Source organism: Acinetobacter sp. WCHA39 (genome assembly GCF_002165385.1).
Classification (GTDB): domain Bacteria; phylum Pseudomonadota; class Gammaproteobacteria; order Pseudomonadales; family Moraxellaceae; genus Acinetobacter.
Window position 1 is genome coordinate 113,823 of the sequence record NZ_NHRP01000002.1, and the last position, 57,671, is coordinate 171,493.

General features: G+C 38.8%; 51 protein-coding genes, 3 tRNA genes and 5 pseudogenes (2 of these 59 cut by a window edge). 38 read left to right on the forward strand and 21 right to left on the reverse strand.

The genetic code is table 11. The features are described from left to right. The 13 genes and pseudogenes from CDG56_RS01525 to CDG56_RS01585 all read left to right on the forward strand — a co-directional run. Positions 1–1,955, forward strand: the 3' portion of a protein-coding gene (locus tag CDG56_RS01525; protein WP_087546724.1) for a tape measure protein. 1,042 nt of this gene lie to the left of the window's left edge; the window shows 1,955 of its 2,997 coding nt (coding positions 1,043–2,997); its start codon lies off the left edge, out of view; the stop codon is at positions 1,953–1,955. Then, entirely contained in the window at positions 1,955–2,359 is a 405-nt protein-coding gene (locus CDG56_RS01530) for a hypothetical protein (RefSeq protein WP_087546725.1), read from the forward strand. The genes CDG56_RS01525 and CDG56_RS01530 overlap by 1 nt, the downstream gene beginning before the upstream one ends. Position 2,360: 1 nt before the next feature. Beyond that, positions 2,361–4,331, forward strand: a complete 1,971-nt coding sequence (locus CDG56_RS01535) for a hypothetical protein (protein WP_087546726.1) — start codon at positions 2,361–2,363, stop codon at positions 4,329–4,331. A gap of 1 nt (position 4,332) precedes the next feature. After that, complete coding sequence (locus CDG56_RS01540; protein WP_087546727.1) at positions 4,333–5,955, forward strand: hypothetical protein; 1,623 nt, start codon at positions 4,333–4,335, stop codon at positions 5,953–5,955. Between the two features lie 52 nt (positions 5,956–6,007). Then, entirely contained in the window at positions 6,008–7,264 is a 1,257-nt protein-coding gene (locus tag CDG56_RS01545) for a hypothetical protein (protein WP_087546728.1), read from the forward strand. Continuing rightward, entirely contained in the window at positions 7,261–7,551 is a 291-nt protein-coding gene (locus CDG56_RS01550; RefSeq protein ID WP_227519036.1) for a carboxypeptidase regulatory-like domain-containing protein, read from the forward strand. The genes CDG56_RS01545 and CDG56_RS01550 overlap by 4 nt, the downstream gene beginning before the upstream one ends. Further along, positions 7,548–7,943 (forward strand): hypothetical protein, encoded by a 396-nt coding sequence (locus CDG56_RS01555; RefSeq protein WP_087546730.1) that lies wholly within the window; start codon positions 7,548–7,550, stop codon positions 7,941–7,943. Before CDG56_RS01550 ends, CDG56_RS01555 begins: the two co-directional genes overlap by 4 nt. A gap of 12 nt (positions 7,944–7,955) precedes the next feature. Continuing rightward, positions 7,956–9,851 (forward strand): hypothetical protein, encoded by a 1,896-nt coding sequence (locus CDG56_RS01560; RefSeq protein WP_087546731.1) that lies wholly within the window; start codon positions 7,956–7,958, stop codon positions 9,849–9,851. Next, the gene (locus tag CDG56_RS01565; protein WP_087546732.1) at positions 9,844–10,074 is read left to right on the forward strand and encodes a hypothetical protein; all 231 of its coding nucleotides are present in this window, start codon (positions 9,844–9,846) and stop codon (positions 10,072–10,074) included. Before CDG56_RS01560 ends, CDG56_RS01565 begins: the two co-directional genes overlap by 8 nt. A 78-nt stretch (positions 10,075–10,152) precedes the next feature. Next, positions 10,153–10,536: a hypothetical protein gene (locus CDG56_RS01570; RefSeq protein ID WP_087546733.1), complete on the forward strand. Its 384-nt coding sequence runs from the start codon at positions 10,153–10,155 to the stop codon at positions 10,534–10,536. Positions 10,537–10,645: 109 nt separating this feature from the next. Continuing rightward, the gene (locus tag CDG56_RS01575) at positions 10,646–10,969 is read left to right on the forward strand and encodes a hypothetical protein (RefSeq protein ID WP_087546734.1); all 324 of its coding nucleotides are present in this window, start codon (positions 10,646–10,648) and stop codon (positions 10,967–10,969) included. Between the two features lie 111 nt (positions 10,970–11,080). Then, positions 11,081–11,575, forward strand: a pseudogene (locus CDG56_RS01580) (TIGR02594 family protein); the annotation flags it as partial. A gap of 27 nt (positions 11,576–11,602) precedes the next feature. Next, complete coding sequence (locus tag CDG56_RS01585) at positions 11,603–11,872, forward strand: hypothetical protein (RefSeq protein ID WP_087546736.1); 270 nt, start codon at positions 11,603–11,605, stop codon at positions 11,870–11,872. Positions 11,873–11,996: 124 nt separating this feature from the next. On the opposite strand, the gene CDG56_RS01590 is transcribed toward CDG56_RS01585, so the two are convergent. The 3 genes from CDG56_RS01590 to CDG56_RS01600 form a co-directional block, all read right to left on the reverse strand. Next, complete coding sequence (locus tag CDG56_RS01590) at positions 11,997–12,185, reverse strand: hypothetical protein (RefSeq protein WP_087546737.1); 189 nt, start codon at positions 12,183–12,185, stop codon at positions 11,997–11,999. Between the two features lie 160 nt (positions 12,186–12,345). Then, positions 12,346–12,630 (reverse strand): hypothetical protein, encoded by a 285-nt coding sequence (locus CDG56_RS01595; protein WP_087546738.1) that lies wholly within the window; start codon positions 12,628–12,630, stop codon positions 12,346–12,348. Between the two features lie 168 nt (positions 12,631–12,798). Beyond that, on the reverse strand, positions 12,799–14,028 hold the full coding sequence (locus CDG56_RS01600) for a tyrosine-type recombinase/integrase (protein ID WP_087546739.1): 1,230 nt from the start codon (positions 14,026–14,028) through the stop codon (positions 12,799–12,801). An 808-nt stretch (positions 14,029–14,836) separates the two neighbouring features. On the opposite strand from CDG56_RS01600, the gene glnA reads away from it, so the two are divergent. The 5 genes and pseudogenes from glnA to CDG56_RS01625 all read left to right on the forward strand — a co-directional run bounded on the left by glnA (position 14,837) and on the right by CDG56_RS01625 (position 19,200). Continuing rightward, positions 14,837–16,252 carry a type I glutamate--ammonia ligase gene (gene glnA / locus CDG56_RS01605; protein WP_171062418.1) on the forward strand — a complete coding sequence of 472 codons (1,416 nt, stop codon included), beginning with the start codon at positions 14,837–14,839 and terminating at the stop codon, positions 16,250–16,252. A gap of 126 nt (positions 16,253–16,378) precedes the next feature. Next, the gene (locus tag CDG56_RS01610) at positions 16,379–16,870 is read left to right on the forward strand and encodes a chorismate--pyruvate lyase family protein (protein WP_004663105.1); all 492 of its coding nucleotides are present in this window, start codon (positions 16,379–16,381) and stop codon (positions 16,868–16,870) included. A gap of 15 nt (positions 16,871–16,885) precedes the next feature. Next, positions 16,886–17,767: a 4-hydroxybenzoate octaprenyltransferase gene (gene ubiA / locus CDG56_RS01615; RefSeq protein WP_087546740.1), complete on the forward strand. Its 882-nt coding sequence runs from the start codon at positions 16,886–16,888 to the stop codon at positions 17,765–17,767. 103 nt (positions 17,768–17,870) lie between these two features. Beyond that, positions 17,871–18,887: pseudogene (locus CDG56_RS01620) on the forward strand (hypothetical protein). A 106-nt stretch (positions 18,888–18,993) separates the two neighbouring features. Then, positions 18,994–19,200, forward strand: a complete 207-nt coding sequence (locus CDG56_RS01625) for a hypothetical protein (RefSeq protein ID WP_005157673.1) — start codon at positions 18,994–18,996, stop codon at positions 19,198–19,200. A 21-nt stretch (positions 19,201–19,221) separates the two neighbouring features. Here CDG56_RS01625 and CDG56_RS01630 read toward each other — a convergent pair whose 3' ends face one another. The 3 genes from CDG56_RS01630 to CDG56_RS01640 form a co-directional block, all read right to left on the reverse strand. After that, positions 19,222–19,662: a DUF2726 domain-containing protein gene (locus tag CDG56_RS01630; protein ID WP_087546741.1), complete on the reverse strand. Its 441-nt coding sequence runs from the start codon at positions 19,660–19,662 to the stop codon at positions 19,222–19,224. A 58-nt stretch (positions 19,663–19,720) separates the two neighbouring features. After that, a tRNA-Asn gene (locus CDG56_RS01635) sits at positions 19,721–19,796 on the reverse strand. Between the two features lie 200 nt (positions 19,797–19,996). After that, positions 19,997–20,072, reverse strand: a tRNA-Asn gene (locus CDG56_RS01640). Between the two features lie 235 nt (positions 20,073–20,307). Between CDG56_RS01640 and CDG56_RS01645 the strand changes: the two genes are divergently transcribed. Continuing rightward, a complete protein-coding gene (locus CDG56_RS01645) occupies positions 20,308–20,739 on the forward strand; it encodes a hypothetical protein (RefSeq protein WP_087536283.1) in 432 nt (143 codons plus the stop codon). Positions 20,740–20,993: 254 nt separating this feature from the next. Next, the gene (locus CDG56_RS01650) at positions 20,994–21,413 is read left to right on the forward strand and encodes a GFA family protein (protein ID WP_087546742.1); all 420 of its coding nucleotides are present in this window, start codon (positions 20,994–20,996) and stop codon (positions 21,411–21,413) included. Between the two features lie 71 nt (positions 21,414–21,484). On the opposite strand, the gene CDG56_RS01655 is transcribed toward CDG56_RS01650, so the two are convergent. Beyond that, the gene (locus tag CDG56_RS01655; RefSeq protein WP_005157664.1) at positions 21,485–22,720 is read right to left on the reverse strand and encodes a pyridoxal phosphate-dependent aminotransferase; all 1,236 of its coding nucleotides are present in this window, start codon (positions 22,718–22,720) and stop codon (positions 21,485–21,487) included. Between the two features lie 213 nt (positions 22,721–22,933). Here CDG56_RS01655 and CDG56_RS01660 point away from each other — a divergent pair, with 213 nt between their 5' ends. Beyond that, complete coding sequence (locus CDG56_RS01660) at positions 22,934–23,113, forward strand: hypothetical protein (protein WP_005157661.1); 180 nt, start codon at positions 22,934–22,936, stop codon at positions 23,111–23,113. Positions 23,114–23,222: 109 nt separating this feature from the next. Here CDG56_RS01660 and CDG56_RS01665 read toward each other — a convergent pair whose 3' ends face one another. The 3 genes from CDG56_RS01665 to CDG56_RS01675 all read right to left on the reverse strand — a co-directional run bounded on the left by CDG56_RS01665 (position 23,223) and on the right by CDG56_RS01675 (position 27,028). Then, positions 23,223–24,596 carry a CmpA/NrtA family ABC transporter substrate-binding protein gene (locus CDG56_RS01665; protein WP_227519037.1) on the reverse strand — a complete coding sequence of 458 codons (1,374 nt, stop codon included), beginning with the start codon at positions 24,594–24,596 and terminating at the stop codon, positions 23,223–23,225. Between the two features lie 277 nt (positions 24,597–24,873). After that, positions 24,874–25,680: a hypothetical protein gene (locus CDG56_RS01670; protein ID WP_087546744.1), complete on the reverse strand. Its 807-nt coding sequence runs from the start codon at positions 25,678–25,680 to the stop codon at positions 24,874–24,876. Between the two features lie 196 nt (positions 25,681–25,876). Beyond that, complete coding sequence (locus tag CDG56_RS01675; protein WP_087546775.1) at positions 25,877–27,028, reverse strand: sensor domain-containing diguanylate cyclase; 1,152 nt, start codon at positions 27,026–27,028, stop codon at positions 25,877–25,879. Positions 27,029–27,284: 256 nt separating this feature from the next. Here CDG56_RS01675 and uvrB point away from each other — a divergent pair, with 256 nt between their 5' ends. The 7 genes and pseudogenes from uvrB (at position 27,285) to proB (ending at position 35,952) form a co-directional block, all read left to right on the forward strand. Beyond that, positions 27,285–29,309 (forward strand): excinuclease ABC subunit UvrB, encoded by a 2,025-nt coding sequence (gene uvrB, locus CDG56_RS01680; protein ID WP_087543874.1) that lies wholly within the window; start codon positions 27,285–27,287, stop codon positions 29,307–29,309. A gap of 120 nt (positions 29,310–29,429) precedes the next feature. Then, entirely contained in the window at positions 29,430–30,014 is a 585-nt protein-coding gene (locus tag CDG56_RS01685; protein ID WP_087543876.1) for a lipocalin family protein, read from the forward strand. 103 nt (positions 30,015–30,117) lie between these two features. Then, on the forward strand, positions 30,118–31,068 hold the full coding sequence (gene rarD, locus CDG56_RS01690) for an EamA family transporter RarD (RefSeq protein ID WP_087546745.1): 951 nt from the start codon (positions 30,118–30,120) through the stop codon (positions 31,066–31,068). Positions 31,069–31,735: 667 nt separating this feature from the next. Then, positions 31,736–33,193: a glyceraldehyde-3-phosphate dehydrogenase gene (locus tag CDG56_RS01700; protein WP_087546746.1), complete on the forward strand. Its 1,458-nt coding sequence runs from the start codon at positions 31,736–31,738 to the stop codon at positions 33,191–33,193. Positions 33,194–33,374: 181 nt separating this feature from the next. Beyond that, positions 33,375–33,458: pseudogene (locus tag CDG56_RS16835) on the forward strand (MFS transporter); the annotation flags it as partial. A 124-nt stretch (positions 33,459–33,582) separates the two neighbouring features. Beyond that, positions 33,583–34,803, forward strand: a complete 1,221-nt coding sequence (cgtA, locus tag CDG56_RS01705) for an Obg family GTPase CgtA (protein ID WP_087546747.1) — start codon at positions 33,583–33,585, stop codon at positions 34,801–34,803. Positions 34,804–34,818: 15 nt separating this feature from the next. Further along, complete coding sequence (gene proB / locus CDG56_RS01710) at positions 34,819–35,952, forward strand: glutamate 5-kinase (RefSeq protein ID WP_087546748.1); 1,134 nt, start codon at positions 34,819–34,821, stop codon at positions 35,950–35,952. 36 nt (positions 35,953–35,988) lie between these two features. On the opposite strand, the gene CDG56_RS01715 is transcribed toward proB, so the two are convergent. Both CDG56_RS01715 and CDG56_RS01720 read right to left on the reverse strand, forming a co-directional pair. Then, a complete protein-coding gene (locus CDG56_RS01715; RefSeq protein ID WP_087546749.1) occupies positions 35,989–36,663 on the reverse strand; it encodes an HAD-IB family hydrolase in 675 nt (224 codons plus the stop codon). Next, positions 36,630–37,838, reverse strand: a complete 1,209-nt coding sequence (locus CDG56_RS01720; RefSeq protein ID WP_087546750.1) for a DUF1615 domain-containing protein — start codon at positions 37,836–37,838, stop codon at positions 36,630–36,632. The genes CDG56_RS01715 and CDG56_RS01720 overlap by 34 nt, the downstream gene beginning before the upstream one ends. Before the next feature lie 82 nt (positions 37,839–37,920). On the opposite strand from CDG56_RS01720, the gene dusB reads away from it, so the two are divergent. Next, positions 37,921–38,946: a tRNA dihydrouridine synthase DusB gene (gene dusB / locus CDG56_RS01725; protein WP_087546751.1), complete on the forward strand. Its 1,026-nt coding sequence runs from the start codon at positions 37,921–37,923 to the stop codon at positions 38,944–38,946. Between the two features lie 59 nt (positions 38,947–39,005). Here the strand turns inward: dusB and oxyR are convergent, their stop codons facing one another. The 4 genes from oxyR to rubA form a co-directional block, all read right to left on the reverse strand. Then, a complete protein-coding gene (gene oxyR / locus CDG56_RS01730; protein WP_087546752.1) occupies positions 39,006–39,911 on the reverse strand; it encodes a LysR family transcriptional regulator OxyR in 906 nt (301 codons plus the stop codon). Between the two features lie 6 nt (positions 39,912–39,917). Next, on the reverse strand, positions 39,918–40,862 hold the full coding sequence (gene estB / locus CDG56_RS01735; protein ID WP_087546776.1) for an esterase EstB: 945 nt from the start codon (positions 40,860–40,862) through the stop codon (positions 39,918–39,920). Between the two features lie 81 nt (positions 40,863–40,943). Next, the gene (gene rubB / locus CDG56_RS01740) at positions 40,944–42,125 is read right to left on the reverse strand and encodes a rubredoxin reductase RubB (protein ID WP_087546753.1); all 1,182 of its coding nucleotides are present in this window, start codon (positions 42,123–42,125) and stop codon (positions 40,944–40,946) included. Positions 42,126–42,208: 83 nt separating this feature from the next. Then, positions 42,209–42,373 (reverse strand): rubredoxin RubA, encoded by a 165-nt coding sequence (gene rubA / locus CDG56_RS01745; RefSeq protein ID WP_004663059.1) that lies wholly within the window; start codon positions 42,371–42,373, stop codon positions 42,209–42,211. A gap of 345 nt (positions 42,374–42,718) precedes the next feature. Between rubA and CDG56_RS01750 the strand changes: the two are divergent. The 7 genes and pseudogenes from CDG56_RS01750 to CDG56_RS01780 all read left to right on the forward strand — a co-directional run. Next, a pseudogene (locus CDG56_RS01750) lies at positions 42,719–43,083 on the forward strand (SRPBCC domain-containing protein); the annotation flags it as partial. Positions 43,084–43,245: 162 nt separating this feature from the next. Then, positions 43,246–44,772 carry a lysine--tRNA ligase gene (gene lysS / locus CDG56_RS01755; protein WP_087546754.1) on the forward strand — a complete coding sequence of 509 codons (1,527 nt, stop codon included), beginning with the start codon at positions 43,246–43,248 and terminating at the stop codon, positions 44,770–44,772. A gap of 146 nt (positions 44,773–44,918) precedes the next feature. Beyond that, positions 44,919–46,360: pseudogene (locus CDG56_RS01760) on the forward strand (capsule assembly Wzi family protein). 320 nt (positions 46,361–46,680) lie between these two features. Further along, positions 46,681–47,589 carry a sulfate adenylyltransferase subunit CysD gene (gene cysD / locus CDG56_RS01765; protein WP_004663051.1) on the forward strand — a complete coding sequence of 303 codons (909 nt, stop codon included), beginning with the start codon at positions 46,681–46,683 and terminating at the stop codon, positions 47,587–47,589. 83 nt (positions 47,590–47,672) lie between these two features. After that, positions 47,673–49,286, forward strand: coding sequence for a sulfate adenylyltransferase subunit CysN (gene cysN / locus CDG56_RS01770; RefSeq protein ID WP_087546755.1), 1,614 nt, complete (start codon positions 47,673–47,675; stop codon positions 49,284–49,286). Between the two features lie 198 nt (positions 49,287–49,484). Further along, the gene (locus CDG56_RS01775; protein ID WP_005157583.1) at positions 49,485–50,000 is read left to right on the forward strand and encodes a hypothetical protein; all 516 of its coding nucleotides are present in this window, start codon (positions 49,485–49,487) and stop codon (positions 49,998–50,000) included. A gap of 51 nt (positions 50,001–50,051) precedes the next feature. Further along, positions 50,052–50,315: a ribosomal protein L7/L12 gene (locus tag CDG56_RS01780; RefSeq protein WP_087546756.1), complete on the forward strand. Its 264-nt coding sequence runs from the start codon at positions 50,052–50,054 to the stop codon at positions 50,313–50,315. A gap of 33 nt (positions 50,316–50,348) precedes the next feature. Here CDG56_RS01780 and CDG56_RS01785 read toward each other — a convergent pair whose 3' ends face one another. Beyond that, a complete protein-coding gene (locus CDG56_RS01785) occupies positions 50,349–51,677 on the reverse strand; it encodes a hemolysin family protein (RefSeq protein ID WP_087546757.1) in 1,329 nt (442 codons plus the stop codon). Between the two features lie 145 nt (positions 51,678–51,822). Beyond that, positions 51,823–52,812 carry a LysR family transcriptional regulator gene (locus CDG56_RS01790; RefSeq protein WP_004663040.1) on the reverse strand — a complete coding sequence of 330 codons (990 nt, stop codon included), beginning with the start codon at positions 52,810–52,812 and terminating at the stop codon, positions 51,823–51,825. 534 nt (positions 52,813–53,346) lie between these two features. Here CDG56_RS01790 and CDG56_RS01795 point away from each other — a divergent pair. Next, entirely contained in the window at positions 53,347–54,951 is a 1,605-nt protein-coding gene (locus CDG56_RS01795) for an isocitrate lyase (RefSeq protein WP_087546758.1), read from the forward strand. A 95-nt stretch (positions 54,952–55,046) separates the two neighbouring features. Here CDG56_RS01795 and CDG56_RS01800 read toward each other — a convergent pair whose 3' ends face one another. From CDG56_RS01800 to cysS, 3 genes are all read right to left on the reverse strand, one after another. After that, positions 55,047–55,520 (reverse strand): copper resistance protein NlpE, encoded by a 474-nt coding sequence (locus tag CDG56_RS01800; RefSeq protein ID WP_087546759.1) that lies wholly within the window; start codon positions 55,518–55,520, stop codon positions 55,047–55,049. A 225-nt stretch (positions 55,521–55,745) separates the two neighbouring features. Further along, positions 55,746–55,821, reverse strand: a tRNA-Gly gene (locus CDG56_RS01805). A 62-nt stretch (positions 55,822–55,883) separates the two neighbouring features. Beyond that, positions 55,884–57,305 carry a cysteine--tRNA ligase gene (cysS, locus tag CDG56_RS01810; protein ID WP_087543906.1) on the reverse strand — a complete coding sequence of 474 codons (1,422 nt, stop codon included), beginning with the start codon at positions 57,303–57,305 and terminating at the stop codon, positions 55,884–55,886. Between the two features lie 240 nt (positions 57,306–57,545). Between cysS and CDG56_RS01815 the strand changes: the two genes are divergently transcribed. Beyond that, positions 57,546–57,671, forward strand: partial view of a DUF6896 domain-containing protein gene (locus tag CDG56_RS01815; protein WP_413772778.1) — the beginning only. Its footprint extends 159 nt past the window's final position; only the first 126 of its 285 coding nucleotides appear in the window; the start codon lies at positions 57,546–57,548; its stop codon lies beyond the right edge, outside the window.

Below are 57,671 nucleotides of genomic sequence, written 5' to 3' on the forward strand. Positions count from 1 at the left end.
CTGTAAATGTAGTATTTGGATTTATTAGTGATGGATTCAAAGCTTTAAACATCGGTATCAATTTAATCATTGGTGCTGCTTATGATGCGGCGGGTGCATTTAGCTATTGGAAATCAAAAATAACGTTTGGTGATACGTCAGCTCAAGCTGTAAAAGATTTTGAAGTAATGAGTGCGAAAGCACAGGAATATTACAAAAAATCATCCGATGCGGCGATGGAGTTTAAGTCTGCTGGTGTTGAAGCAATTCGTCAGATTGGTTTAACTCAAGATGAGAAAAATGCCGAACGTATTGCCAACAACCAAAAAACACTTACAGATTTAAAAGCGCAAGAAGCTCAGCATGTTTCTGATTACAAAGCCATTAGTGATGAGCGTATCAAGCTGCAACAGCAATTGGTTGATGCTCGAAAATCAGGTGATCAATCAGCGATTGATGCAGCAGTTACAGGGCTTGCTGAACTTGATAAGAAAGAGAAAGCTTATCAGGCTGAAAGTAAAAAAATCACTGATGAAAAAATAAAGGCTGCACAGGATTGGGCTTCGGCACAAATCGAAGCAGCAACCAAAGGTGGCGTGGCATTAAGTGATAATGCTAAAAAAACTATCGAAGCAGGTGTAGCAGCTCAAGGTTTAGCAGTTGAGTTTGATAAAACTGGCAAGGCGATTGTCAAAGCGATTGAGCAAGATGCAGGCGGTGCGGTTGTTAGTTTAGAGACACGACTGGGACAGGGGCGTAAAGCTGCTGAGGCTTTAGGTCTTGATCTTGATGTGGCGTTAAACCGAGTGTCCGAGGGTTTTACCAAAAAAGCCACAGCCTTAGATACGTTCACCCAAAATTTAGAGTTGATGGGGGTCAAAGGTTCACAGGCTGCAAATGTCACTTATGAAGCATGGGTTAAGTGGTTAGAAACGGCAAAATCGCAAGCTGAAATTGATGCTGCTAAAGCCAAGTTAATTGAGTTTGAAAAGCAAGGTGTGTTTTCAACGAGACAAGTTGAAAATGGCATGTTGGCTTTGGATATTCAAACTGGAAAAGTCAAAGAGACAACAGACGAAGTAACAGAAGCGTTTAAGCGTCTCGGTATTCAGACAAAAGATCAACTTGCTTTACAAGCTAAGCAAGCATTAATGGATTTTGATACTGTTAGAAATAGCGGTCAAGCAACACAAGCTGACCTCCAGAAAGCATATCAAAAAACAATTGATCTTGCGTATGCGAGTGGTGATGCTTCTGTGATTGCAGCGGCAAATTCAAAAGCGGCATCACTAGGGCTACAAGTTCAAATTGACGCTACTGGCAAAGCGTCTGTGAAGTCGATGAATGAGTTATCTGACTCTGTTGAAAATGTCGGTCGTACTGCTCGTGGCTCTGCTGCTGATGGTTTCAGGGAGCTTGGTCGAGTTGCGAGAGAAGAAGCAAAAACCAGTCTGCAAGAGTGGGAAGATGCTATGGCTAAGATTAGTGCAGAGCGTAAGGCTAAAGATGCTTCAAATAATCGCGGCTTATCCGATCTACAGGGCGGCATCGATCAAATGGCTGAGGATTATTACAACCGACTTGTTGCAGCGGGTATGAATGCAAGCCAAGCGAGAGATAAAGCTGATAAAGCGAAATATAGCTTGGCAGTCGAAACGACTAATTCGCTTAAAGGTGGAACCACAACTGGCTTGAATACGACTAAGCAAGAAATGGAGAAAACACTCGCGTACTGGGAAAATAAAAATTCGAGTAATGCTGGCGGTGGATCTATTTCAACGGGTGGTAAAGCGCCTACAATCTCTGCACCTCAAATCAACAATACCACCCCAAATATATCAACCTCAAACCCTAAAACAGTCACTTATAAGATTGAGTTCGGCGGCAAGTCTCTTGAATTAGCTGGAGATCCTAGCCAACAGAATTTAATGAATGACTTTTTAAGTGAGCTAGAACAATTGAATAGGGCTAGATAATGAAACTTAAACGCAATGCAACAAATGAAACCGTTCCTCTTGAGAACGGTTTTTTATGGTCTGATGAATTTGATTGGAAGCCGATTGAACAAAATCAAGAGCGTGCAATTGATGGCACTTTGATTATTCAAGAGGGTAAGAAGAAATCAGGTCGACCAATAACATTATCAGGTAGTGACGGACAAGGTTGGGTAAAGCGCTCTGAACTATCAATCATTAAGGATTGGTCAGCACTGCAAGATGAGCAATTCACACTGGTTTTTGAATATCCACACGATACACGCCAATTCAATGTGATTTTCAATCATGCTGAGGGTGCTATTAATGCCAAGCCTGTCATGGGATTCCCAACAGTATCAGACAGTGACCATTACGAAGTCACATTTAAATTTTTAGAGGTCTAAGATGCCGATTGAAACCAATAATCTAGTTTTATATAAATCTGAGCGTTTGACTGATACTTCAGACGGTGGCGGTAAATATTCTGGTCAAGTTGTAGAAGATGGTATAAGCAATAATCTTTTTCTTGATGTATCTGAGCTAAATAGAGCAGTTGGCAATGTGTCAATGCGTAAGATTTTTCCTGCTGTGAATAATAATGATACCGATGCATTGATGGGTTCAACGGTATTTATTTCTAAGAACCCTGATGATCCGAATGTTTCAGCTCTATTATTTAGCACTCGTTCACATACAGATACTCGCGATTCAGCAAAAAATCGTTTAGAAAATTATTTAGCTAAAGGTGCACAAGCAGTTGGTTCGCTGCTAGATACTGCATATTCAGGTATGAAGTCGATTCAAGTTGCGATGAGTAAAAATGAATCAGAAAACAGCATTGGTGACACAATCGTTTTAGTTGCGAATGAGGGTTTGCCAACTGAAATAACGCAATTCATTCGTTTGACTGATGTATTAACAAAAGCAGCTTATGTTCGTGTGAATAATGCAGATGTGGAATATAAGATTGCGACATATAGCTTTCAAGATGCTTTAAGCCGTGATTTTATAGGGGTATCTGCTACTCAGTGGTACAACAACACAAAGCCAGCAACAACATTGCGCGAAACGGTAGTTGCGGATTCTGGTAAGTACTGTGCAAGCGTAAAGCTTAATAATGATGTTAGTGTTGGCAGTTTTACGGTTGAAGCAAGTTCTATCTTTTCTCAGTTGATTCCCTCAAATCAGACCGAAACGCCGTTGCTAGATCTAAACGCATTAAGCGAAAACGTTGCATTGGTTGCAGGTAATAGCGGAACAATCTCAGTTCAGTACACAACAAATGTAAATAACAATCAGAGCTTATATATAGGCTCTAGTGTTTTCCCTGGATCAATTACATTCAGTTTATTTGGTCAAAGTATTGTTGATAGTGGTGGAGTATTAAGAACGCTTTCAGGCACTCAAGTTGGTACGATCGACTATCAAACGGGGCATATTGTGTGGACCAATGCGATTGGTACAGGAACGGTATCAATTAGTCTGACTTTTATGCCAGCAGCGATGCCGACTCAGCCATTTGAATCCTATGCTTTACCCGTTACAGCCAATAATCAAGGAACCAACTGGACAGGGGTATTGTTACCAATCCCTGCACCCGGTGCACTTTCAATTTCTTATATGGCGCAAGGCAAATTCTATACGCTCAAAGACAATGGTACTGGTAGATTGGTTGGAGCAAGTGACTCAGTGGGTAGTGGCTCAATCAATTACACGACAGGTACTTGGTTATTAACGACAGGGGCATTGCCTGATGTTGGCACGCCGATTTTGCTGCTATGGGGCACACCGATTGCAACATTTGCTCGAGCAAATTTGCCTGTTTTGCCTGCAGCGATTGAGTTTGATTTAGGACAAGTTGCGATTGCTGCTAGTTCTGTTTCGGTTACATGGTTATTAGATGGTGTTTCTAAAACTGCTTCTAGTAACGCACAAGGCCAATTCACAGGGGATGCGACTGGTAGTATTAATTATGCAACTGGCGTGGGCAAATTAATTCCGAATAAATTGCCGCAGAAAAACACGGCATTTAATTTTGTCTTTAATTATGGCGATCCTAAAACACAGACAGTTTCAGCAGTCACACCTGATTTAAGTCAGAAGCTGACATTCAATATTGGAACAGGGTCAGCGATTCAACCGAATAGTGTAGAGCTGCAAATACCAGTATCGGGTGGAACAGGCTCAACTGTCTTTCAGACAGTCACCTTATTTGATGTGCCGCTTAATTCAACCACAGGTAACTTAGTTGATCGTCTTGGCAATGTACAAGGCACGATTACTTATGCCACAGGTGCGGTTGAAGTTACACCAGTTTTGAATGTTACTAGCTGGCAAAAAGTCTATTCAGCGCAAACTTACTACATGAGTTCTTAATATGTCAGAAGCAGTTATGTTGCCTCAAGGCAGCTCAGTTCAATTAGTCGCGGCACAGTTAAAAGCATTTTCTAATGTTGATGTTCAAGTAAAGTATCGAGATACATCAGGTACAAATGCAGGTACAAAACAAGTCACTGCTGCAAAACTCAACTTTGATTTAACACAGGGTTTTAACGAGCAAATCTTGTCAGGTTCAGTTCGATTTAAAGCGGGGTCTGATACGTTTATTGATCGAAATGGTTTGATCTATAGAAACATAGATAGTTCAACTGGTAGTGGAACGCAGTCAGGAACAATTCAATACGGTACAGGGATTATTGATGTTGATAGTTGGACCCCAAGTGTTGATAACAATTTGACCTTGCAGTCTTTAACGACAACAACGGATATGCCACCGATTCAGCATGTCAGTTTCAGAACACCTACTATACCAATTCGACCCGGTTCTTTAACTGTTGTTGCTGCCGCAATGGCAGGCGGGCAACTTACACTGACAGCCGATAATGCGGGGGTGATTGAAACAGCACAAGCACATGGGTTAGTTAACCACGATACGGGCTTTGTTGATATTTACTTTTACACCAAGACTGAAATCACAAGTGGAAATCGCCCATCTATTGAATCTGAGGACTGGTACTTGCCAGAGCTTGAATATACTGATGCAGGCAAGACTTACATTAATGTGCCGTACTGGATAGATCCAACCAGTGTGCGTTATAACGCTATTGCCTACACCTATATTCCGCTTGATTCTGAGATTTTAGGATTGTCGGCTACACGTTTACCGCCTGATGGTCGAGTCCCGATTTTCCGAGTTGGCGATATTGGCGTGATTGCTTCGGCTAAGCTTCAACAGTTACCAAGTCATGTGGCGGGGCAAACATACAGCCTAAACGATCAGCGTATATCTTGGTGTGAGCTTGAAGATAGTCATGGAACCAAGGTTCCTTATGACATGTACACCATTGATTACGATTATGGCAAAGTGACTTTAAGCGGCGACTTTGCGTTAAATGCCTTGGTTGCACCTATCTCAGCGTCATATCGTTATCAGGACATCGGCTTAATTAATGACGTTCAGATTAATGGCCAAGTGACTTTCACAAAGCCAGTTACTCATAACTATGATGCTGATAATTCGATTGTTGGATCTGTAGTGGTGGTGGGTGACATGTTCAGCCGTTATACATCGAAGTTTGTGCAGGGCACTTGGAATAGTGTCTGGTCAGATGAGCCAAGCGGAACGCCAATCACGCCAAATTACAACGATGCTTTGTATCCTGTCCAAATTACCAATAAGGGTGCTATTCAGGAACGTTGGGCGATCGTTTTTACTGACACAACAAACTTTAGAATCATCGGTGAGGTGTCGGGGCAGATTGGAACGGGCAATGTGAATGCTGATTGTGCGCCAATCAATCCAATTACAAGCGCACCTTATTTTGTGGTTAAAAAAGAGGGTTGGGGAACAGGTTGGGTATCAGGCAATGTTCTTCGCTTTAATACGGTTGCTGCAATGTATCCGCTTTGGTGTATTCGTACAGTGAAGCAATCAGAGCCAACTACTTTGAGTGATAACTTCCAGATTATGTATCGTGGTGACATCGACCGAGTTATCTAAATGAATTAACCCAAAGGGCTGCATGTGCAGCCTTTTTTATTGAGTATAAGAAATGGTCGCAAGTACAGATATTAAGTATTACGTGCATACCAATACCAATGCACCGCAATTAACCAACAATTTTGGCTGTATGATTGATGTGCTCGATGCCTGTTTAGTGAATGGTTTTGGATCGCAAACGGTTTCAACATTGACAGCTAGTGGAACGACAGTCACGGCTACTTTTGGTTCTGCTCACAACTTTATGCAATATCAAGTGATTAAAATTGCAGGTGCGACACAAACCGAATATAACGGTGAGTTCCGCATTTTGACCGTACCGAATGCCAATAGCATTACTTTTCAGCTTGCAGCAGCACCAAGTGTTACCACTGCCACAGGTACAATAAATTGCTCTTTGCCGCCACTTGGATGGTTAAAGCCATTTAGCGGAACGGGGAAAGCGGCATATCGCTCGTCTAATACGTTGCTTGCATCACGCCCATATCTTCGAGTTATTGATGCGCTTGATGCTGCATATACATCGACTTATGCGAAATATGCCAAAGTGGGTATCGTTGAAGATATGTCAGATATTGACACAATGATTGGTGTTCAGGCTCCTTACGATAGCTCAGCACCTACAAAAAACTGGGTCGGCACAGGTAGTGGAACAAGTGGTGTCAATGGGTGGGCACGTTGGTATTATGCAGCTAGTGGTGTAGTGTCGGGTGGATTGATTAACTCACAAACGCCTGCTGCTGGGAATCGTCAATGGATATTGGTTGGAAATGGGGATTATTTTTATATTCTTCCTACGACAACAGTTCCATCGGCAACTGTGAATACACAGCACGCTTCAGCATACGGATTTGGTGCATTTAAGTCGCTGCTAAATGCAGATAATAGTTGTACGTTCCTGCAATCTCAATTAACACTCAGTAATAATGGTGCGTCTGTAAACTTAAATTTTGGTCTGGTTTCTTCATTTGCATCCAGTTCATTATTATTGCTCAGGGATTATGCACAAAGCGCCAATTATAAAACGGCAAACTGTTTATCTCTAAGTTCAGACACAGCAGGCAGTGGAGTAAATAATGTAATCGGTGCATCAACATTAACGAATACAGCACCGTTTGCACCTGTATTTATTAAAGAAGATCTGACAAACGTTTTACGTGGGCAAATCAAGAATTTATTTTGGTTGTTTCAGCAAAAGCCATATTCAAACTTTCAATTGATCGAGAAAGATGGTGCGCTTTATATCGCTGCATTTATCGCATCAACTTCAAACTTGGGTCAGATTGTTCTGAAAATTGGGGATTTATGATGCTTTTAGACCTTGACGTTAAGCAAGCGATTTGTCCAAGTGATTTGATATTAACAAGTGATATTGGCTTAGCAATAAAAGGACAAGTCAAAGAGCTGAATATTCCTTTCCCTTGTCGCTTAAGGCTGTTTGAGCGTATATCTGGGCGATTGATTTCAGAAGTGATGACCGATCAAATCGGAAATTATGTTTTTAATCATCTGAATGCAAATAAGTTCTTTATTGTCGCACATCATCCCTTAAATCAATTTAACGCAGTGATTGCAGATCTGGTGGTGCCGAAATGAGTGTAATTCCATCAATGGCAGCAGGCTTAGCCCAATTACAAGCTTTAGCCAACTTCTTAGATACGGGTAGCAGCAATGCTACTTTTTCATTTTATAAGGGTACAAAGCCCGCAAATGTGACAGTTGCAGCTAATCCAAGTAATAAGCTAGTCACGATGAATCTGCCAGAGCCGTGCTTTAAGCAATTAAACGCAGATAGCATTGAGTTATATCCAACGGATACAGCAACAGTAACACAAGCAGGCACTGCAACATGGGCGCGGTTATACAATGGCAATGGTGATGCTGTGGCGGATTTTGCGGTGGGCACAGATATTACTTTAGCAAATCCAAATCTAGTTCTTGGCAGTATGTTAATGATTAATTCAATTGTACTTCGTCCGTCCACGTAAAGAGGTGTGCATGTGTCAAACTACATCCCACCTGATAGCCATAATGTTGATCTAAATTTCAATGAGATTATAGGCACGGTTGATGCGCATAATGTTGTTTTGAGTTTTGGAGATGCTGCGGAGGTAAATTTAGCGAGCATTGATGCTCTAATTGCAACTGAATTTAATGCTGAAATAAGCGCTGATAGTTTAATCCAGTTTGGTTCTATTGATGCTGTGATGAATACCAGTTTTGTTGCACATATCGGTGCACATTCTGATCTTAATTTCGTACTTGGACTTAATCATTTAAGTGGTTTTAGTTATCAAAAGGCTTTACCTGCATTAATTGAAAGTCATATCAGATATGGCAAGGCAAAATTTAAGGCGCATAACAGCGCCTTTATTTTTGAGCGTGGATTAAGTCTATTTAATGCTGTGATCACGAGTTTTGATAAAACTTTACAGCTGCAGCAATCGGTTAAATCTGTCTTTGAGGAAACAACGAGGCTCTTGAGTGACTATCAAATCGTGTGGCAAGAGAATGATAAGCGTTTTATTGCAAGAACCATGGTGTTTGAAGAGTCTAAAAAGCTACTGATCAATCGGGAGACTGACTGGGATGAAATGATTAGAAAGCGTAAGAAATTTACGTTTAGTCATGAAGTCGCAGAAGTGTTTGAAAAACGATTCATATTCAAGTACGACAAAGGCTTAGAGCTAGTTACTAATGACGCAATACCGTGGGAAGTCGCGAGAGCTGTTTATTACCGCAAATCCTCTGTAGATCCAATTGCACCGCAGCCAAAGCCTGAATATGTCGGTTCAACAGATTTAAACTTTGTTTGTTTGTGTCATGACGTTGACTCACACAATCTCATTTTAAATTTTGGTGCTGACGACTGCATACCGGGAATAGTTAATAAAAATTGGTGGTATATCGTGAATGATTTAAAAGTAACTCGCTTAGACAACGGGCAAGAAATCCAAGTCAATAACGGTGATTACCGTTGTGATCGGAGTAGTTGGTGCTGGTCTTATAACTTAACGATTCCATTCTATGAAAAGACCAAGTTAGAGCCGATCAATGGTCAGCCCGTGATTTTAAAAATCATGATAAACGGGAATGAGCATCGGATGTTGCTAGAAAATATTTCACGCTCGAGACAGTTTGCAAAAGAGGTGTATAAGCTTTCTGGCCGCAGTCCAACTGCTTTGCTTGATGCGCCATATTCACCGACTCGTTCTTTTACCCAAGAGAATGAGCGCACGTCAGTGCAATTGGTTCAAGCTGAACTTGACCGAGTAAATAGCGATATCGTGTTGAACTGGCAGCTTATTGATGCATTGGGTTGGGTATTGCCTGCAAATAGTTTGAGCTATTCAAACCTGACACCGATTGCCGCAATTAAATTGATAGCGGATGCAGCAGGTGGTTTTGTTTATAGCGAACCTGACAGCAATACTTTGACGATTAAAGCGAAGTACAAAAAAACATTTTGGGATTCGATTGCAATTGATGACTACGATCGGGTGATTCCTGAATCGGTCGTGACTGATTTATCTACTGATTACACAATGTATCCTGATTATAACGGGGTGTTCTTAACCAACGACCGTAATGGGAATACTGGGCAAATCAAGCGTGTTGGTACTGCGGGTGATGTACTGCAAGAGTCAGTCAATAGTCCTTTACTGACATCAACGTCAGCAATGCATAGTAAAGGACGTGAAGTTTTAGCCAAAGCAGGCATGGTCGAAACACATAGCTTATTGATGCCAATTACGCAAGAAATCGGTCAGTGTTTACCGAGTGAATTAACAGCTTTTAATGGAGATTGGTGGGGTATCACCGATGGTGTAAGCGGATCTTTTAGCTATGAAAAAGTGGTTCAAACGGCATCTATAGAGAGGGTGAATCGTGAGTAATGCATTATCAAGACTATTAGATTTATTGCCTAAAACGCCTGAATTTATAGCCACAGTACAAAATGCGGATCATCCAAACTATAAAGTTTTAGTCGTTGATGGTACGGGGCTTGTACTCTGTACCAGTTCAACTGTTTTTAGCGTGGGAGACCGAGTGTACATCAGTGGAAATGAAATAAAACGAAGTGCGCCCATGGGTGTTATATATCAAATCGAAGTTTAACTATTAGTCCAATGATGGATTGGACAACAAAAGACTGTCGCTTTTTAGCGACTTTTTTATTATCTGGAGAAAGTAAAAATGGCAGAGCCAGTAAGTAGCGGGGCGGGTGCAGTAGCGATCAAAATGCATGGTCTTGGGGTATTTATCGCTGTTGTGATTGCATTGGGGTATTTAGTTGTTGTGATGACGCGCATGCCGCGCTCGCGTAGCGAGTGGGTAGTGAGTCTAATAACAACAGTGATCGGTAGTATCGGGGCTGGTGGTTTCGTTATTCAGTATTTTTCTATACATGACTATGCAACCACATGGGCAGGGGTATGTGCGATCGGTGGGATTTTCTTTGCTTCGGGGTTGCCGTTTTGGGCTATTGCTCGGTGGTTCTTTAAATATGTAAATGACCGAGAGGGGAAAAACATTTTAGATGTGGCCAAAGAGGTTAAAGACTTCAAAGACAATTTTTAATAGAAACAGTCAATACCGCCGAAAGGCGGTTTTTTATTAACTGAAATTTTATGTTATAAACTAAGGCCCTATAGAAGTCTTAATTTCAATAACTTAAAAAGCTAAACACATGAAAAAAATATTATTAATTTGCCTTGTAACGATGATTGTAGGTTGTCAAAAGCAACCTGAAAAAGTAAATGAATCTGCTGAAAAATCTTTTGAGGTATCTGACAAAAAGATCGGAAAGTTCTTAGATATTCTTGATGATCCACATGCTGATAAAGCATTACAACGCAAAGTCCTTTGTTATGACTATCCGAAAATTTATGAGCATGAGTATTTGCCAGCACTTCTAAAGCTTTCTCAGGCTGAGCCTAAGGATAAGTTGATGAATGATTTTAAAATTTCTAAAGATTACTACAGTGAAAAACTAAATATCACTTGTGATTGAGGTAATTAAACGTTGATAAGACCCGCCAAGTGCGGGTTTTTTAATAACCACGAACCGACCTATTGGTTGGTTTTTTTACGTCTAGAGGAAAGTGAAATGAGTAATTATCCAGAATTGCCTTGGATTGCCGAAGCGCGCAAGCACATTGGTTTAAAAGAAAATACAAGCAAATTTAAACATTCACCAACCATTCTAAACTGGTTAAAAGCTCTAGGAGCGTGGTGGATGGATGATGAAACTCCGTGGTGTGGAACCTTTATCGCCCATTGTTTACAAACGGCTGGAGTCAAATTTCCTAAAAATTGGTTCCGTGCATTGGCTTATTTAAACGGTGGTAATAAACTCGCCAAGCCTGCTTACGGCTGTGTGGCAGTTAAAACCCGTGTCGGTGGTGGGCATGTATGCTTTGTGGTTGGTAAAGATAAAGCAACAGGCAAGCTAGTGTGCTTGGGTGGCAACCAGTCAAACATGGTTTGTTATGCTTTATATAACGAAAGCGATTTTGAAGCGTTCATGTGGTATGGGCAAGCTTCTAGTCCAGCGAAACACCGTTATCATCTACCAATTCTGAGCAATGTTAAAGCAACTGGTGTGACTGAATCTTAAATTGAATATGAAAAAGGGGAATAACATATGGCAACATTAAGTATCGCTGGTGCAGTTTCAAATATTGTTGATGCAGTAGATGTTGGTCGTGAAATCTATGAAACAACAGTGAATGCAATGGATGCAGCGGAAAAAGAGCGTGATTCAGGTGCGAATAAAAAAGCATGGGTATTGGCTTTCGTTAAATCATTCGTGACTGATTTAGGTCAAAATTGGGATCGGTGGGCGAAGGTGATTATCACGTTTATTGACTTCGCAAAGTCCGTATTTAACAGCAAGCGTTATTATTCCGCATAGCCATTATTTTTAGCTATAACTAGCTAAGTTAGCTCTTTCTTTATGTATAAGTAGCTATTATGTGCAAATGCTCACTATCAATGAAGATAATGAGCGTTTTTGCTTATCAAGCTGCACAGCGTATTTAGTGATTGCTTGCAGCGTTAATCCACTGATTCAACGCTTCGTCTAAGCTATCGAGATTATTTGCTTCTTTGTAATCTGTAAGCTTTTTCAAAGTATCTTCATTCACATAAAAAGCACGTTTCTTGAAACCTTTTTCAAGCATACGATTATGCCGTTCTTTTTGGCGTTCTGCTGCTGTGCTTGCCATTTTGAAATCTCACTGTTATATTAAAGCCACTTGCAAGTTTTACTGCTGAATAAGCAGCTTAGAAAATCAAACTTAGTTTATTTTCACTACTTGCTAAGTAATGTTTACTGCCGAATAGGCAGCTTAAAAACCCCCACTCTGGCCAGTGGGGTTTTGTTTATTAGTTAATTTTAATTCCTAGTTTACGAGCTTCCCTATGTAAAAGATCATTAATGTTGGCCCAGTCAGGGTTTTCTTCATCTAGCGCCCAATCATTATTGTCACCGCTTAAACCCTCACAAGAACCATTATCATTTTTTACAATTTCTTTTTTATAACCTTTTAAATCCTTTCTTAATTTAAGACAACATTGCAAAGATTTACCATTTTCAAATTCAATCCAAAAGAAACCAGTATCTAAATCAAAATCTGTATTTACAATTTTTAATTCATTTAGATTTTTCATATCTATATCTCACTAAGTAATGTTTAAGTTATCAAGACTTTCGATCTAGCCATCTCGTCTTGATGATTAAATAATACATTGTGAGAATCTCACAATCAAGCACTATTTATAATTATTTTTAATCTGCCGATGAACGGTAATCATCTATTTGGGGCAAGGGGTAATGACTTAATCTTTCCAGCTATCAACAATATCTGCCCAGTCTTGAAGCATCTTGCGCCTGTTTTCTAAATGCTTTGCATGATTATAAGAGGCTTTTGTTTTATTCTCGTCTGCATGTGCGAGCTGCAATTCAATCCAGTCTTCTTCGTAGCCTTTTTCATAAAGAAAGGTTGATGCTGTGGCTCTAAAGTCATGGGCTGAAACATCCCCTAAATTAATATAATCAAGCATTCTATTCAGTGTGGTGGCAGACAACATCCCCTCTTTATATATTGCTGAAAATACATAATCTTGACTTCCAGTAATTTTCTTTTGTTCAATCAGCAACTCAAGCAATTGAGTGGATATTGGTACAATGTGAATGCGATTTTTCTTAGTTGTTCTTTCTTGGGTTTTGCTTTTCGCTTTTGATTTTTTTGTAGCAATAGGGAATTTAATGGTTTTATCTTCAAAATCAATAAAAGACCATTGCATACGTCTAATTTCAATTGATCTTAACATTGAATAAAGCATTGCTAACACAGCATTTCTAACAGTTTTTGATCCTTTATATGTGTCAATCTTGGTGCGTAAAATTCGCAATTCTTGTTTTTCCAATGGCCTTGCGTGCTCAACCTCTGGGCGCTCAATAACATCCCTAACCGCGTATGTTGGGTCGTAATCAGCCCTAAGTGTGGCAATAGCATAGCGCATTACAGCGCCAATAAATTTACGGTTTTGGATCGCTGTCACTTCACCAGTGCCGTAATTATTTTGGCCTTGAACGCGCTTTAGGGTATTTTCCATGATTTTTAAAACATCATGTGAAGTCACATCTTTTACAGCTTTATTGCCAATAACTCTATACACATCACGCTCAAATGAATCTCGCATTTGTTGCTTATATTTTTCAGTTCGATCTGCAATTTTATTTTCAATATACTCCTCAGCAACTAGCTTAAAAGTATTTTTACTAGCATTCTTTTCTTCTTGCTTTTTTTCGACACGATCTTCAATTGGATTAACACCCTTGTGAAGCAGCGCCTTTGCATCGTCTCGCAATCTACGAGCTTCTGCTAAGCCCACAACAGGGTATTCGCCCAGTGTCATCATGAGCGCTTTGTCTAAATATCGAAATCTAAATCGCCAAAACTTTTTGCCAGTCGGCTTTACTTCTATACACAAACCATCAAAGTCAGTGATTCTATAAAGCTTCTCAGTGGGCTTTAGTGTGCGCAGTTTGGTGTCGTTTAGCATGTGAGTATGATTGATGATAACTTGGCGTACTCATAATCATACTCATAAAATTTAATTTTGCTAGAATTTGCTACATTTCCTTTAATTTGCTTAAAGATTGAAAATAAAAGAGTTGATAGTTAAATTAGTTTTGTTAGATTTGCTTATATTTTTTAAATGCTTCTTTTCGATCATTAGAAGCATGACTTTATAACCTTTTGAAAAATAATTGCTTTATTGAGCTGTTAATGTGATTACTCTATTCTAAAGTTATATTTCTTTAGGATTTGTTGAAGCTTAAAGGAATATGTTGAAAATAGAGAAGAATAATCATAACAAAAACAAATGATCAATGTTGAATATTTCAATTACCCGATGTTTAGCTAGATTTAATTACTTAATGAAAGAAATCATGTTTAAAAATCAGAATAAACTTCATAAATTTAAAGGTTTGAGTAAAAATATACAAAGTGAACCAAAAGTCTAAATGAATTGATTGGAATGAAGTTCAAAAGAATGATATAAAAAGCGAATTTATGCTAACTCATGATAGTGTAAATTGCACTACATTAGTTCTCTGTTATATGTTTTGCACCACTTTGGTTCGTTATGTCTATTTTGGGGACGAGCTGAGATCGGAATGTTTAAATATGGTGCATTTGTGAAAGCAAACATTATAGTGGACATAGGACATGGAGCTTAAAGCATTTTTTCTGCAAAGAATTTCAATGTTTTAGGTATGCTTTAAAATTGTTGGTATGATAATTGCTAATTATATATCAACAACTAACACGCACTTAACAAGTGCATAAAAATTTCATTGGAGCAAATGAGCATGGCGAACAAGGTCCTTCAACTCATCAAAGAAAGTGGCGCAAAATGGGTCGATTTTCGCTTTACTGATACTAAGGGTAAAGAGCAACACGTAACTTACCCAGCTGACACAATTGATGAAGATACATTTGAAGACGGTAAAATGTTTGATGGTTCTTCAATCGCTGGTTGGAAAGGCATTGAAGCTTCTGACATGATCTTACGTCCAGATGCTGAAACAGGTTTTCTTGACCCGTTCTTTGCTGAACCAACAGTTGTTGTAACTTGTGACGTAATCGAGCCTTCAACTGGTCAAGGTTACGAGCGTGACCCACGTTCGATTGCTCGTCGTGCTGAAGAATATTTAAAATCTACTGGTATCGGTGATACTGCATTCTTTGGTCCAGAACCAGAATTCTTCGTTTTTGACGAAGTTAAATGGGACATCGATATGTCTGGCGCACGCCACACATTGATCGCTGAAGAAGCTGCATGGTCTACTGGTAAAGATTACGAAGCTGGTAACTCAGGTCATCGTCCACGCGTTAAAGGTGGTTACTTCCCAGTTCCTCCAGTTGACTCTCATCAAGACATGCGTGCTGAAATGTGTGCACGTATCGAAGACATCATGGGCCCTGGTCGTGTAGAAGTACATCACCACGAAGTTGCTTCTTGCCAATTAGAAATTGGTGTGAGCTTCAACACCATGGTTCGTAAAGCGGACGAAGTTCAGCAGTTCAAATATGCAGTTTGGAACGTTGCGCACCAATATGGCAAAACAGCGACATTCATGCCTAAGCCAATGGTAGGTGATAACGGTTCTGGTATGCACGTTCATATGTCTATCTCTAAAGATGGCAAGAACTTGTTTGCTGGTGATGAATATGCTGGTTTATCTGAAATGGCATTGTTCTTCATTGGTGGTATCATCAAGCACGCTCGTGCATTGAATGCAATCACGAACCCAGGTACAAACTCTTATAAGCGTTTAGTTCCACACTACGAAGCTCCGATTATGCTTGCTTACTCAGCACGTAACCGTTCTGCTTCTATCCGTATTCCTTACGTTTCTAGCCCTAAAGGCAAGCGTATCGAAGCACGTTTTCCAGATCCATTAATGAACCCATACTTAGGTTTTGCTGCATTGTTAATGGCTGGTCTTGATGGTATCCAGAACAAGATCCATCCGGGTGAAGCTGCTGACAAGAACTTGTATGATCTTCCTCCTGAAGAAGAAGCAAAAATCCCAACAGTTGCTCATAACTTAGAAATGGCAATTGCTGCACTTGAAGCGGATCACGAGTTCTTATTAAAAGGCGGTGTATTCACTAAAGAAATGCTTGATGCATATATCGAACTTAAAACTGAAGATGTACGTCGTCTTAATACGACTACTCACCCAGTTGAATTTGATATGTACTACAGCCTGTAATACATTAGATTCTGAAAAAGCTCGCTTCGGCGAGCTTTTTTTTATGTTTTTGATTCAATTGAAAGTCATACGCTTTTTCCAAAGAAATTCATGTAAACTAGTTGCGATGTTTTTAGTGAGCCAAGCATGCGAAATTTACGACCAAACAGAATTAAGGGGCGAGAGATCCCAGCTGAATTAAAAAAATGGTTGTATGCATCTGGTTCTCTCACTCAGCAATTGACTGATTTGGGTGAGGGGGCATTTCATGTCGAGCGTCTCAACGAACAGTTTCAACGACTCACTTTTAACGATAGCCAATGGATGCAAATGCCAGCACATCATATTGCATGGGTACGTGAAACGAATCTATATGGTAATCAGGCGCAGGCTTGGGTCAAAGCAAAAAGTATTTTTCCAATTTTAAGCCTACATAAGAAAGCTCGATTATTTCGGCATATCCGTAATAAGCCAATCGGTTGGTTTTTATTTCAACGAACTAATCCAGCTTGTGAAAGAAGGGTTATTTATCTAGAAGAAGGTTGGACTAGACAAAGTTGTTATACTTGGCATGGTTGTAAATTCATCGTGCAAGAGACTTTTCTCCCAGCATTTGAGCAGTTTATTCAACAGCATTGACTCTAAGGATTCATCATGGAAACAGTGCAACATACGACTTGGCGACAACGTTTAGAAGCCTATTATTATTTATGCCGCTTTGATAAGCCAATCGGTACAGAATTGGTTTTTTGGCCGACGATGTGGGCTTTGTGGATTGCTGCAAAAGGGACACCAGATCTTAAAATATTATTGCTTATGATTTTGGGTGTTATTTTTATGCGTGCAGCAGGCTGTGCGATCAATGATTTTGCTGACCGTAAAGTTGATGCGCATGTTGAACGTACAAAAACACGCCCTTTAGCTACAGGTATAATTCGTGCTCGCGAGGCTGTTTTTGTATTTTTAGCTTTAGTTGCTGCAAGTGCTATGTTGCTATTTTTCTTGCCGATCGAAACCTTTTATTGGTCATTTGGTGCATTATTTTTAGCGTTTATTTATCCTTTTATGAAACGCTTTACCAATTTGCCACAAGTGTTTTTAGGTGCTGCTTTTTCATGGTCAATCCCGATGGCATACACTGCGGTGGGACAAACGCCAGATTTAACCTGTTGGCTTTTATATTTCGGTAATTTGGCTTGGACAGTCGCTTATGATACACAATATGCAATTACTGATCGTGAATATGATTTGAAAATTGGTGTGAAATCTACCGCAATTTTATTTGGTAATTACGATATACAGATAATTGGTTTATTACAGTTTATTAGCTTGTTATTAATTGGCTCGGCTTTGTATCTGCAACATATTTTTATACCATTTGGAATGGTTGCATTACTTGTTGTTGCAGGGGATTTTGTTTATCAGGCATATAAAACTAAAGATCGAGAACCTCAGATTTGTTTCTGGGCATTCCGTCACAATCGTTGGGTAGGAATGATAATTTTTCTGGGAATCTTTTTGGAATTAATGTCTTAAAATGACTCATTGGTTGAAAAGCGTCCTATGTAGGGTGTTTTTTGTGCATTAATAAAGCAGCATGTAGTTTCGTGCGCAAGAAACAAAGACAAAAGGATATTTTATAAAACGGTCAAAAGTTGCTTTAGCAATAACACTCTCTATTTCAGCATTATTTTTAACTGCATGTAATGATAATAATGATGATTACACTGGAGTAGATTCGAGTAAAACCCCTTTGTATGAAAGCAATTATGCGATTGATGCGGTTAATACTGCTGCTTCGATTAAAGTAATGACCTGTAAAATTGCAAATGTTCAAGATCGAACAGCAACTGCACCAGCGATGGTATTGTTCCCTAAAGTTATTAAACCTACAGATGGTTGTCATGTAGTTGTATGGGAATATGGAACTGTTGGGGCGATGGTTGCTAATCAAATGTCTCCAAATGACCCAATGGCACTTGCGGTACCAACAATCGATCAAATTGCAGATGGTTACGCTGAATTATTAGCGTATGCAGCTTTGGCTAGTGCAGGAATTAAGGTATAGCAGCCAAACTATGATTATAAACAAATCTTTACGTCTGGTGCGGCTGATATCGCAGATTTAGCATATGGTCGTACTGCGATGTTGGTACCTGCTTGAGTTATCCAGCTCCAGATAGTGCTAATGACTTACAGGGGAAACTTAAAGCGGGAATTTTGGCTTTCATAGCATACCCTACACATCAAATCACACAGTTTGGTATTGATCTAACTAAATTTAAAGAAGATGTTGTGGTGCAAAATTTCTTAGCGGCGACTCAGCCTGCAACCAATGCGACTAAAGAAAAAGTAATTAAGACATCTGTCTTACTTATTCAGAGAGAAAAAGATCAAGCACTATTGCCAGCAGTTACGCAACTGTTAGTTAAGAATATGAAAGAGAATGCTTTAAAATTCTTTCCATAAGCAGCTTATGATGAAAATTATTTATTAGATATCGTACCAAATGCAACGCATACGCAGGCGATCATTTGTAGAAACGCAAAAGCAAGTGGAGTTTATTCAAAAATATATGTTAGCAGGTTCGAGTATTGTGCTGACTGATGCTCAAAAAGATACGAGTCAAAACGCTCAGTGTGCAGGTAAGTTTTAAGCTTTTATTTAGATCATAACTTTCAAAAAAGAGTCTCTTCATAGAGGCTCTTTTTTGTTATATTGTTACATTAAGATGAGTTGTGTTATTGGAATCTGGATCATTTATGAGTCAACAATCTACTGAAAAGAAGTCAGTACCTTGGTTATTAATGGGTTTGGGCTTGCTCATCCCGATCTTTATTATAGGAATGGCTTTCCTAGCTGCAAAAAGTGATGCGGAAACCAAGAAAAAATACGATCAACAACATGCAGAAATTGCAAAGAAATTTGAAAAACAGAAAAATGCTGAATCAGCAATTCAGTCTGAATAATCCTTAATTAGAAAATTTGATTTATCGAATGTCCATCTGTAATTGTTTTACAGATGGAATTTGTGTGTAGCGATGCACTTTGTACCCTGCCTCTAAAAGCATTTGATCGCGTTTTTTGTCTTCTAATTCTTTTCCAATATGACTTGGATCATCAAGTTCGATGATTGCCAATACATTCATTTCTTGGTCTAAAATCACGAAATCGGCCACTTTGCGATTGAATTTATTACGAATTTTATAATGATCGCTGGTAATTAAAGCACTGAAGGCGACTTGTGTCAGGATGTGATTGTTAGGGAATGCCTGTTGTAGCTTCGTGAACATCTTTGATTCAAATGTGGTAATAACAGGTCGAGCAAAAAACTTCTGCTGGGGTAGAAAAGAACGTAGGCAACTAATTAAAAGTAATACTGTGCTAATCAAGCCAATAAGCAAGAAGATAATCTGATTAGATGCAAACATATTTATTATCAATACATGAATAAAAAACCCACTCAATAAGAGTGGGTTTTTAGAATCTTGGCTCTCCCACCTGGGCTCGAACCAGGGACCTGCGGATTAACAGTCCGTCGCTCTACCGACTGAGCTATGGGAGAATCTAGATAGGCATTCTATGCATGAATAGGGGTGTGGTCAAGAGCTGAATACTAAAAAAATTAAATATTGATTTGATTGTACTTTTTATCAGCATTTTTATAAATTTAATGGATAGGATACTTTGTTTTTATTAGGAGCTAGGGTGAATTTCGATCAATAAAAAAACCCATATCATATTGGATATAGGCTTCTTTGAATTTGGCTCTCCCACCTGGGCTCGAACCAGGGACCTGCGGATTAACAGTCCGTCGCTCTACCGACTGAGCTATGGGAGAATCTGAATGCCATTATAGGCAGCTTTTAAAATCGGTCAAGCTAAAAGTGTCATGTTTCTTTCATTTTTTCACTGTATGCTTTTTATTTGCACAATTAGGGCGAAATCGGAAAAATAACTTGAACTTTGATCAGGCTATTGTTAGATTCGAAACAGTAAAGTGTTTAGATTTTTATCTAGACAGTGTGGATTTAACCCAACTTGCCAGCACTAAAATGGCTAAATCGGAGGTCAAAATGACTATTCTTAGTATTCAATCTATTTTTTCAAATTTATCTTTTTATCAAGATCATTATCTTGAAATCATTGAAGATCCTCAGCAGTATTACACATCAGTTGAAAACTGCTTTTTGAATACATTTCCATTTAAGCAACAAGCTTTATTTCTAGGCGATTTATTGCAACTTTGGTTTGGTGATAAATGGAAAATTCAAAACGCTAAAAATTTATTGACGCAGAAAAATGTATTAACGGTGAATGAGCATTTTCCTTTGTACTTGTTTCAGCTTGGTGGTGAGCTTATTTTGGGTGCAAATACAGCATTAGCTTGGTCAGTTGCAGAAAATAAAATTGTAGCTGTACAAGTGAAGAGTATTTGGCAATATGCTGTTTTCAGTCACTTATGCTCACGACCAAAAAACTATCATGAAAATAAAGCGATTGCATGAAGTCATAGTAAGCATAAATCTACAGCATAAAATTAAAGGGCGTATATGTATGTCACTGTATAATTTTTAATATTATCGCCCTTATTTTCGTATCAATCTAAATCAAGCTGATGTGTATGAAGTAAAAGAAGTAGATTATTTTTTGAAATATCTTATGAATATAAAATTATGTTGCAGAAATTATTAAATTCAATATTTTTTTATTTTCTTCTAAAATTAATTGATAACAATTTTGAATAAAAGGTAAATTTATAATGAAAGGGCAATGTGTTTGTGGTGAAACCACATTTGAAGTTGAATTAAGCAATCATGATGTACATGCTTGTCATTGCTCGATTTGTCGTCGACAGACCAGTGGTGTGATTATGACGATTGATGTGAAACAGGGCAGCTTAAAATTTTTAAAACAAGACCATCTTTCTGTCTATAATTCATCGGCTTGGGGCGAGCGAGGGTTCTGTAATTCTTGTGGCACAAATTTATTTTGGCGGACTAAAGATCAGAATTATTGCAATATTAATGCTTTTGCATTGAATGAGTCGCCTCAAGATTTGAATTTTGATTTGGAAATCTATATTGATAGTAAGCCTGAGTTTTACGCATTTCAAAATGCAACGAAGAAGATGACTGAAGCCGATGTAGTTGCTTTATTTAATGCAGAAGCAAAAGAATAAATTTTTAGTTGATTCATAAAGACAAAAAAAGAAGCTTCATTGAGAAGCTTCTTTTTTTATCGCAACTCAGATTATTGAGCGGCTTTTTCTGCTGCAATCGAAGCAATTGCGGCATCAACACCATCAATTGAGTCTGCTGCTTTTTTAATACGCGCTAAAGCATCAACTAATACATCATCAGCAGTTGCATAAGAAATACGCATAAAACCACCTAAACCAAAAGCATCACCGGGTACAACAGCTACACCAGTTTCTTCAAGCAACCATTCAGAGAATTCTGTGCAAGATTTTAAACCTTTGGCACGAATTAATGGACGGATATTGGCATAGGCATAGAATGCGCCATCAGCAGGCAGGCAAGAAATACCGTTGATTTCATTTAAGCCATTTACCACAAGGTCATGACGGCGTTTAAACGCTTCAATCATTGGTTTTAATACATCTTGCGGGCCGTTCAATGCCGCTTCAGCCGCAACTTGAGAAATTGAAGTTGGGTTAGATGTCGATTGAGATTGAATATTTTTCATCGCACCAATGAGTTTTGCTGGACCAGCAGCGTAACCAATACGCCAACCTGTCATTGCATACGCTTTTGATACGCCGTTAAGAACAATTGTACGATCATATAAGTCAGGTGCAATTGTTGCGATGTTATAGAACTCATCTTCCCAACGAATTGGTTCGTACATGTCATCAGAAGCAATTAATACTTGTGGATGACGACGAAGTACCTCAGCCAAAGCTTCTAATTCAGCTTTGGTATAAATCATACCTGTTGGATTAGACGGGCTGTTTAATACAAGTAAACGTGTATTTGGTGTAATCGCAGCTTCCAATTGTTCTGGTGTGATTTTGAAGCGTTGTTCTTCACCACATTTCACAATAACAGGCGTACCTTCAGCAATAATTACCATGTCTGGATAGCTTACCCAGAATGGCGCAGGAATGATTACTTCATCACCTTTGTTTAACAAAGCAAGTGCCAAGTTAAAGAAACTTTGTTTACCACCACAAGATACTAAAATCTGATTAGGTTGGTAGTCTAAGTTATTATCACGTTTTAATTTTGCGATAATTGCTTTTTTTAAACTCGGAGTACCGTCTACAGCTGTATATTTTGTAAAGCCTTTATTAATCGCTTCAATAGCAGCATCTTTGATATGTTGAGGTGTATCAAAGTCTGGTTCGCCTGCACCTAAACCAATTACGTTTTTACCAGCAGCTTTAAGCTCAGCGGCTTTGTTGGTTACTGCAAGTGTAGGGGACGGTTTGATGGCATTGACACGATCAGAGAGACGTACGTCCACGGCATTATTCCTTCTTATGGGATTAGAAAATAAAAAAGCAGCTCATTTTAGCTTAAATCGGTTTATTTGTGGCTGAAACTTACCTTTATTGAATAAAAAGTTACTAAATTATAGGTTTAGATCGTACAGTACTTTTTACATATTTTAATTTTAGCAAAATAATAAAAATCTATTACAATGGGCGCTAGAAATTTAAATTTCGAGAGAATTTCAATGACTGCGCAACAACCTAAAGCCAAGAAAGCTTTAGTCAAATTACCTTTCCCTATGCCATCTACTCAGGATAACTCTGAGGATGCTACGCATAATCAGGTGCGACCAAAACCTGAGCAATATGCAGATCGTACTTGGATGCCACCGCGTGGTACACGTCGTTCGATGGGGAAACGATAATTTTTGATGGAGGATACTTTCCCAGTAGCTTCCTAAAAGATGAGTCGATAAAAAAGCCAATGAGATGTTTATATAAACGTATCATTGGCTTTTTTTATTTGATTAATTTTTATTTATTACCAATCTTAAATGCTGCTAAAAATGCGGTTGGTTTATTGGCATCAAACACAACTCCATCTAAACGACTGGTTTGTGGTGGTTTTATGAATGTTGCTGTTGCAAGGTTTGGAAATTGTTCTTTTTTCATTTTGCCTTCAGCGATTAAACTATTTGCAGCCTTTGTGTAGATGTCTGGGCGATAGGCTTTTTGAGCGGTTTCAAGGTACCAATTATTCGGTTTAGTCTCCGCAATTTGTCCCCAGCGACGCATTTGAGTTAACCACCAGATTGCATCTGAATAGTAAGGAATACCATATTGTCCTGTAAAGAAAGTATTAAATGATTTTAACGGGCGAATATCACCTTTTTCATATTCAAAAACACCCGTCAAGCTATTGGTAATAATATCTTCATCGACACCAATATAATTTGTTTGAGCGATGAGTTTAGCTGCTTCTTTACGATGTGCATAATCATTTTCATCTAACCAGCTTGATGCACGAATGAGTGCTTTTACAACTTTTACTGTGGTATTTGGATTTTGTTCTGCAAACGATGTGGTAATTCCAAATACTTTATCAGCACCATTATCCCATAACACATCAGATGTAATGACGGGAACACCAAAGCCTTTTTTCACTGCTTTTTGATTCCAAGGTTCACCGACTGAGTATCCTAAGGTTGTTCCTGTTACCATTTTTGCCATCATTTCTGGTGGAGGTACAACGGAAAGGGTTACGTCGGCACCGATATTGCCACTCAAATCATTTTTATTTGGATCATACATACCTGGGTTGATACCACCAGCAGCTAACCAATAGCGCAACATATAATTATGTGTGCCTGTTGGAAAAGTTATGCCTAAATTAAAAGGCTTATGCTTTTGTTTGTATTGATCCACAATCGGTTTAAGTGCTGATGCACTAATCGGATGCTGCGGTTTACCGTCTTCTAGTGGAATGTTATTTTTCATTTCCGACCATATCTCATTTGAAACGGTGATCCCTGCACCATTGTAAGACATGGTAAATGGCGTGATAATTTCTGTACCACTTGGTTTTTCCGTTATGGACGCAAGTGGCATTGCGGCAAGCATTTGCGCACCGTCTAATTCACCTTTTTGTACACGTGTATATAACAGCTTCCAGTTGGGTTGTACTTCGAGTTGGACTGATAGCCCTTCGTCTTTAAAAAAACCTTTCTCAACAGCAACGGCTAAAGGTGCCATATCTGTTAATTTAACAAAACCAATTTTTAGCGCCGTTTTTTCTGTGGTTGATTCAGCTGCATTACTATCAGGGGATGGCTGGCAGCCAGTGACGAATAAAATAAGGCTCGCCATATAAGATATGATGAATGCCTTATTAAAAAATACTTTTCTCATGTAATTCCCCGTCAGTAATAAACATCAATAGATAAAAAGCAAAAAACATGCCATTATTTTAATTTTTATGTAAGTCATTGATATTGCTTTGATTTTATACATTTGTATGGATTTTAGTGTTTGCGAATTTTGTGATGATTTTTTATTAATTTTTTATTAAATATCATTATCTTATAATTTATTTTTTGTGGATTTTGGATGTTGTAACCAAATTGTAATTATGGGAAGAATCAAGTTTTATGCTTGAAAGATAAAACCTGATTCATCATCGAGTGAGTTAATGTTTTTTTAAGGTGCGATGAACAGGATGCTTAATAATACTTTTGCCCTGCCATAAAGCAATAAAGTCTTGCTCATCGAAATCATAGAGCTCCATTAATGCAATAATTGCACTAACAAAGATCATTGGACCTTCAGAATTATCATGAAAATCAAATATTTTGCCATTCAATTTGGCTAATATATCGTTAATTTCATATTCACGGCCTCTTCCATAGCGATCACGCGGATAAAGTTCTTCATTAAGTACAATTAACGCGATGGCTTTTTCTGACGGGCTTAGTTTTGTTTGTTCTAAAGCTTCCTCAAAAGATTCATATCCATGATTAAAATAAAAAATGACTTCATCGCAAATGAAACTATGAACCATTTGCGCAGTTAGATCTGGAAATTGCGAAACAGCATCATCCTCGATGTAAGGTCGAAAAGATTCTGGAAAAATCACATTCGAATGAATTCCTTTGAATAAAGGTGCAATCTCAGAGACTTTATATCCTGCGATACCACAGCCCAATGCAGTTAAAAAATATTTCACTTTGGGATGATTTTTAGCATAAATTTTAAAATCATCGACATAGTGCTCAATTTGAGAAAGTGGCATTTGTTGGATATGTTCATTTAATGTTGGAATAGCAAAACTTTGCCCAGCCCAACCTCGTCCGACACCGTTAACTGCTGCGAAATGTTGTGCCGCGACACGTGCGGCGCCACTATCATGTATTCCAGCTAGATTACTACCAAAAACAAATACTGTATCTTCAGGAAGTTCAGTGACAATAGTTTCATCGTGATATTGATAAGACATATTTTTTATCATTCAAATGTATATTGATCCCATGTTGCAGCCGATTGAATAAGGGGTCAATAGTGCTTTAGATTTTTTTTTATCGTTATTTCTAGATGCTGCTTTTATTCTTCTTGATGGTGCAAGCGATTTTATTGCAGATGTAACTTAAAAGGATAGAGAACATTGAAACAAGTTTTAGCTATGAGTTTGTAAATTAGAGCATTAAATCAAAATAGATCTGATTTCGACCATTGGTTTTTGCTTGATAGAGTAAATCATCTGCACGTTGTAATGCGTATTCAATATCATGCACATTATGAATATGGGTTAGACCATAACTTGCTGTCATTTTAATTTGATAATTGGTAAAAGTTGTCTGTTCTAGCAATGTCTTATAATGTTCGATTCGCATCAGGGCGGCAGCAGCGTCCTCTGCGATGAATAAACAAATAAACTCTTCACCACCAAAACGAGCGATAAGATCTTCGGCTTGTTTATCTTTCAGCATCATTTGGCTAACACCATATAAAATCTGGTCGCCAATATAATGTCCCCAAGTATCATTAATGCTTTTAAAATGATCCAGATCTAGACTCACGAGAAAGTATGATTGTGAGGTAAATGACAAGGATGCAGTTTTTTCAAAAAAACCACGACGATTGAGCAGATGGGTCAAAGGATCATGTAAGCGATCGTTATTGAGGTGATAAACGACATCTTTAATTGCGCAGCCACTTAATACAATGGCAAACAGGATATTTAAAATAATATTGATAGACATCCCTAATAACCACCAATTAGAGGAGGTTAATGCAATGTGATTGTGATCAATATTATCTAAAAAAAAGAAATTTATTGTGGCTCTAACAAATGAGTAGAGAACGTTAATAAAATAGAAAATGAACACCCAACGATCGAAAGAGCGGCTGTTAGAGAGTTGACGGAATAAATCAGGAAAAACCAATACGCCAATACTTCCTAAAGCAATATTGAGAATCACTAGGCGCAGCCATATTTGTGGCGCTATATAGGAATAATAGGTCAGGGCGAGCAGGGCAGAGAAAAAAATTAAAAAAGCAATTCTATGCTGAAAGGTGGTGTTTAGTTTTAAACTAATTGCATAAGCACCAATCCAACTGCCTAATAAATATAAAACGGATGTAAATGGTGCAGCTAAGGTAAGTTGAGGATTTGACATTAAACATTGAGCAAACAATGCAATAGAGGGAATGGTATATGCCAATCCAATCCATAATAAAAAAATATCAGCCTTAAAAAAAAGACGGCAGCAAGTAAATGCCAAACCAATAAAAAACAGGCAACTGGGGACAATTAATATAAAATATTGCACATTGAGTGAATTCACAGCAATTTTTCTAAATTCTTGATATTTTTGAAAGGTGTAGATTAATGTGCTTTTATATATGAATTCAACACACTTAATCAAAAATATCAAAATAATTGAGTAAAAACTCTAGCTTACTCATATTTTTTTATTCATTGGTAAATAATTTGTATGCATTTACGATTGGCATAATATTTTATAGTGAAATACATAAAAGTGATTGTAAATTGAGTCAATTGCCTCCATCAATGAGGCATCGATTGAAAAGGGTATTCTTGTGAGCGAAAACCAACCTTTTGAGTTAGTCACCAATTATCAACCTGCTGGTGATCAACCACAAGCGATTGAGAAGTTAGTTAACGGCATTGAGCATGGTCTTCGTAATCAGTTACTACTTGGAGTGACGGGTTCTGGTAAAACCTATACGATGGCGAATGTGATTGCACAAACACAGCGTCCAACGATTGTCATGGCGCACAACAAAACGCTTGCTGCACAGCTTTATGGTGAGTTCAAAGCTTTTTTCCCGAATAATGCGGTTGAGTATTTCGTCAGTTATTACGATTACTATCAACCAGAAGCCTATGTGCCATCATCCGATACCTTTATCGAAAAAGACTCAGCAATCAACGACCACATTGACCAAATGCGTCTTTCTGCAACGCGTGCTTTATTAGAGCGTCGTGATGCCATTATTGTCGCTTCAGTTTCAGCGATTTATGGTTTGGGTGATCCAAACGCATATATGCAAATGTTATTGCATATTGTGCAAGGTGATCGTGTCAGCCGTGATGACATTATTCGCCGTTTAGTTGAAATGCAATATACCCGTAATGAATTGGAGTTCTTACGTGGTACTTATCGTATCCGTGGCGAAATCATTGATATTTTCCCTGCCGAGTCGGATAAAGATGCGATTCGAGTGGAGTTATTTGATGATGAGGTTGATTCGATTCGCTGGTTTGACCCATTGACAGGAAAATTGGTGCGTAAAGTGCCACGAGTGACGATTTATCCTAAAAGTCATTATGTTACGCCAAAAGATTATTTAACTCGTGCGATTGATACCATTAAAGATGAATTGAAGGATCAGCTTAAATTTTTCAAGGATCATGACAAATTACTGGAAGCGCAACGTATCGAACAGCGTACTCGCTATGATTTAGAGATGATGCAGCAGTTGGGTTATACCAATGGGATTGAAAACTACTCTCGCCATCTTTCAGGCCGCACAGCAGGCGAAGCGCCGCCGACTTTATTTGATTATATCCCTGAAGATGCCTTGCTGATTATTGATGAATCGCATGTGACAATTCCTCAAATTGGTGCGATGTATAAAGGTGACCGTTCACGTAAAGAAAACTTGGTGAATTATGGTTTCCGCTTACCCAGTGCTTTGGATAACCGTCCAATGAAATTTGAAGAGTGGGAGCGAATTGTTCCGACCACGGTTTTTGTGAGTGCAACGCCTGCACATTATGAATTGGAAAAGTCAGAGCAAATTGTTGAGCAGGTCGTTCGTCCAACAGGCTTGATTGATCCTGAAATTGAAGTACGTCCAGTATTAACTCAAGTCGATGATGTACTTTCTGAAATCAATATTCGTAAACAATTAAATGAACGTGTCCTTGTGACAACCTTGACTAAACGTATGGCGGAAGATTTAACCTCATACCTGAAAGAATATGGCGTTAAAGTCGCGTATCTGCACTCGGATATTGATACTGTTGAACGTGTGAAGATCATCCATGAGTTGCGTACAGGTGTACATGATGTTCTGGTTGGGATTAACCTGCTGCGGGAAGGTCTGGATATGCCAGAAGTATCTTTGGTTGCAATCTTAGATGCAGATAAAGAAGGTTTCTTACGTTCAGAACGTTCTTTGATTCAAACCATTGGTCGTGCAGCACGTAATGTGAAAGGTAAAGCGATTTTATATGCAGATCGTATTACTGATTCGATGCGTAAAGCGATGGATGAAACAGATCGTCGTCGTAACAAACAAATTGAATTTAATGAATTACATGGTATTACCCCACGTAGTGCGGTGCGTCAAGCAATTAAAGAAATAGATACGGGTGAAGTACTCAGTGATGATGAAATTGATGAAAAAGTGTTAGAGCAAGCGCAGAGTATCAGTGCCGACGAACAGCATCTTTTATCGGATCCAAAACTGTTTGCCAAGCATATTACCAAGCTTGAAAAAGAGATGTTAAAAGCTTCAAAAGAGCTTCAGTTTGAGCAAGCAGCTAGATTGCGAGATGAGATTGTTCGTCTCAAAGCCCATATGTTGCAATCGTAATCTAGTAGAGAAATCCTCAAGAGGGATACATATCGCAACAATCTTTGTTTATAAAATAGGCTATGTTGAAAAGCTAAATATATGACTATTGATAATAAATTTCTGTTTTGAGGATTTCCCATGCCGCTGATTAAGAATTTCCCTAAAGCAAGTTGGCGTTTAACAAAAATTGCAATTGGTGGAGTGGTCTTAACTGGACTGGCTGTAGGAACGATTGCTTATGCACAATCAAAGTCTTTACCTACAGTTGATAAAGTAGAACTGGATAAATATTTAGGTGTTTGGTATGAGGTTGCTCGTAAGCCAATGTTCTTTGAACGTAAATGCGCTTATAACGTGACAGCAACTTATACGTTAAACGAAAATGGCAATATTGTTGTTGATAACAAATGTTATGATGGTGAGGGTGCTTTACAACGCAGTTTGGGTGAGGCGTTTGTTGCGAATGCGCCTTTTAACACCAAATTAAGAGTGAGCTTTTTACCAGAAGCTGTGCGTTGGATTCCTGTTGCACGCGGAGATTACTGGGTTTTAAAGCTTGATGAAGATTATCAAACCGTGCTTGTGGGTGAACCACGCCGTAAATATCTATGGGTGTTGTCACGTACACCTCAGCCGAAAAAAGAAATTATTCATGAATATCTAAATTATGCCAAATCATTAGGCTATGATAATCATGATGTGATTTACCCTGAACATCGCTAAATCGGTTATACTTAGTTAAAACCATGCTTGCATGGTTTTTTTATTTTTATATAGTGGATAATTCAAGTTTTTAAAATACGTCCCAAATGCTTCTGAGGTCAAAATGTTAAAAGGCATCGCTTATTCAGTTTTGGCTTCTGTCACCTTTGGGGTTTTGTATTTTTACACTCAATTACTGGGTGCATTAGATAGTGAACAAACTTTTGGGTGGCGAATTATTGCCACAATTCCATTTTTGACTTTATTTATGTGGTTTAGTGGTGACTTGACGCATATCAAAACCATATTTAATCGAATCATAGCAAAGCCTAGTTTATTAGTGTTTCTAATGATCACTTCCGTACTGACCTCAGCACAATTATGGTTGTTTTTATGGGGACCTATGCATGGTCGTGGGTTACAAGTTTCTTTGGGGTATTTCTTGTTGCCTTTGGTTCTTGTGCTTGCTGGAAGCTTTTTATATGGCGAGAAATTGTCTAAGTTACAGTATCTCGCAGTATTTCTGGCAGTATTTGGTGTTGGGCATGAGATTTGGCGCTTAGGTACAATAGCTTGGGAAACTGCTTTTGTTGCTTTAGGTTATGCAGCTTACTTTATTCTTCGTAAAAAAATTCAAACGGACAACTTAGGTGGTTTTTGGTGGGATTTATTCTTGATCCTGCCAATTGCGATTTTCTTTACTCAGACAGGTGAAACTCCATATTTAAAGTTTTTAGAGCATCCTAGTTTGGGAGTTGTCGTTCTGGGTTTAGGTTTGTTGAGTGCGATTGGCCTAGGAAGTTATATTTTAGCAAGTCGCTATTTGCCGCTGATTATTTTTGGTTTACTGGGCTATTTAGAACCTGTTTTATTGGCATTGGCATCGTTGGTGCTTGGTGAAAAAATTGGTCAAGGTGAATGGTTGACCTATATTCCTATTTGGTTGGCCGTATTGGTATTGGTGATAGAAGGGGCGTTACATCTTTATCAGCAAAGGCGTCGCAAGCAGCATTTGGAATTGAATTTAAAACAGTATTCGCAACGTTTAGGCGATGATGAAGAACAAGAGATATAAAAATCCAATTTTTAATGAGTTCCTTTAAATTTTGCATTTATGTAATCAGTCAGGTTGATGGTGAGGAACATTAAATCGCATGAATATTCTTTAGGGATACAACCAACTGCGCGATTGTGGTTGAAAAGGGTTCACCAATCCAAGAGATTGGAACGTAAACGATATTTGTGAATATAAGCTCGATCACACCAATGAGCCCATTGATATTTCACAAGCATGGGGAATGCCAATAAGTAATAGTCATAATTTAAAATTCGTTTTAGTTGTTTATGTGCTGTAGATAATTAGAGATCATTTTAAATACTTTATTCTTTTTATTTCATTTTTTTACATTAGTTTATACGATTTTTCTCGTTAAATGATTTGTCATGTATCACTTCCGTTTTTGCTTATTTTTAGCATACTGTTTGAGTCAAACAACGATAGCGTTAAGTTATCAGTAAAACTGTTATTAAAGTTAGACAAACAGCATGTATTTAGATGATTGCAAAAGGGTTTCCCTAAAATCACAAAAATAATTATAGGTATTTTATGAATTTATAGTCAATTAGGACAAAATCTTAACTCAATTAACAGCTTTTGATTCAATCTTGATGATAATTCCATTACAATTATGGCGTTTTAAAAATTCACGCCCAGTATAGATATTAAATTTGAGGACGTAACTGTGAGCAAAGACACTATTGTTGCCCTACACGCAGAACATCAAGGTCGTTGGAAAAACCGTGAAGAAATCGCGGAACGCATGATTGCTTTGATTGGTCAATTATACCGTGAGAAAAATATTGTTGTTTCTGTTTACGGTCGTTCTTTAATAAACCGTTCAGTGATTCAAATTTTAAAATCACATCGCCGTACACGTATGCTTGATGTAGAACTTTCAGTTGTTCATACCTTCCCAATTTTGGAAGCGTTAATGAAAGTTGAAAACATTGGTTCTGCTGAAGTAGACATCGGTAAACTTGCTGTTGAATATAAAAATCAAGGTGGCGATGTAGATGCATTTGTTGCAAATGCCGTTGCTTCGATTGAAGGTAAAGCAAAATCTGAACAACCTAAAGATGTCGTTCTTTACGGTTTCGGTCGTATTGGTCGTATCTTAGCGCGTTTAATCATTAGCCAATCTGGTTTAGGTCGTGGTTTAAGCCTTAAAGCGATTGTAGTTCGTAAATCATCTGACGGTGACTTGGCGAAACGTGCTTCATTATTACGTCGTGACTCTATTCACGGTACTTTTGACGGTACAATTTCTGTTGATGAAGAAAACGAAGCAATCATTGCAAACGGTCAATTCATTAAAGTGATCTATGCTTCAAGCCCAAGCGAAGTGGATTACACCGCTTATGGTATTGAAAATGCGCTTTTAATCGACAATACAGGTAAATGGCGTGATGCTGAAGGTCTAAGCCAACACTTGAAATGTGCAGGTATTGCACGTGTAGTCTTGACTGCACCAAGTAAAGGTGAGATGAAGAACGTTGTATACGGCGTAAACAATACAGATATCTTAGATGAAGACAAAATCATCTCTGCTGCAAGCTGTACTACGAACGCAATTACACCTGTATTAAAAGTTTTAGATGACAAATACAAAGTATTAAATGGTCATGTTGAAACAGTTCACTCATTCACAAACGATCAAAACTTAATTGATAACTACCACAAGGCTGACCGTCGTGGTCGTGCTGCGACATTAAATATGGTGATCACTGAAACAGGTGCTGCAAAAGCGGTTGCGAAAGCATTACCAGGTCTTAAAGGCAAGTTAACAGGTAACTCTGTACGTGTTCCTACACCAAACGTTTCACTTGCAATCCTGAACTTAAACCTGGAGAAAGAAGTTGATCGTGAAGAAGTGAACGAATACATTCGTCAAATCTCAATCAACTCTAGCCTGCAAGGTCAAATCGGTTATACCAACTCAACTGAAGTTGTATCAAGCGACTTTATCGGTTCGCGTACTGCTGGTGTGTTTGATGCACAGGCAACAATCACTTCTGGTACACGTTTAACAGCGTATGTTTGGTACGATAACGAAGTGGGTTATAGCTGTCAGGTATTGCGTATTGCTGAACAAATGTGCGGCGTAAGCTATGCAAAAATTCCTGCTGAAACAAATGCATAATATTCGTTAGTAAAGTTATACAATACAAGCCCAGTTTCGACTGGGCTTTTTATTGACTGTACAGAACCTACGCTGATAGAAACATTAAAATAAAAGAAAATAGCAACAAGAGAAGATGATTGGATAGGAATACAATACTTCATTATAGCAGTTCAGACGTTTATTCACGGTATTTGCCTTAATTGTGGTGGCCAACTTGTGTGGTGTATATGTTGCGATGTGGGTGCTTAAGCATTTTAATATTTATATTCCATTGAAGAATAGGCATCCATAACACAATGAAATAACACTTTTTTAAAGCCAGAAACGTATTTACTGATTTTTCTATTCGAGAAATTTATTAAAATGTGGCAAAATAGTCCGCTTTTAAGAATTTAGAGGATTGGCACATGCGCTTTGTTGATGAAGCAGTCATAACCGTAGAGGCTGGCGACGGTGGCAATGGCGTAGCCAGTTTTCGCCGTGAAAAATTTGTCCCATTTGGTGGTCCCGATGGCGGTGATGGGGGACGTGGTGGAAGTATCTATATTCAGGCCGATGATGATACTGGCACGCTGGTTGATTACCGTTATACTCGCCGATTCCGTGCGGAACGTGGTAAAAATGGCGCTGGCGCGAACTGTTCAGGTCGTGGTGGTGAGGACGTTATCCTAAAAGTACCTGTCGGTACAACCATCGTGGATACTGAGTCTGGTGACATTATTGGCGATTTGGTCAAGGATGGTCAGCGTGTAAAAGTGGCACATGGCGGGGATGGTGGTTTAGGGAATACACACTTTAAATCATCGACCAACCGTTCACCGCGTAAATGTACGCATGGTATCAAGGGCGAATACCGTGAAGTACGTTTAGAGTTAAAAGTGCTTGCAGATGTTGGCTTGTTGGGTATGCCAAATGCAGGTAAATCCACGTTTATCCGTGCAGTCAGTGCAGCAAAACCGAAGGTGGCAGATTATCCATTTACCACTATGGTACCTAACTTGGGCGTAGTGGATGCAGATCGTCACCGTTCATTTGTGATGGCAGATATTCCAGGTCTGATCGAAGGTGCGGCAGAGGGCGCAGGTCTTGGGATTCGCTTCCTTAAACACTTGGCGCGTACCCGTATTCTGTTGCATATTGTCGATGTCCAGCCGATTGATGGTTCTGATCCTGCACATAATGCAAGAGCCATTTTGGGTGAGCTTGAAAAATTCTCTCCAACTTTGGCAAAACTCCCTGTGGTTCTTGTATTGAATAAACTTGACCAACTTCCTGAAGAATCAAGAGAAGAGTGGTGTCAGCATATTCTTGATGAATTGCAATGGGAAGGTCCTGTATTTAAAACTTCTGGTTTGATGTCAGAAGGCACTAAAGAAGTTGTGTATTACCTCATGGACCAGATTGAGCAACAGCGTGAACGTGAGCTTGAAGACCCTGAATACGCAGCAGAAGTTAAGGCATTCCGTGAGCAGCTTGAGGCTGAAACACGTGAACAAACCATCGCGGCAAAAGAAGCTTATCGTGCCATGCGTAAGGCTCAGCGTGAAGCGGGTCTGGAAGACGATGAAGATGACTTTGATGACGATGAGGATGAAGGCGGCGTAGAAAGCATTTACGTACGCGACTAGTGAACCGAGGAAAAAATGATAGAAGTGGTCGATGGGCAACGTCAGCTCAATGCGTGTAAACGAATCGTTGTTAAAATCGGATCATCTTTACTCACTGCAAATGGGCAAGGTCTAGATTTAAATGCAATTTCGCATTGGGCGAAACAAATTGCGGATTTACACAATGCTGGGCACGAAATTATTTTAGTGTCTTCAGGTGCGGTTGCGGAAGGGATGGTACGCATGAAACTTGCGAGTCGACCCACTGATCTACCCAGTTTGCAGGCTTGTGCTGCTATTGGCCAAATGGGTTTAATCCATACGTGGTCAAGCGTATTAGATCAACATGGGATTCAAACCGCACAAGTCTTACTCACGCATGATGATCTTGCTGATCGCCGCCGTTACCTCAATTCCTGTGATGCCTTGCAAAACCTGATTGACTGGCGTGTGATTCCTGTCATCAATGAAAATGACACGGTATCTACCGATGAAATCCGTTTTGGTGACAATGACACTCTGGCTGCAATGGTGGCAGGGCAGGTTCAGGCTGAGCTGTTGATTATCCTAACGGATCAGCAGGGCATGTTCGACTCTGACCCTCGAAGCAACCCAAATGCTAAACTGTTCTCTGCGGTTCGGGCACTGGATGACAGCCTGTTTGAAATGGCAGGCGGTGGTGGTGTGCTTGGTCGTGGCGGTATGGTGACCAAGGTTCGTGCCGCACGTCTTGCAGCAAGGTCAGGCTGTCCAACATTGATTGCCAGTGGTGAAAGTGAAAATGTGCTTGCTCGCCTGATGGCTGGTGAAATGTTGGGAACATTGTTTACCACAGACAATGACCGTGTTACGGCGCATCAGCAATGGTTGGCGGCACATTTACAAACAGCAGGTCGTTTAGTGATTGATGATGGTGCGGTTGAAGCGATTAAACTTAAGCATCGTAGTTTGTTGCCAGTGGGCGTGAAAGCGATTGAAGGTCATTTTGATCGTGGTGATGTGGTTGAGTGTGTTGATAAACATGGTGGTCGTATTGCAGTGGGACGTGTGAATTTTAGTTCTCGTTCAGCCGAAATGATCAAGGGATTATCTTCTGAAAAAGTCTATCAGGTTCTGGGCGAGGCTCGTTCTCTGGAAATGATTCACCGTGACCATATGGCGATTTACTAAGTTACCTTAAAAAAGTCTGATTAACTCAGGCTTTTTTTATATCTGCTTTAAATTTTGCCAAAGCATCACTTCTTTTTGCTTTAACTCAGGCAAGGGATTTTCTGTCCCCATCATATAGGCAAAATCGGCGAGTGAGAGCATATCCAAATCTTCCTCACTGTTTCCGTAAGCATAGACAAACTCATAATCAGCCAGATTGTATTTCTGCAAAATACGGAGTTTCTTTTGCTCACAGCTACAGTCTTCAGAACTGTAGTAACCTGTCAGCAGACCATCCTTAATTTCTGTCGTGGTACAAATTAATTCGATATTCAAAGCTTTACAGATTGGCACGAGATAAAGATCAATAGAAGCCGAAACCAATACCACACGGTCACCATTTTGTTGATGCAAACGCAGTTGTTGTAATAAATCCTGATCTAAATTTTGAATCAGTTGTTGAGCATATTCCTGTGCTAAATTCTGTAAAAAATTTGCTGAAATATCCTTAAACATGCTTTGAAACAAGCGTGGTCTCATCGCATGTGCAGGATATAAGCGTAAATAATAGGCTTGAATCCACGGTAGGCTTTTCAAGCCTTTTTTTACGATATGTCGTTTTGAGAGCGTATAAAACATAAATCCAGTAAAGCTGTCTTTCGGATAAAGTGTCCCATCAAAATCAAATAAGGCAAGGTTTAAAGTTTTATGCGTTTCGCTTTTTGCATGCATGTTTCATATCGTCCATTTACACGGCTTGCAAACCAATTGGTATTGTAATCACGGCTCAGTTTTGGCCCTGAAATAACGACTTGAGGCATGGTTGCATAAATTGGTTCTTTTTTGGTTTTATTTTGATAGAGCTTTTGCACTGCTAAATAAGTTTGCGTGTCTTCAAAACTTTTTTCTTTTTCTTTTTTTAAGTCAGTACGAATCTGGCGTGGTGTTACCAGAATGTTGTTTTGTGCAAAAATTGCAATCAGCTCTTTCTCCGTCTGGCTTTGGGTTGTCCTAATATCACCATTCTTGGTGTAGAGCAGTAGGTCGCCATCCAGACTGATTTCAGTTTTGGTCATTGCATTCAGCATACTCTGAAAAGCCGCATTTCGACTGGAATACATGCCTGAGTTATAGTCTGCGAAACGGTAGATGGCCTTGTCATAATCGGCAGGGTATTCCATTAAACGGTGAATACCATAATATAGACCACCATATTGGGTATAAAGATCATTGCGTAGTTCAGCGATGCTGCCGCTTTGGCGTTTATGTTCTTTGGCATAGTTGATATGGACCTGCATGGAACCCAGTGTGGTAATCGGGTTCATCTTTTCGCCAATATCCTGACCTACCAGTTTTGCCGCACCTGTTAAGGCACTAACATGGTAGTGCTTGGACATATAGTCAAAAATTTCACGATAGAGTAAATCCAGTTCGCGCTCCGTTTTAACTTTACGCATTTGACTCATGTAATTATTTTCTGGAGAAGGTTGATTTTTGAGTACGTCCTCAAAATAGCCTGCGACTGTTCCACCAATGGTTTCACCCAGTTTGGCCTCAAACTTCTCTTTTAGGCGGCTGTTAATTTCCTGTACCGCTTTTTCACCAAGTCCATGCACGGCAGGGTCGGCAACAAAGTTTGATTCCTGATCTACCACAGCAACCACACTACATACGTTCTGCTTGGATTTAGGAATACTGAGTTGTTGCATGATATCAAAAATATCTTGCGCCCATGACTGGCGATCATTTACACGAGGGGGAAGCACTTTCTTAATTTGTTCTGCTTCCATTTCTGGTTCTTTGCCATTAGACCACCATGCTTTATCTCCACAAGCTGTTAAGCTGAGACATGCAGTGAGGATGCCCATAATTTTTAATAAAGGACGAGTAGGGAATGATTTATTCATAATCAGAACAACACCACATAAAAAGATGAGTCAAATGGGCGAATGAAGTATACTATGTTGCTCAGAATTTGTAAGAATATATATGTATATCGGTTCATATCAACTGTCAAATAATTTGATTGTTGCACCTATGGCAGGCGTAACAGATAGACCCTTTCGGACACTATGTAAATATTTTGGTGCAGGTCATGCCGTAAGTGAAATGATGACGGCTGATAAAACCTTACGTATGAGTAAGAAAAGTTTATATCGGGCAAATTTTGATGGCGAACTTGCGCCAATTTCAGCACAAATTGCGGGTTCTGACCCAGAGCAACTTGCGGAAGCTGCTCGTTACCAAGTCGCTAACGGTGCACAAATCGTTGATATCAATATGGGTTGTCCAGCCAAAAAGGTTTGTAACAAGTTGGCAGGTTCAGCATTATTACAAGATGAAGATTTAGTAGCCCGAATTCTAGATGCGGTGGTTGCGGCCGTGGATGTGCCAGTGACTTTAAAAACCCGACTGGGATTTTTAAATGGTCATGAAAATATTTTGCGTGTGGCAAAACGGGCTGAACAGGCAGGGATTGCAGCCTTAGCCCTGCATGGGCGTACCCGTGAGGATATGTATTTAAATACAGCACGTTATGAATTAATTAAGCAAGTTAAGCAAATGATTAATATTCCGTTGATTGCGAATGGTGATATTGATAGTCCTGAGAAAGCTAAATATGTCCTAGACTATACTGGCGCAGATGCGATTATGATTGGACGTGCTGCACAAGGTCGACCATGGATATTTCGGGAAATAGCACATTACTTAAAAACAGGTAAACACTTGGCAGCGCCTGATATTGCTGAAGTCAAAGCTGTGCTATTAGGGCATTTATCAGAATTATATCAATTCTATGGTGAATATTCTGGCTGTCGTATTGCGCGCAAGCATATTGCTTGGTACACCAAAGGCTTGCGTTCGAGTAATGAATTTCGCCAAAGTATGTATAAAGTAGAGAGTACTGCTGATCAAGCCAAGGTTGTAGAAGCATATTTTGATCAATTGCTTGATCTAGGGCAGCGCATGAGTGATGTTGAAGTTGAACAAGTCAATTTACTAGACATTAAATAGTGATGTGATTTTTATTCGTTTAAAAGCCTGTAATGATGAGTTTCATTACAGGCTTCCGATTACTCTAAATGTGCAGTGATTTTTTGCAGAATTTGAAAGATCACATCAAATTCACTTTGCAATGGTGTGCTTTTTCGTGTCACCAATGCCAATGTGCGGTTCGGGGCATCTTCAATTGATTTTACTGCAATTTCTTCATTGAAATGAATCATGCTGTTTTTCAAGGCAATTTCGGGTAGCAGTGTAAAGCCAAGATTTGACGACACCATTTCCACTAAAGTTGGAAGAGAGCTTGCCTTTAAACGATGATCATTTTTGCGCTCACCCACAGGGCAGGCACTTAAGGTGTGATCTCGTAAACAATGACCTTCTTCGAGTAGCATCAGACGCAATAAGTCCAAATCATCTAGTGAGTTTGCATTCTCAGCATTCTTGTCATTTTTATTGTAGACAACAAATAAATTTTCTTTTGCAATTTCTGCAACTTTTAATCCACGAGTGTCAAAAGGAAGCGCCAGAACAATCATATCTAAATTGCCGTGTTCTAGCTTTTCTACGATTTTCTCACTTTGAGCTTCATGTAAATGAAGCTGAATCTTCGGCAGTTGTCGATGCACTTCATCAAGTAGTTGGGTCAAAATAAATGGTGCAATCGTAGGAATAATACCGAGATGTAGATCGCCTGTTAACGGTTCACTCATTTCTCTACTTAGGCGCATTAAATCTTGTGCATCGGCAAGTAATACTCGTGCACGTGCAACGACTTGTTCGCCTAATGGGGTTAAACGAACGTTTTGACGATCACGCTCAACTAGGACGCCACCTAAGAGGCGCTCTAGTTCCATGATACCACCCGACAAAGTAGATTGAGTGACAAATGAACGGCGCGCAGCTTCAGTAAAATGTAAAGTTTCTGACAACGTAACTAAATACGATAGCTGTCTTAATGAGGGTAATGCAGCCATAGAGTCCTAGTGTGATGATCTAAAGTGATGAGCAAACAAACCGCTAAGTTGTGGAATGAAGTGAGCAGGGATATCATGCCCCATTCCTTGAATTAATTCAAATTTAGCACCAGAAATCGCCTTTGCAACAGCTTTCCCGTGACTTGGTGGTAATAAACGATCTTTTGAACCATGTACAACCAAAGTCGGTTGAGTAATATTTTTGTTCAATGCTAACAAAGAACCTGTACATAATATTGCTAAAAACTGTTGAAGTACACCCGCTGGGTAAAAACTACGGCGATATAGTTTACGAATGGTTTGAATTGCTTCAACTTGATTCACATAACCTGGTGATCCAATAATATGAAATACTTTCAAACTATGATTCACAATCGCATCTTCGTCATGTGCTTCAGGTTTGCCTAATAAACTGAAAAGTTGTTTTGGAAACGGCGGTGGCAAGAAGGGCTGATTATTACTGGTAAATAATAATCCTACTTTCTCAACTTTTTCTGGATATTTCGCTGCTACGATTTGAGAGATCATGCCACCCATTGAAGCACCTATGAGATATGTTTTTTCAAGCCCCAATTGGTCGATTAACATCGAAACATCATCAGCCATATCATATAAAGTGTAAGGTGCACCTTCGTTACCAAGCCCAAAGATGAAGCGACTCATGAGTTTCATCGTATTGAGGCGTTTTCTTTTTTCACGAATTTTTGAAGATAAACCAATATCACGATTATCGAAACGGATAACGCGAAAGCCTTGATCAATCAATGATTTACAAAAGAAGTCAGGCCAAAACAGCATTTGAGCACCTAAACCCATAATCAACAGAATTGTTGGGTGTTCTGGATTGCCGCCCATTTCAACATGCAGTTCAATACCATTACCTAAAGTGACTTTGGTTTCTTGCATAAATGGAGCATAAGGTGACACATTAAATTGTAAAGCACTGTTCATGGCATTCATTCCGAATTGAATTCTTTTTATAGAATTAGAGTCTGCTAGAAATTTCTTTCTTAACAGACTCTAATTTAAACCTTAAACTTGTGCTGGAATCAAGTCTGGAACAAGTTTGGTTAAAGTTAAACGTTGTTTGCTTGCAGTCGCACCTAAAAGCACAAAACTTCTCAATGTACCTTCATCATCTGCTGCTCTAGCAAGCATACCATCTTCAAACTCTTCAGTTTCCCAATTCACGTCCACACCAATTGGTGCAGGTAATACAGTCAATGGTGCAGCAGGTGTTTTTACCGCAACAGGCATTGCAGGGTAGTGTACAGCAGTACTTTGCCCGCTCAGTGTTTTTGCTAATGCACGTGCTTGTTGCATGATTGGCATGACATATGGCAGTAATGTTCCATTCACTTCTGCACAGTCACCCACCGCATAGATGTCAGGCTGGTTGGTTTCCAATAGGGTATTGGTAATGATGCCACGACTTGTTTGAATATCTGCAGCTTTTGCTAAAGATATATTTGGCTGTAAACCAATCGCTGAAAGAACGATATCTGCAATTAAAGTCTGACCTGTTGCCAAAGTCACTTCGTAATCTTCACCATCATTGATTTTCGTTACTTTTTTAACAGTGGTCGACAATGCGAATTTAATACCCGCTTGTTCTAAGTTTGTTTTAAATGCTTCAGCAACGTGATTTGGTAGCAAGCGACCAAGTGGTTGTGGTGCAAGATCAATTACTGTGACATCGTAGTCGCTATGTAATAAATCATTGGCAAATTCACAGCCAATTAACCCAGCGCCTAGAATCACAACGCGTTTATCTTTACGCTTTGCTAAATTTTCACGGAACGTACGGTAGTCGATCAAGGAGTTCACGACATGAATATCATCACTACCATCACCAGCAATTGCTAAACGAATTGGGTTTGCACCTACTGCAAGGACCAGTTTTGAATAAGGTTGAGTGAAAATTTCACCATTTTTTTCTAAAGTGATTTCATGTTGTTCAGCATTAATTTCTTTCACCAAGGTTTCAGCTTCAATGCGCATATTCAGTTGCGTTGCCATTTTAGCTGCATCACCTAGGGCAATTTGTTCAGGTGCTTTATTGCCTGCAAAGGCATTAGATAATGTTGGTTTTGCATAATTTACCGCATCATCTGCGCAGATCATAACGAGTTCTTGTTCTGGGGTGAGTTTGCGAAACTCACGTGCAACAGTATAGCCTGCCATGCCCGATCCGATGATGACGATAGGATGCATTATATTCTCCAGTATTTCTTTCAATAAAAACAAACGATAGGAAAAAAAAGACCATGATCATGATCACGGTCTTTTAGATCTATTTAGATTTCAATCATTTCAAAATCAGCTTTTGAAACGCCGCAATCTGGGCAAGTCCAATCATCAGGGATATCTTCCCATTTGGTACCTGCTGCAATGCCGTCTTGTGGCCAACCATCTGCTTCATCGTAAATCCACCCACAAACGATACATTGATATTTTTTCATGTGACTCTCCAAACTGATAGGTATGCTCAAATTGCCTTTCAGTAAAACTATTCCATAATGTCGCTACGATCGCTGTAATACAACAAACTTGTGTTAATCAGGAGTTAGATTTTTACGCAGAACGCCATTTAAGTAAAGCAAATGCAAGAGTTTAATCATTTATGTAGAAAGTGGAATGGCAATTTGTTCTGAAAGTCTTGTTATTTGAGCAATTACTCTAATTTTTTATGGATCTGTATATCTCTATAGCATTTTAAAAACAGTAAAAGTATAAATATAGAGTGGGTGAAAAATAACCATTTAAAATTAAAAGATCAAAAATATCACCATAATTATGAGGAAAAAGAAAGTTACCAAGCTTGGGCGCAATTTTTTTCTTGCAACTCGACCATACGATCAAACTAGCAAGTAGGCGGTAAAACCTATTTCTATGATGATAAGGGGGTGGCATGATTTCAATAATCGAACGTTTAGATGAGCCGAATGTGATTATTTTTAAACATATCGGGATGATTCAAGATGGGGAGGAAGATACTGAAAGTGACGATGTAAAATCTTGGGCAGGTGCATTAGAAAAGTACATGTTATTTGATTCGGATGACGTTACTCAACTCTATGTAGAAGTGGATATTCAACCCGAATATATTGAAATGATGAATCAAGGATTTGAAAAAGGGTTAGCTTTAGTTAAACAACTCGCTGAGCAATAGAAATCATTTTAAGTACATATTTATTGCAAGATAAAAGTATTATTTACGCTTTGAAATTGATAAATCTTTGCTTTTTTCACGATTGTGTGACTGAAATGGTGCGAAAATGGGCTTTGATCTGCTATTCTATGCCACTTCAATTTTACTTAAATCGAGGCAGAGATGACGCAACAAAACGCTCAATCGACTTCTGAACAAACACTTTCCGAAAACGATTTAATCGCACAGCGTCATGCCAAGTTAAAGCAAATCCAAGAGACCGCTAAACAAAGCGGTAAAAGTCCTTGGCCGAATACCTTTAAACGTGAGCACTATACAGGTGACTTACAGGAACAATTTAAAGATCAAGATAAAGCACAAATCGAAGGTGCTGAAAAAGTTTATGTAAAAGTCGCGGGTCGTGTCATGTTGAACCGTGGGTCATTTATTGTGATCCAAGATATGACAGGTCGTATCCAACTTTATGTAGATCGTAAAGGTTTGCCAGCAGACGTTTTAGAAACGATTAAAAGCTTAGATCTTGGCGATATTATTGCCGCTGAAGGTTATATCGGACGTTCTGGCAAAGGTGATTTATATGTACACCTTGAAGGCTTTGAATTATTAACCAAATCACTTCGTCCGCTTCCAGATAAATTCCATGGTTTAACGGACACAGAAGCGAAATATCGTAAACGTTATTTAGATTTGATTGTCAACGAAGAAACACGTAAGACTTTTGAAATTCGTGCCAAAGTGGTTGCAGGTATTCGTGCGTTCTTAACCAATGAACGTTTCATGGAAGTTGAAACACCAATGATGCATGTGATCCCGGGTGGTGCATCTGCAAAACCATTCGTAACACATCATAATGCATTGGATATGGAACTCTATTTGCGTATTGCGCCAGAGTTGTACTTAAAACGCCTTGTAGTAGGTGGTTTTGAGCGTGTGTTTGAAATCAACCGTAACTTCCGTAACGAAGGGGTATCAACACGTCATAACCCTGAATTTACCATGATTGAGTTCTATCAAGCCTACGCTGATTATAAAGACTTGATGGCATTAACTGAGAATATGCTTGAAAAACTCGCAATTGATATTTTAGGTTCTACCGATGTGCCTTATGGTGATGAGGTGTATAGCTTCAAAGGTCCATTCAAGAAAATATCAATGTTTGACGCCATTCTTGAGCATAATCCAGACTTTACGCCAGAAAATGTAAATGATCGTGAGTTCTTGGCTAAATTTACTCAAGATGTGTTGAAAGAAAAAGTGAAGCCTGGTTTTGGTTTAGGCAAATTACAAACAATCGTGTTTGAAGAAACTGTTGAAACTAAACTTCGTCAACCAACATTCATTACAGAGTATCCAGCTGAAACATCACCACTCGCTCGTCGTAATGATGATAATCCACACATTACCGATCGTTTTGAGTTCTTTATTGGTGGTCGTGAGTTAGCCAATGGTTTCTCTGAGTTAAATGATCCAATTGATCAGGCTGAGCGTTTCCAAGCACAGGTTGAAGAAAAAGATGCTGGTGATGATGAGGCAATGCATTACGATGCGGACTTTATTGAAGCATTAGAATATGGTTTGCCACCTACAGCAGGTGAAGGTATTGGTATTGATCGTTTGGTTATGCTATTTGCTAATGCGCCAAGTATTCGTGATGTATTGTTATTCCCACACATGCGCCGTAAAGATTAATTACTCACTTATTATTAATAAAAGGCCACTTTAAAAGTGGCTTTTTATTTGTTGGTTAAGAAATGTAATTGTTTGGTTTGATGATTGAAAAAAAAGCATAAAAAAACGATGATGTGCTAATGAACAAATTTGAGAACAGTTAAGGTATGTTTGTAAAAAAATCGCTTTATATCGCATTATTTTCGGCTATTTCAGCTGCTACTTTTGCACAAGGGCTTGTATTGAATGATGCAAACTTACGCACTGACTTAAATTGGTTAAATCAGCAAGGTGTTATACAAATCAGTACTTCAACTTGGCCATTGAGTGGTGATGAAATTCAACGTGCATTGGCGCAGGTGAAAGTCAGTAATAACACCCAGCAAAAAGTGGTTAATTCAGTCATTCATTCGCTAAAGGCAGATAATGTGCCAGCCAAGGTTGGTTTACATGCTGGTACTGACTTAAAAACAATTCCCCAAACATTTGGCGATAATCAAAAATCACAATATCAGGTTGCGGCTGAGTTTAATGCTGGCGGTGAGAACTGGGATGCCAAGTTGCGTATCAATGGCGAAAAAGATCGATTGATTGATAATGGACATGATGCCAATGTCGAGGGTTCCTATCTTGCGGGCAAACTCTGGAATCAATAGTTGATTGCTGGGCAAATCCCAACTTACTGGGGACCAGGACATGATGGAAGCCTGATTCGTGGTGATGCCAGCCGTCCTGTTTATGGAATAACCGCTCAGCGTGCGGTACAGAATGCCTTTGAAACAAAGTGGCTATCATGGATTGGTTCTTGGCAATATCAGGCCTTTGCAGGACAACTGGACGATTACAAAGCCATTCCAGATGCGAAACTTCTTGGTCTACGCTTGACTGCACAACCTTTGCCTTATCTGGAGTTTGGCGCTTCACGTATATTGCAATGGGGTGGCGAGGGACGCTCAGAAAGTCTGGATTCTTTATGGAACGCGATTAAAGGAAACGACAACTTTGACTCCGCAGATGATGATAAGTCAAATCAGATTGCAGGTCTGGATTTTCGTCTAAATATGCAGCCATTATTGCAAATACCTGTGGGTATTTATGGACAATATGTAGGTGAAGATGAAGCAGGATTCTTGCCAGCCAAAAAATGTATCTAGCAGGTACAGATTTCTCTTCAACTTATAAGAATATGCCATATCAGCTTTATGCAGAATGGGCAGATACACGTACCAATGGTCAAGTGGATGGCGTGTCTTATAACCATTATGTTTATACCGATGGTTATTATCAGCATGGTTTCCCATTAGGACATGCAATCGGTGGTGATGGGCAGATGTATTCTGTTGGTGGTGACATTCGCTTTGATGTGATGAACCGCCTAAGTGGGCGTGCCTTATATGCCAAAGTAAACCAGTCCAATTTAGCCATTAATGCGGCATTTCCAAAAGAAGATACTGTTAAGGGGCTGGATCTCACCTGGACACACTATATAAAACCGACACTTCCACTGAAAGTGAATGGCTGGGTCAGCGACTCTGATTTAAATGGCCGTGATGGCGGTGTTTCGGTAGGCGTTGAAATTCCATTGGAACGCAATATGTTCGGTTTCTAAATTAACCAACTCAGAAAGAAGCCTGTATGGGCTTCTTTTTTTGTTTAAATTCATGTGAAATAGGTTGCATCTATATTGCTGAATATAATTTTCATATCATAATTTTGCATATTTATATGAAAAAACAAGCTAAAGAAGCCGTTCTAAATTATTATAATGGATAAACTTTACTAGATTGCTCATTTGTCCACTAGTAAGAATATCGATATCACGAAAAATTGGAGTTGTTATGATACTCGTTCCTCCACACGGTCTTCCAAGTGGTGGTTTAATACCACTTATAGATTTTATGGGTAACATTGATAAGGGGGGATATGTACATGACTGAAAATAGATTAACTCACCTCAAGCAACTTGAGGCAGAAAGTATTCATATTATTCGTGAAGTTGCAGCTGAATTTGAAAATCCAGTGATGCTATATTCAATTGGTAAAGATTCAGCAGTCATGTTACATCTTGCCTTGAAAGCATTTTATCCTGCTAAGCTTCCTTTTCCACTCCTGCATGTAGATACAGGTTGGAAGTTTAAAGACATGATCACATTCCGTGACAACATGGCAAAAACTCATGGCTTTGATTTGATCGTACATCAGAACAAAGAAGGTCGTGATGCAGGCATTAACCCGTTTGATCATGGTAGTTCAAAATATACCGACATCATGAAAACTCAGGGTTTAAAACAAGCATTAGATAAATATCAGTTTGATGCTGCGTTTGGTGGTGCACGTCGTGATGAAGAAAAATCACGTGCGAAAGAACGTGTTTATTCATTCCGTGATACGAAGCATCGTTGGGATCCAAAAAACCAGCGTCCAGAACTTTGGAATCTTTACAATGGTAAAGTGAACAAAGGTGAGAGTATTCGTGTTTTCCCTTTATCTAACTGGACTGAGTTAGATATTTGGCAATATATTTACTTAGAAAATATTCAACTTGTTCCTCTTTACTTCTCGGCTGTACGCCCAGTTGTAGAGCGTAGCGGTACGTTAATCATGGTCGATGACGAGCGTATGCGTTTAAAGGAAGGTGAAGTTCCTCAAATGAAATCGGTACGTTTCCGTACACTTGGTTGTTACCCATTAACAGGTGCAGTTGAGTCTGAGGCGGATACATTGCCTGAAATTATCCAAGAAATGCTTTTGGCTACCAGTTCAGAGCGTCAGGGTCGTATGATTGACCATGATGAAGCTGGCTCAATGGAAAAGAAAAAGCAGGAAGGTTATTTCTAATTTCCTTAAGCAAGTCCCTCTGTTAAAAGAGGGATGTAGGGAAATTACAAAATTAGATTTCAAATTTTGTGGAGTTTTGAGCAATGTCTCATCAATCAGATCTTATTAGCCAAGATATTTTGGCATATTTAAAACAGCACGAAAATAAAGACCTTTTGCGCTTCTTGACTTGCGGTAACGTCGATGATGGTAAGTCAACGCTAATTGGTCGTTTACTTTATGATTCAAAGTTGATCTATGAAGATCAATTACAAGCAGTAACGCGTGATAGTAAAAAAGTAGGTACAACAGGAGATGCTCCTGACCTTGCTTTACTGGTTGATGGTTTACAAGCTGAACGTGAACAGGGGATTACGATTGATGTAGCCTATCGTTATTTCTCTACAGAAAAGCGTAAGTTCATCATTGCTGATACGCCAGGACATGAGCAATATACGCGTAACATGGCAACAGGTGCATCAACGGCCGATCTTGCGATTATCCTGATTGATGCGCGTTATGGTGTGCAAACGCAAACTCGCCGTCATACTTTTATTGCAAGTTTACTTGGTATTAAAAATATCGTTGTTGCGATCAATAAAATGGACTTGGTTGAGTTCTCTGAATCTCGTTTCAACGAAATTCAAGTTGAATATGATGCATTCTTAAGCCAGCTTGGTGAGCGTCGTCCAGAGAATATTTTATTCGTTCCGATTTCAGCATTGAATGGCGACAACGTTGTTAATCCATCTGCAAGTACGCCTTGGTACAAGGGTCAAACCTTGATGAGCATTCTTGAGTCAGTGGAAATCAAGCGTGATTCGAACAAAAAAGAATTTCGTTTCCCTGTTCAGTATGTGAACCGTCCAAATCTTGATTTCCGTGGTTTTGCAGGTACGATTGCGCTGGGTGAAATTAACGTTGGCGATGAAATCGTTGCTTTACCTTCAGGTAAAAAATCAACGGTGAAAGAAATTGTCACTTTTGATGGAAACCTTGAACAAGCAATTGCAGGTCAAGCGGTTACTTTAACGTTAAATGATGAAATTGATATTTCACGTGGTAATGTTTTAGTTCGTGCAGGTGAACAACCGCTTATTTCGCGTAGTGTTCGTGCATCTGTGGTGTGGATGAATGAACATCCATTAGTGAAAGGTAAACTGTATAATCTTAAAATTGGTACGCAAACTGTTCCTGCAAAAGTCAGTGCGATTAATTATCGTGTCAATGTGAATACACTTGAACATACTCAAGTTGAAGAGCTTGAGTTAAATGCAATTGCAGATCTTGTAATTGAGTTTGATGCGCCAGTGGTGTTTGATCAATATCAGGATAGCCGTTACACAGGTTCATTTATCTTTATTGACCGCTTAAGCAACGTTACTGTTGGCGCAGGAATGGTTGAAGCTGCAGTTGAATGGACAGCGCATAGCAATCCTGTGACTGCGGAAGATCGTGCTGCGCGCTTAGGTCAGAAACCTACTGTGATTGGTGTTTCTGCTCAGTTGATTGAACAGGCTCAGGCTTTGGAAAGTTTGTTGATTCAACAAGGTGTGGTTGCGATTGCAAAAGTTGGTTTAACGACTGAGCAAATTGTTTTATTGCGAGAAACAGGTGTAGTGGTGATCACGACAACTGTTGATGGTACAGATACCGATATTAATGCTGAAACAGTTGAAGAAGCAGCTGAAAAAATCGTGGAGTTAGTTCGTCTTTAATAGCTTGGACTGACTTCTAAAAGCCTGCTCATGCAGGCTTTTTTATTTTATAAATTCGAAATTTATATCTTTGAAGGTTTTTGATTCTTCGATTTAATTTAAAATAGTGATAAATATATCGGGCTGATATTTTTTTATTCTGTTTTGAAAGGTCTTTTATGAGACAATAGTTCTTTGAATTATTGTCTAAGGACTCCCATGACTGAGCAAACTCCTGAATATTTAAGTGATATCGAAATTTTAGACATTTTACAGTCTATGAAAAAAGATAAGCTTGATGCAGAAGCGAACGAAATCATCCGTAATGGGGGTAAGGCTGGGCGTCAAGAAGCGCACAAGCAAGCTTTGGTTGCACTGAATACAAGTTTTGAAGATAAATTTGTAGAAGCAGTAACACTTGCATTAGGTTTAAATTCTGGACAAGCTAAAAAAATTCGTTATAAAAAAGATCGTATTCGTATTTTAAAAGTGCGAGGTATTGATTATCTTGCGATTGATGGAGCTGAAACAGCTCAAGTTCTGTCTCAGGTTGCTCAAGCAATTGTGCGTGAAGATTCAATAGTGACTCATGATCTGCATAACATCTTTCCATTTTGGAAAGAAGGGTGGCCAATGGTTCAGTTCGATAGTGCGTATAAAATCCTATCAGAAGATATTGCAATTCATTATCAAGCTACATTAGATCAATTAATTTCACTATATGGTGGAAATTAAATTTTCTACGAAATCAAATAAATTATTATAAATAACAAGGATGTTAAATTTATGAGTTTGAATATAGAGATACCACATGAGGCTCTAGACGCTGTAAGAGCAGGTCAGTTGATAGATGCAATCAAAATTACTCGTGAGAAAACAGGTCTTGGGTTGAAAGAATCCAAAGACTTGGTCGAACGGTATTTAAAAGAACATCCACAAGAACAAGCGCTAATTCAGGAGCAGTTAGCCCAACGCAGTCGTGGCGGAATCCAAATCTTTATTTTGATTTTCATCATATTGGTGATTTTAGTTTGGTTTTTGACCAGATAAATTAAGCCCTTCAAAGGGCTTAATTTTTATGACTTATTCAGTTGTTGTTGAAGGTGGTTCATTTTCTAAGCTGGGAATAATTTGAGTGACCAGTAATTGATCGATTTTATAATGGTCAATATCAACTACCTCAAACTTAAAACCCGCATATTCTACTGCATCAGCTGGACGTGGAATTTTGCGTAAACGATACATGATGAAACCAGCAATCGTTTCATAATTTTCATTTTCAGGAAATTCTTCAATTTCCAATACATGTTTCACATCTTCAATTGGGGTGCTACCATCAATCAGCCATGAGTGATTATCACGCTTAATAATTTGTTGATCTTCTTCCATTGGTGTGACCCAATCACCCATCACAGTAATCATGATGTCGCTGAGTGTAATCACACCAACCACCAAGGCATATTCATTAATAACGACCGCAAATTTTTCTTTGGTTGAACGGAAGCGATCTAGTAATTCTGAAAGTGTTAATGTGTCTGGAATAATAAGAACAGTACGGATTGTTGATTCATTCAGCTGAAGGAGGGATTGATTGTTTAAGATACGGACCAAAATATCTTTGGTATCAACATAACCAATGACTTGGTCAATTTGTTCATTACAAACTAAAAACTTGGAGTAGGGATATTCGGCTAATTTTTGGCGAATACTGTTCTCATTTTCTTTTAAAGTGAAATAAACCACATTTTCACGTGTGGTCATACTTGATGGTACTGTGCGTTCTTCGAGTTCAAAAACATTTTCAATGAAGTGGTGTTCTTGTTTTTGTAATACACCAGCTTGAGCTCCTGCATCCATAACCGCAGAAATATCATCAAACGTAATATTGTCATCACGAATGGTATTTACTTTAAATAACCGGAACAATAAGTTTGCAATTGCATTGATTCCCCAAGCTAAAGGCTTACAAATCTTGATAAAAACTTGAATCGGCTCAATAACGCGAATAGAAATTTTTTCTGGGGCGATCATTGCCAAACGTTTTGGCATTAGATCCGCGAACAAAATAAAAAGGGAAGTTACCAAAGTGAAAGATAAAGCAAAACCAATCGTTTCTAGCCAAGGGTCTACATAAAACTGTTTAAGCATTTCTACAAAAAATGGGCGAAAAGCTGCTTCACCTAAAATACCGCCTAAGATAGCAACAGCATTTAAACCGATTTGTGAGGCTGCAAAAAAGTCCGCAGATTGTTCCTGTAAATCTAAAACTTTTTGTGCTCGAATTTCACCAGATTCAGCCAAAATTTTTAATTTAACTTTTCGTGCGCCAGCAAGTGCAATTTCAGTGAGCGAGAGAAAACCTGCCGCAGTTATGAGCAGAATAATGACAATAATATTTTGGAAGAGACTCACACATCACCTGTGGTTCATCGTTTATTATGAATATGTTGTAACATAAAAAAAGAAGAGAGGTAATTGGGTATTACCTCAGTATAACAATTTTGCTTATGAAACAAGCATATCCGTAGAGGAAATCATATTGTTACAAAGCAATATTTTAGTATTGTGAAAATTGTGAATTATTTAAAAGAAACTCACGATTTTCTTCTTCGATCATTTGGCGTGCTACAAAGAGGATAAGTTGTCTTAACCAACGATGTGCAGGATGATGGTGTAGTAATGGACACCAAGCCATTTTAAGCTCAAATTCTGGAATGTAAAATGGTGGGTCTTTAATAAGAAGACGAGGATTTTGTGCTTGCAAACGTGCCATACGTGTCGGCAATGTTGCAATCAGATCAACATTTTGCGCTAAAAGTGCAGGCATTTGATAGTGGCGAGTAAACACGGAAATTTTACGACGCTGACCAATTCGTTCCAAAGCTTGGTCAATCCAACCAAGACCTGCTTGTTTATCTGGATTTACGCCAAAGCCAACACCCATACCTGTTTTAGAAACCCAAATATGTTGAGCATCTAAATAGCTTTTAAGGTTGAGATGGGTTACAGCAGGGTGTTTATCATTTAAAATACAGCTAAAACTATCGCGCCATACCAAAACTTGATGGAAGCTTTGCGGGATTTCATTGAAGCGGTTAATGGCTAGATCAACTTTGCCTTGCTCCATATCTCGATAAGAGACATCACTTGGAGTTAAGAAGTCCAGTACAACATTCGGTGCTTCAGAACGAAGTGCTTTTACAAGACGCGGTACAAGCGTTGCTTCAGCATAATCGGAAGTCATTATGCGAAAAACGCGTGTACTGGTATAAGGTCTAAATTCGGTACGTGGTTCGAGAATCATCGACAAATCTGATAATGCATCACGAATACGTGGTTGTAATTCGAGTGCACGCTCAGTTGGTGTCATGCCTTCAGAAGAACGAATGAGTAGAGGGTCGTTAAATAAATTACGTAAGCGACGTAAAATATTACTCATTGCGGGTTGAGTGACACCCAGTTGTTCTGCAGCACGTGTGACATTTTTTTCACGAAGAAGTACATCAAGATAAATTAATAAATTGAGATCAACCCGCTCCAGATTCATAAAAAAAATACCGAAAATAAAATTTTTGAATTGTGATGAATTATGACATAACTAAAGCCGTTTGTGTAACTTAAAACGAGATAAAAGGTATAGCAAATAGTTGAATGGTTTGGTCTTATTAAATTTGAATAAGCTTATCATAGATTCATTATCATGAAGAAATGATATTCAATATATAAAACACGATGGCCATTTCTGCATTTATTGGCTTTATTCATTCATATGTTTTGGTATTGGATAGTTGTTTTAAATGTATAGAAATAATACGAGTTAGATTGTTTAATGAATAATTTATGATGAATTTTATTTTTAAAAATATTTATATATCAAAGGCTTAGTTTATTTTTTTGAATATTCTATATCGTTTTATCTGTATATTTCATAAATAAATACTGAAAATTAACCAAGAATATTGGATTAATCTGTTTGCACAGACTAAGCTGTGCAATATGTTGATGAAGTGCTTAAAATCTAGACTATAAAAGCATGGTTTTTTGCGATCATTCGATGCCAATCCCTCTAAAGGAATATATCATGTCTACATATTTAACAGCGATTGATGCAATCCGCGAATTAAAAGCAAAATTCGGCGACACTTGGCGCGATATTAGCCCAGAAGATGCTGCTCGTATGCAAATGCAAAACCGTTTCAAAACTGGTTTAGATATTGCTAAATATACAGCTGCGATTATGCGTCGTGATATGGCTGCTTATGATGCTGACTCTAGCAAATATACTCAATCATTAGGTTGCTGGCACGGTTTCATCGCTCAACAAAAAATGATTGCGAACAAAAAATACTTCGGTACTACTGAACGTCGCTATATCTACCTTTCTGGTTGGATGGTTGCTGCACTTCGTTCAGAATTTGGTCCACTTCCTGACCAATCTATGCACGAAAAAACTTCTGTTCCTGCATTAATCGAAGAAATCTATACTTTCTTACGTCAAGCTGACGCGAAAGAATTAAACGATTTATTCCGTGCTCTTAAAAAAGCTCAAGAAGCTGGTGACACTGCTAAAGCTGCTGAAATCACTGCTCAAATCGATGGCTTCCAAACTCACGTTGTGCCAATTATTGCTGACATCGACGCTGGTTTCGGTAACGAAGAAGCGACTTACTTACTTGCTAAGAAAATGATCGAAGCTGGTGCTTGTGCGCTTCAAATCGAAAACCAAGTATCTGATGCGAAACAATGTGGTCACCAAGCTGGTAAAGTAACTGTTCCGCACGAAGACTTCATCGCTAAAATCCATGCATTACGTTATGCATTCTTAGAAATGGGTCTTGACGACGGTATCATCGTTGCACGTACTGACTCTGAAGGCGCTGACTTGACTCAAAAAATCCCAGTGGTTAAAGAGCCAGGCGACATCGCTTCTCAATACATCAGCTACTTAGACACAACTGAAATCGACATTTCAGAAGCTCAAGAAGACGAAATCCTGATCAAGCGTGATGGTAAACTTCACCGTCCTAAACGTCTTGCTTCTGGTCTATACCAGTTCCGTGAAGGCACTCAAATTGACCGCGTTGTACTTGACTGTGTAACTAGCTTACAGAACGGTGCTGACCTTCTTTGGATCGAAACAGCGACTCCAAACGTTGAAGAAATCGCTCACATGGTTAACCGTGTACGTGAAACAGTTCCAAATGCGAAGCTTGTTTATAACAACAGCCCATCATTCAACTGGACGTTAAACTTCCGTCAACAAGCTTACGACCGTTGGGTTGCTGAAGGTAAAGACGTTTCTGCTTACGACCGTGCTAAATTAATGAGCGCTGAGTACGATGCTACTGAATTGGCTGCTGATGCTGATGAAAAAGTACGTACATTCCAAGCAGATGCTTCTCGTGAAGCGGGTGTATTCCATCACTTGATCACACTTCCGACTTACCACACTGCTGCTCTTTCTACTCATGAGCTTGCACAAGGTTACTTCGGTTCTGAAGGTATGTTGGCTTATGTTGCTGGCGTACAACGTAAAGAAATCCGTGGCGGTATCGCTTGTGTTAAACACCAAGCAATGGCTGGTTCTGACATCGGTGATGATCACAAAGAAATCTTCTCTGGTGACAACGCTCTTAAAGCGCACGACGATGCTAAAAACACAATGAACCAATTCGCTGCTCACTAAGTCGCGAACTGATTCGAAAAAACCCTGCTTAAGCAGGGTTTTTTATTTTAATCATAAAAATGCTCGCAACAGCGAGCATTTAAAATTTAAAAAGATTATTCAGCTTCTTTTTTGAGTTGATATTTATTAGCCAAATCACCCGTAATTTCTTTCCCATCTATATCTAATGCTTTTAAATAACCCTCAGCAACAAAATATTTACGGCTATCACTAGCTTTATCTAATTCAATAATAGATGAATTTTTGTTATCGAATTGGAAACTACCCTTGCTTTCAAATGGTTTGCCATCCCCCTTACCAAGATACGTTTCTTTAATCTCATAAGTTTTATCTGAATTAAGTTCTAATTCGGTTTTAATACCTTCACAATCTGCACAAGGGAGTATGCCTTTATATGTGCCATTCCAATCTAATGCATTTTCAGTAGTATGTGCAGTATCAGCTACAGTTGCTTCTGATACAGCTTCAGTTGTAGCTGGTGTTTGCTCTTCAACTTTTTTATTTTCAGTTTTACTACAAGCGGCTAATACAAGAGAAGCTAGAGAAATTGCAATAATTGACTTTTTCATTTGGTATTAAGCTCTTTTTTGAAAAATATTGTTATTTAAACTATGGGATTTTAAGAAGAAAGGGTAGTGACAGTATGTAAGGGTTATTTAACCTTTGGTAAATCTATAAATGGCAGAATTTAAATTTATTATTTAACCTACTTATTGCAAAGTATTAAAATTTTAGAAAGAAGTAAATTTTAAATATAAAAAGCCTTTATCGTTAGATAAAGGCTTTTTAAATTTTGGAGCGGGAAACGAGACTCGAACTCGCGACCCCAACCTTGGCAAGGTTATGCTCTACCAACTGAGCTATTCCCGCAATAGGACGCATTATAGAGAGTTTCATCCAACTGTCAACTCTCTATGTTGCTAAGTGTTGAATTAATCAGCACGTCGCCAAATTGTGCCTTGGCGAGTATCTTCTAAAACGACACCTTGATCGAGTAAAGACTGACGAATGCTATCGGCTTTTGCAAAATCTTTAGCTTTTTTTGCATCAACACGTTGTTGAATAAAATCTTCAATTTCTACATCAGAGAGATTAAGCGCTTCTTGACCAATATCAGACTTTAAAAAATCTTCAACATCATATTGCACTAGACCAAGAATGTTCGTCAGATAACGTAGCGTTGAATAAAGAACAGTTGCTTGTTCAGCCTGTTCTTCTTTAACCGCACGATTTAATTCTTTATTGATTTCAAATAGTACTGCGATTGCTTCCGCAGTGTTAAAATCATCACGCATTGCACTGTTGAAGCGTTCAACAAGATCTTGCGCTAAAGTTTCAACTGTTTTTTGACCATAAACTTGCTGATAAGCTTTAAATGAATGATAAAAACGACTTAGTGTGGTCTTTGCTTCTTTTAATGCAACATCAGAGAAATTGACAGGGCTACGATAATGAGATGAGACAATAAAGTAACGAATCACTTCGGGATGGAATTTTTCCATGACATCGCGAATGGTAAAGAAGTTGCCTAAAGATTTAGACATTTTTTCGCCATCAACATTGATAAAACCAACATGCATCCAATAATTTACATATTGCTCACCTGTTGATGCTTCACTTTGTGCGATTTCATTTTCATGGTGAGGGAACATGAGATCTGAGCCACCACCATGAATATCGAAATGATTGCCTAAGCAGCAAGTCGACATTGCAGAGCATTCGATATGCCAACCTGGACGGCCATTGCCCCATGGTGAAGCCCATGCAGGTTCATTTTCTTTGGCATGTTTCCAAAGTACAAAGTCGAATGGATGTTTCTTGTCTACTTCGACATCGACACGTTCTGATGCTCCTGCTTGCATGTCGTCCAATTTACGACCTGATAAGCGACCATATTTATCAAATTTAGTCACTTCAAAATACACATCACCATTGGCAGCGGGGTAGGCAGCACCTTTATCAACCAGTGTATTGATCATATTTTGCATTTGATCAATATATTCAGTTGCTTTTGGTGCCTCGTCTGGTGCTGCACAGCCTAAATTAGCTGCATCTTCATTCATTGCATCAATAAAACGAGCCGTGAGTTGTTGAATGCTTTCGCCATTTTCATTGGCACGCGCAATAATTTTGTCATCAATATCCGTGATGTTACGAATATAGCGAACTTTCCAGCCTTGGCTGCGTAAGAAGCGGATGATGTAATCAAATGCAACCATAACTCGAGCGTGCCCAATATGACAGTAATCATAAACAGTCATACCACAGACATACATGTCGATTTGACCTTCTTGACGTGGGACAAATTCAACTTTTTTACGTTGCTCAGAATTATATAGAACAAAAGGTTGCATAAGGGTTTTCAAACACTCTACAAAAATCGTGATTCATCATAACGTATGCATTGTATTTCATAAAGTTATCAGGTGAAAAAAATGGAGGAGTGATTGCCTTTATAAATGCCTATTTTTTAGCAATATCGCATATTATGATTTTTTACTCTTGAGTTTATGATGAATAGCAATCTCAGATGTCTCATTCTTGCTTATCAAAGTGCAGTATGTGAGGTTCTAGCTCTTATGTAAGGATCTGGTATAAAGCAACCTATTACAAATATTGAATGGGCATGTATGGATATCCCTCAACTTGGTAAATTGATAGGAGGTATTCCATATTTTAAACATGGTTTTGGCTTTAAGGTTAAATTACATAGAGGTGCC

Excerpts from the sequence above, each read along its gene's own strand:
- CDG56_RS01530 (WP_087546725.1), top strand. The coding sequence starts at position 1,955 with ATGAAACTTAAACGCAATGCAACAAATGAAACCGTTCCTCTTGAGAAC.
- CDG56_RS01535 (WP_087546726.1), top strand. The coding sequence starts at position 2,361 with ATGCCGATTGAAACCAATAATCTAGTTTTATATAAATCTGAGCGTTTG.
- CDG56_RS01540 (WP_087546727.1), top strand. The coding sequence starts at position 4,333 with ATGTCAGAAGCAGTTATGTTGCCTCAAGGCAGCTCAGTTCAATTAGTC.
- CDG56_RS01545 (WP_087546728.1), top strand. The coding sequence starts at position 6,008 with ATGGTCGCAAGTACAGATATTAAGTATTACGTGCATACCAATACCAAT.
- CDG56_RS01550 (WP_227519036.1), top strand. The coding sequence starts at position 7,261 with ATGATGCTTTTAGACCTTGACGTTAAGCAAGCGATTTGTCCAAGTGAT.
- CDG56_RS01555 (WP_087546730.1), top strand. The coding sequence starts at position 7,548 with ATGAGTGTAATTCCATCAATGGCAGCAGGCTTAGCCCAATTACAAGCT.
- CDG56_RS01570 (WP_087546733.1), top strand. The coding sequence starts at position 10,153 with ATGGCAGAGCCAGTAAGTAGCGGGGCGGGTGCAGTAGCGATCAAAATG.
- CDG56_RS01575 (WP_087546734.1), top strand. The coding sequence starts at position 10,646 with ATGAAAAAAATATTATTAATTTGCCTTGTAACGATGATTGTAGGTTGT.
- CDG56_RS01585 (WP_087546736.1), top strand. The coding sequence starts at position 11,603 with ATGGCAACATTAAGTATCGCTGGTGCAGTTTCAAATATTGTTGATGCA.
- CDG56_RS01590 (WP_087546737.1), bottom strand. The coding sequence starts at position 12,185 with ATGGCAAGCACAGCAGCAGAACGCCAAAAAGAACGGCATAATCGTATG.
- CDG56_RS01595 (WP_087546738.1), bottom strand. The coding sequence starts at position 12,630 with ATGAAAAATCTAAATGAATTAAAAATTGTAAATACAGATTTTGATTTA.
- CDG56_RS01600 (WP_087546739.1), bottom strand. The coding sequence starts at position 14,028 with ATGCTAAACGACACCAAACTGCGCACACTAAAGCCCACTGAGAAGCTT.
- glnA (WP_171062418.1), top strand. The coding sequence starts at position 14,837 with ATGAGCATGGCGAACAAGGTCCTTCAACTCATCAAAGAAAGTGGCGCA.
- CDG56_RS01610 (WP_004663105.1), top strand. The coding sequence starts at position 16,379 with ATGCGAAATTTACGACCAAACAGAATTAAGGGGCGAGAGATCCCAGCT.
- ubiA (WP_087546740.1), top strand. The coding sequence starts at position 16,886 with ATGGAAACAGTGCAACATACGACTTGGCGACAACGTTTAGAAGCCTAT.
- CDG56_RS01625 (WP_005157673.1), top strand. The coding sequence starts at position 18,994 with ATGAGTCAACAATCTACTGAAAAGAAGTCAGTACCTTGGTTATTAATG.
- CDG56_RS01630 (WP_087546741.1), bottom strand. The coding sequence starts at position 19,662 with ATGTTTGCATCTAATCAGATTATCTTCTTGCTTATTGGCTTGATTAGC.
- CDG56_RS01645 (WP_087536283.1), top strand. The coding sequence starts at position 20,308 with ATGACTATTCTTAGTATTCAATCTATTTTTTCAAATTTATCTTTTTAT.
- CDG56_RS01650 (WP_087546742.1), top strand. The coding sequence starts at position 20,994 with ATGAAAGGGCAATGTGTTTGTGGTGAAACCACATTTGAAGTTGAATTA.
- CDG56_RS01660 (WP_005157661.1), top strand. The coding sequence starts at position 22,934 with ATGACTGCGCAACAACCTAAAGCCAAGAAAGCTTTAGTCAAATTACCT.
- CDG56_RS01665 (WP_227519037.1), bottom strand. The coding sequence starts at position 24,596 with ATGAGAAAAGTATTTTTTAATAAGGCATTCATCATATCTTATATGGCG.
- CDG56_RS01670 (WP_087546744.1), bottom strand. The coding sequence starts at position 25,680 with ATGTCTTATCAATATCACGATGAAACTATTGTCACTGAACTTCCTGAA.
- CDG56_RS01685 (WP_087543876.1), top strand. The coding sequence starts at position 29,430 with ATGCCGCTGATTAAGAATTTCCCTAAAGCAAGTTGGCGTTTAACAAAA.
- rarD (WP_087546745.1), top strand. The coding sequence starts at position 30,118 with ATGTTAAAAGGCATCGCTTATTCAGTTTTGGCTTCTGTCACCTTTGGG.
- cgtA (WP_087546747.1), top strand. The coding sequence starts at position 33,583 with ATGCGCTTTGTTGATGAAGCAGTCATAACCGTAGAGGCTGGCGACGGT.
- proB (WP_087546748.1), top strand. The coding sequence starts at position 34,819 with ATGATAGAAGTGGTCGATGGGCAACGTCAGCTCAATGCGTGTAAACGA.
- CDG56_RS01715 (WP_087546749.1), bottom strand. The coding sequence starts at position 36,663 with ATGCATGCAAAAAGCGAAACGCATAAAACTTTAAACCTTGCCTTATTT.
- CDG56_RS01720 (WP_087546750.1), bottom strand. The coding sequence starts at position 37,838 with ATGAATAAATCATTCCCTACTCGTCCTTTATTAAAAATTATGGGCATC.
- dusB (WP_087546751.1), top strand. The coding sequence starts at position 37,921 with ATGTATATCGGTTCATATCAACTGTCAAATAATTTGATTGTTGCACCT.
- oxyR (WP_087546752.1), bottom strand. The coding sequence starts at position 39,911 with ATGGCTGCATTACCCTCATTAAGACAGCTATCGTATTTAGTTACGTTG.
- estB (WP_087546776.1), bottom strand. The coding sequence starts at position 40,862 with ATGAACAGTGCTTTACAATTTAATGTGTCACCTTATGCTCCATTTATG.
- rubB (WP_087546753.1), bottom strand. The coding sequence starts at position 42,125 with ATGCATCCTATCGTCATCATCGGATCGGGCATGGCAGGCTATACTGTT.
- rubA (WP_004663059.1), bottom strand. The coding sequence starts at position 42,373 with ATGAAAAAATATCAATGTATCGTTTGTGGGTGGATTTACGATGAAGCA.
- lysS (WP_087546754.1), top strand. The coding sequence starts at position 43,246 with ATGACGCAACAAAACGCTCAATCGACTTCTGAACAAACACTTTCCGAA.
- cysD (WP_004663051.1), top strand. The coding sequence starts at position 46,681 with ATGACTGAAAATAGATTAACTCACCTCAAGCAACTTGAGGCAGAAAGT.
- cysN (WP_087546755.1), top strand. The coding sequence starts at position 47,673 with ATGTCTCATCAATCAGATCTTATTAGCCAAGATATTTTGGCATATTTA.
- CDG56_RS01775 (WP_005157583.1), top strand. The coding sequence starts at position 49,485 with ATGACTGAGCAAACTCCTGAATATTTAAGTGATATCGAAATTTTAGAC.
- CDG56_RS01780 (WP_087546756.1), top strand. The coding sequence starts at position 50,052 with ATGAGTTTGAATATAGAGATACCACATGAGGCTCTAGACGCTGTAAGA.
- CDG56_RS01790 (WP_004663040.1), bottom strand. The coding sequence starts at position 52,812 with ATGAATCTGGAGCGGGTTGATCTCAATTTATTAATTTATCTTGATGTA.
- CDG56_RS01795 (WP_087546758.1), top strand. The coding sequence starts at position 53,347 with ATGTCTACATATTTAACAGCGATTGATGCAATCCGCGAATTAAAAGCA.
- CDG56_RS01800 (WP_087546759.1), bottom strand. The coding sequence starts at position 55,520 with ATGAAAAAGTCAATTATTGCAATTTCTCTAGCTTCTCTTGTATTAGCC.
- cysS (WP_087543906.1), bottom strand. The coding sequence starts at position 57,305 with ATGCAACCTTTTGTTCTATATAATTCTGAGCAACGTAAAAAAGTTGAA.